We start from the raw sequence: 57,671 nt of genomic DNA, 5'->3' as shown, positions 1-57,671 counted from the left end.
CAGCACCCCATTTTTAATGTCGGCCCGGATGCCCGAAGCAAGTTGCAGATTCGATAGCACGACAGCTAAGGGAAGCTGTCTGTCGATTTCACCGGTAAAGGTCTGATTGGCTACATTTTCCTGCGCCCAAGCTACTTTCACGTCAAACCAGCGGCTGATCACAGGAGCTATTTCCGCCAAAGAGCGGTTGTGAAAAGTGTACACCCCTTTCATCCAGGCCAGCTCCTCCAGGGGGTCAAATGTCCCCTTACCCAAATTGTCATTCAGCAAAAAGGTTTTCTGGCCAGGACTTAGCCGAAGCTCCTGGCCCTGTCTCATAGCCGATACGGAACCCTCCACCAATGCCGTAGAGAAAGTGCCTTCCTCATAGGCATGTACGTTGAAGCTGGTTCCATGTACCTTGATGTCTGCATAATCCGTATGCACTATAAACTGCTGAGCTGGATTCCTGGTCACATCGAAATAAGCTTCCCCTTTGAGGAAAACCTCCCTTGAACCCTTTCCAAAGCTCAAAGGAAACCTCAGGCTCGAGGCCGAATTCATCCAGACAGCCGTTCCATCAGCTAAAGTGATTTTGTAATCTTTGGTACTGGGCACCACTACGGTCGCCCAGCTGTCGGACGCCCCGGATGCCGCCTGCGAATTCAAGGCTTCAGCTGTGGCATTTATTTTGGCTGATCCGATACTGATCTGTTGCGGTTTTCCCATTGGGATCAATTCCCCATCATCCGTTTTCAGATAAATTTCTTTTGCTGTATACATTTGTTTTTCCTTCAGCTCAGTAGACCGATGGTTCAAAAAATGCCAGCCTAAAGGCAGGACTAAAGCTAGCACCGCGGCGATACCTGCAATTTGCCAGCTCAAACGCCTTACATAAGGCTTTGGCTTTTCCTGGATCATTTCAGCCGTATGCACCCAGGCAAGGTCGGGATCCAGTCCTGAAATAAAATCTCGGGCCGCAGTCTGGTTCATCTTGGACTGCAGCTTCTCCCATAACGCCCGCGTCTCCGCGTCCTGCAAGATGGCATTTTCGACAACAAGGTTCTCTTCCTCACTAATCGTACCCGTTATTTTCTCAAACAACAGTGCTTCTATATATTCCTTGTTTTCTATCATCTTCAATGCTAAGAGTCATTTTTCCTTTGATCGGGTGAATGAATCATTTAAATTTTATGAGTTTATCTTTTAAGGCCTTCACGGCAAGTTTCAAATGGGTTTTTATCGAATTCACCGAAAGGCCCATTTCCTCTGCGGCTTCCTTATATTTTTTATCTTCCAGGTATACCAGCTTAAAGGCCCGTTGACGCTGTAGTGGAAGTTCCTGAAAAGCCAGGTCGAGCCGACCATGGTAGGCTTCTTGCTGCACCTCCCCTCCATCTTCATAATCATCTCCAGCCAGAACCTCCTTATAATTGTTCATTCGCTTATCCGCGACTTTCCTATCCCGTATGACCATCATGCACTGATTGTGCACCGCAGCATACAGATAGGACTTCAGTGATGTTTTTATGGAAATGAAGTGTGATTTTTGCCACATGGTGACGAAGAGGTTCTGCACCAGATCCTCTGCTTCCATCTCATCCTCTAGGACGAAATAGGCTTTAGCGACCAGCATTTTATAATACTTCTTGAATACACGTTCATAAGCGGAATGGCTTCCGCTTTTCAGTTCATCCAGAAGTATTTGGTCATCTTGCTCCATTAAATTGAATTAATGTGAAAGCTAAATATATTGATAAGTGTTTAAAACGCAAAATCAGATTCGGGTAATTGCGTTATACGTTCTAGTTCTTGTGAACATTAAGCCTATGCATTTGCACAAAGATTCGCATACAATTTATAAAATCTCACTTGCATTTTCGCTGAAACTTTTCCATATTGCAGTTAATTAATTAACTAATTACTTAATAAAAAATAACAAGCAGTCGGGATGAGTCCTTAAATAATACTTAGTGACCCCAGGTTTAGCCCACAGTCACCCCACCTTGACCCCACGTTTTTCTGGGAAAAAGCTGGGGTAAGGCCAAATTAACCACAGGTTAAGAGCGGGCTCATTAAGCATTCTTCCAGAACGCATCCAAAAGGCGAGCAATACTAAAGATTAGGCAAATGGGAAAATTCGACGGAAAACAGATCACAGGCCTGGTAGGCGATTTGGTCTTCAAAAAATCAGCTGATGGCAAAACCACAATCGTCCAGACCAAACAAAAACATGTGCCCCAGACGGAGGGCTCCAAGAAAACGGCGTCTGTAATGGGCAATGCAAGTTCACTGTCCGCAGCCATCCGAGCCGATCTGCATGGCCTCACCGATGCTTTCTACCAAGGAGAGATGATCAATCGGCTCACCAAAAGCAACCAGGCCATCCTATCGCATTGCTTCGATAAAAATACGGAAACTTACACCTTTAAGCAAAACAGTTTTGAGAACCTCGCCGGATTTGAGCTTAACAGTAAATCGCCCCTGTCTACTTACCTTTGGGTAAAACCGCAGCTCACACTGGAGGGCAATATACTCACGCTAACCATACCCGCTTTTGAGGTTCCTGACCAACTCAAAATGCCAAAAGAGGCTAACGCCTTCGAAATCGTAGTGCGAATGGGTGAATACGCGCTTCACAGCAGTAAAAGAAATACTAAAAAAATTCACTCGGAGTCCATCGCCCCGGAAGAAACTCATGTGCCTGAACAACAAATCAGCTTCCAGGTAGCGCATGGCTGCCTATGTGTAGTGGGGATTGCCATCAAATACTTCAACCTGGCGCAGGGTACTAAAAAACCTTTAAATCATAAAGACATGAATCCTGCCGCGATTGTAGATGCCATATATATTCCGGGAGAATTTGTGCTCCCTCCTACTGGAAGTACCCCCAACAGGGCAATAGGTTCCAGCTGGCGTGAGATGATGAAAGTCAACCTGCCACCGGCACAGATAAAAATTCCTGATTAACTACCCTAAAAATTAATTCAACTATTTGTACTTTTGTTGCCGATATATGGTAAAAATATTTGTATTAGGGTTTTCCTACAAGACCTACGACACGACATTACTGAAACTTTTCAGTGAATACGGTGCCGTTCATTCTGTTTACATCGCTTCTGATGAAAGAACAGGTAAAAAGCTAAACTTCGGTTTCATAGAAATGAACAACAAGGAGGAGGCCGCCAATGCGATCACCGCTTTAAATGGTTCCGAACTGCACAACAGGAAGATTACCGTAAGAATTGCAGATAAAAAGGACAAATCTGAAAAGCCTGCGGCCAAACCGAGCAGCAACTCAAGCATTGAAGTCAAAGTAACTACGGCTCCGAGCGGAGAAACTGTCATCAAGAAAAAACGTCCGAGGATTTCAAAGTGATTGGATGTGCCGGATGATCTTTCCTGCATGGTCTCTTGAGTTTTCGATAAACCATAAATGCGTGTCCATGCCTCCACAGACAACACCTGCAAGATAAAGTCCTTTTTGATTGGTCTCCATCGTTTCAGGATTGTGTTCAGGAAACAGCTTGTCATCCTCAGATAACCTGACACCAAAACGCTGCAGCAGTTTAAAATCTGGCTGGTAGCCTGTCAGCGCCAATACAAAATCATTGGGTATGGTAATCAGACCTTCCGGAGTCATGATATCTGCCTCCCCCTCCCGAACGGCCACCAGCGAGGAATTGAAATGCGCTTGAATACTCCCCTCACTGATACGGTTGATGATATCCGGACGCACCCAGTACTTCACACGGGTGCTGATGTCCTCTGCCCTCACCACCATAGTCACTTCCGCCCCCTTCCTGTAAGTTTCCAAAGCAGCGTCTACGGATGAGTTGCTGGCCCCTACCACAATGACTTTCTGCATGGCATAATAATGCGGGTCTTTATAGTAGTGCATGACCTTAGGCAGGTTCTCCCCAGGGATGTCCAGCGTATTGGGCAGATCGTAAAAGCCTGTAGAAATGACCACGTTTTTTGCCTTATATAACGCTTTAGAAGTCTTCACCTGGAAACATTCTTCGTGCTCTACGCTAACTACGGTTTCAAATAAGCGGGTATTCAGCTCAAATTTAAGCGCCACACGCCTGTAATATTCCAATGCTTCTGCACGGGTAGGTTTGGGATTATTCGACACGAAGGGCACAGCACCAATCTCCAGCTTTTCAGAGGTGGAGAAAAAGGTCATGTTATCCGGATAGTTGTACAGCGAGTTGACCAAACAACCCTTCTCTACGATCACGTAAGACAGGCCTGCCTGCTGCGCTTCAATACCGCAGCTGAGCCCGATAGGACCTGCGCCTATTATCAATACATCTAAAATGTCCATGAAAGGCTAAATTAGAAATTCTGATGGCAATCGGGATATTTATTCATGAACATGACATGCAGGCTATAAAATCACGTCCAAATTTGTTAGTGCGCCTGTTTTCATTACATTTGGTTTATACCAAAACTGATTTTATGTATGAACTAACTGTTGCTCCGGACCAAGTGAATGAAACCTTAAGCAAGCACATTTTAGCGGATGGCCTTGACCTCACCTACGACATGGGGCAAAGTCAGGGGGTTTACATATATGATTCAAAATACAAGCGCTCGCTGCTGGATTTTTTCACTTGCTTCGCTTCTGTTCCCCTGGGATATAACCACCCCAAGATGATCAACGACGAAGCATTTAAAAAGAATTTACTACAGGCGGCACTGGCCAATCCTTCCAATTCAGATGTGTATACCCAACAGTATGCACAGTTTGTAGATACCTTTTCCAAACACGGGATCCCCTCATACCTGCCCCATGCCTTTTTCATAGCGGGCGGTGGACTTGCGGTTGAAAATGCGATTAAAGTAGCAATGGACTGGAAGGTACAAAAGAACTTTGCCAAAGGTTATGCAGAAGAAAAAGGCTTTAAGGTATTGCACTTTGAAAAAGCATTTCATGGACGCACAGGCTACACCATGAGCCTGACCAATACCCTGCCCGACAAGACCAAATGGTACGCAAAATTCGACTGGCCCAGGGTAAGTACGCCTTCGGTCAGGTTTCCTCTGGAGGGGGAGAACCTGCGGAAGGCAGAAGAAACGGAAGCGCTGTCCATTAGTCAGATCAAAGAGGCATTTGCGAGCTATAAAGACGACATCTGTGCCATCATTGTGGAGCCCATCCAATCGGAAGGGGGCGACAATCACCTGCGCGAGGAGTTCCTGATCCAATTGAAAGAACTGGCAGATGAAAATGAGGCTTTCCTGATCTATGATGAAGTACAGACGGGTGTGGGGCTGACAGGCAAGTTTTGGTGCCATCAGCATTATAGCGAAAAGGCCCGTCCGGATATCATTGCATTTGGAAAAAAAATGCAGGTCTGCGGCATTCTGGTCGGCGATAAAGTAGATCAGGTAGCGACAAATGTCTTTAAAGTTCCTTCCCGGATCAATTCTACCTGGGGAGGCAATCTGGTAGACATGGTACGCTCTTCACAGATCCTGCAGATTGTAGCTGAAGACCAACTCTGTGAGAATGCGGCAACGGTGGGACAATACCTACAGGATCAGTTGCATGCACTCGCTGGCAGGTTCGATAAGATGAGCAATGTACGGGGCAAGGGCTTACTCTCCGCCTTTGATTTTCCGGAGAAGGGCATGCGCGATGCCTTTATCAGTAAAGGTATGGAGCAAAACGTCATGTTCCTGGGTTGCGGAAATCAGACCATCCGTTTCCGTCCGGCGCTTTGCATGGAGAAAAAACACATCGATGAAGGCATTGCCGTGATGGAAAGCATTTTACCTGGCCTTTAAGCCGGGTAAAATCCTATACAAAAGCAGAAAATCCGGTAATGGCACGACCTACAATCAGGGTATTGATTTCCTTGGTTCCTTCATAGGAATAGATCGCCTCTGCATCTGCGACAAAACGTGCGACATCATATTCCAACAGGATCCCATTTCCGCCCATCACTTCCCGGGCGCGGCTGACCACGTCCCTTGTCCGCATGGAACAGAACACCTTCGCCAATGAGGCATGTTCGTCGGTGAGTAAACCCTGGTCCTGCAACTGAGACAAACGGAAGCAAAGGGTCTGCATAGCAGTGAGGTTGGACAGCATTTCTACCAGATGGTTCTGGATGAGCTGGTAGGAGGCGATGGGTTTGCCGAATTGTTTCCTTGTGCGTGTGTACTGCAAAGCACTCTCATAGGCACCACGTGCACAGCCGACGGCTTGCCAGGCCACTCCTGCCCTGGTCATCTTCAGTACTTTTGCAGTGTCTTTAAAGGAATTGGCATTTTGAAGGCGGTCAGACTCCTCCACCTCGCAATTGGTCAATGTGATCAAGCCATTCTGGACAATCCGAAGCGCCATTTTATCCTGCATTTTTTCCACAGAGAAACCTTTGGTCCCTTTTCTGACCAGGAAACCTTTTACCTGATTATCGTCCAGGTCCCTGGCCCAAATGACCGTAATATCGGAAAACGTCGCGTTACCGATCCATTTCTTTTGCCCGTTCAGGATCCATTTGTTGCCCTGACGTTTGGCGGTAGTAGTAAGTCCACCCGCAGCGCCGGAACCAACTTCAGGCTCTGTAAGACCAAAGGCTCCTATGGTCTTGAACTGCTGCATGGATGGCAGCCATTCCTGCTTCTGGGCTTCTGAGCCTAACAGATAGATGGAGCCCATGGCAAGCCCGCTCTGCACACCGAAAAAGGTAGACATCGAGGTATCTACCCTGGCCATTTCCATAGCCAGTATGCCTTCCATCAGATTGGATTTATTGGGACAGCCGTAGCCTTCATAAGTAAGTCCACAAATATTCAGTTCGGCGATCCGTGGGATCAGCTCGTGGGGAAACTCCGCTTTGAGCCAATATTGATTGACAATGGGTTTGACTTCTTTTTCGAGGAATGCCCGTACTTTTAGCTGCAGGGCGCGGTCTTCATCTTTAAGGGCTTCATCTCCCAAATGGTAAAAATCGCCTTCAATCGGGGGGAGTTCTTTTGCTTTGCCAGAGCCGGACATCATTTTCATCATGCCCTGCAGCTGGGTTTCGTCCAGCCGGCTTACCGACTCCACCATTTTGGTCAGGTCTACTTTTTTGGAAAGTGCTTCCAGCTGTTTGAAATCTACACTCTTAAAAAGGGTGTAAGCGTTCCTGATAGAAGAAAAAATATTGGCCATATCCTGTTCGTTTGTATCATAGAACAAAATATGGCCGCTTTTGTTGGATGATGGTAGCCCTTTGGTTATCTCAATTGGAAAAGGTCATCGACACCCAGGAGTTTGCGTGAGGTAAAACCTTCCCCGTAGGCAGCACCGATGGATTTACCAAATTCCCTGGCCCTGCCGATCACACTTTCGAAAAACTCAGGCGATGAAATGTAGGTAGGTGTTTCTTCTACTTCGGGATTGAAAAACTGGGTGCCGTAAGCCTTAATGGAATCCAGTTTCAGCTCCATATAATCTGTAATGTCTACGATAATATCGGGTTGAATGTAACGGTCTTGAATAAACTGCAAGACCAGAGATGGTCGCCAATGTTCCTGTTGTATCCCATCCAGTTCCGTAACGATCCTGGGCAGGCCCGACAAAAAGCAGGCATCATTACTCAGGTCGCCGGCCCGTTTGTGGTCCGGATGCCTGTCGTCCAAGGCATTGGTGATGATGATGTCGGGTCGGTATTTACGGATCACTTTGATCACTTCCAGTTGATGGGCTTCGTCATTGCTGAAAAATCCATCCCGGAACCTCAGGTTTTCACGGGCATGAAGTCCGAGGATCTCCGCCGCTTTGGCAGCTTCCGCATCACGGATTTCGGCGCTTCCGCGTGTGCCCAGTTCACCTCTGGTAAAATCTACTATACCTGCTTTTTTTCCCTGCGCAATGTGCCGGGCAATGGTACCTGAACAACCCAATTCTGCATCATCGGGATGTACGGCCAATACTAATATGTCTAATTTCATCTAATGTATGTTATGCGAATGCCCTTATTGATAATATCCGGAAGAGATGATGATGGATTCGATATCCCGATCTTCCTGGGGGCTGTAAGTGCTTTTTAAATTGTGTCCTACTACACGGGCTACGGACTGGTAGAGGAATGCGGTAAAACCGCCTTTGGTTTGCTTGACGATGTCGTAGGTCGTGCGGCCGAGCTCCCGGTCCACGAGTTTGGTCAGAATCTGCCCCTGGGTGATCGTCAGTTCTTTGATCTCCCGGTTGAACATGTCCTTGATCTCTTTATCACATTGCTTTACGAGCTTTTTCTGTTCTTTTTTTTCTGTAGTCAGCGCCAGGTCTTTCTCCAGCTGCTCATACCTTCTTTTTGCGAAGAGTGCATAAGGCATTACTTTCAGGACATTGTAACGCAACCTATCGAAGGCTACACGGTCGGCCTGCGACTTGAAGATCCGCATGGCATAGATGTCGACCTGTCTCAAAGGGATCCATGCGACCATCTCGCCGTCTAAATTGGTAGCTGCAACACGGATCGTGTCATTCTTACCCAATTTAGGCATGCGGACATTATTCTCTTTCATTGGTGCAGGACCAATCTGCGCCTTCAGTAAGGTGCTGTGAATAATGACAATTAGCAGAAGAAATAACCTTTGAAATTTCATAAATTTATAGCCCTGTAAAGATAAAGCTAATTTTAATCGCTGTTTCCTAATTTGAACTCTAATATAATATTTTACGCCCGAAGGACAGTATAATTTACGTAAAAAATACAATACCGGAACCACAGCCGGTAAAATCATTCCGGCCTGCAATTAATATTCAAATTGAAAACGGTTATTTATAAAAAAGCTTATATTGATGCTAATTATTTTGAAGGATAAACGAGAGGCATATTAATGAAGAACGCGCTAGTAATTGACTTAGAAGCAGAGAAACAAGAAATCTTAAAAAGGTACCGTGCGTTATTGCGTGCATGTAAGCCGACCATGCAACGGGGTGATAAGAAAGAGATCAGAAAGGCATTTGACATGGCCCTGGAAAGCCATAAAAACATGCGGCGCAAATCGGGCGAACCCTATATCTACCATCCCATAGCTGTAGCACAGATCGCAGCGGAGGAGATTGGACTGGGTACAACATCCATCGTATGCGCGTTATTGCATGATGTGGTGGAAGATACTGACATTACACTTGAGGATATAGAAAGGGAATTTGGCAAGAAAACCGCCAAGATCATTGATGGGCTGACCAAAATCTCCGGGGTCTTTGACTACAACAGTTCGCTGCAGGCAGAGAATTTCCGGAAAATGCTCCTGACACTGGCAGATGATGTACGGGTAATCCTGATTAAGCTGGCTGACCGCCTGCACAATATGCGCACCATGGATTTCATGCCAAGGCAGAAGCAATTGAAGATCGCATCGGAAACGATCTACCTTTATGCACCGTTGGCACACCGGCTGGGGCTATATGCGATTAAATCGGAGCTGGAAGATCTTTCCATGAAATACCTGGAGCCCGATACCTACAAATACATTGCTACCCAGCTGAATGAGAAAAAAGCGGAACGCACGCTGTTCATCAAGCGTTTTGTAGAACCGATTGACGAAATCCTGGCAGAGCAAGGACTGTCTGCGGACATTTATGGCCGGCCAAAATCCATACATTCGATCTGGAACAAGATGAAGAGCAAGAACATCCCTTTTGAGGAAGTGTATGACCTCTTTGCGATCAGGATTATACTGGATAGTCCGCCGGAGCATGAAAAAGCCGATTGCTGGAAAGCTTATTCTATAGTAACCGACTTATACCGGCCCAATCCGGACCGCTTGAGGGACTGGGTTTCTTCTCCTAAGGGAAATGGATATGAGTCGCTGCACACCACCGTAATGGGTCCGAAAGGACAGTGGGTAGAAATTCAGATCCGCACACAGCGCATGAATGAGATTGCAGAGAAAGGATTTGCGGCACACTGGAAGTACAAAGAATCGAGCAACGACAATGGACTGGACCAATGGATCATGAAAGTGAGGGAAATGCTGAGCAACCCTGAAGCCAATGCGCTGGACTTTCTGGACGATTTCAAAATGAACCTGTTCTCTGATGAGATTTTCATTTTCACCCCAAAAGGTGCATTGATCCAATTGCCGCTGGGCGCTACTGCACTCGATTTTGCCTTCGAGATCCATACCGATGTAGGGGCCAAATGTATTGGTGCCAAAGTGAACCATAAACTGGTACCACTTTCTTACAAACTGCAGAATGGGGACCAGGTGGAGATTATCACCTCCGGCAAACAAGCCCCTAAAGAAGACTGGCTGAACATTGTAGTGACGGCTAAGGCCAAATCCAAGATCAAATCTTCCCTGAAAGAAGAGAAAAGAAAGATTGCGGAGACCGGCAAAGAAACGCTGGAGCGGAAAATGAAGTCGCTGAAGATCACTTACAATACCGACAACCTGAACAAGATTGCCTATTTCTTCAAACTCCCCTCTTCACAGGAGCTGTTCATTTCCGTAGCCCAGGGCAAGATCGAACTGAAAGATTTGAAGGAGTACCAGGCCAGTGAGAAAGAGATTGAGAACAACAAAGGCAATGAAAGAAGTGAGCATCAGCAGATAGAAGCACTTTTGAGTAAAGTTAAGGGACCTGAATCCGATACTTTGCTGATCGGGGAAGATCTGCAAAAAATAGATTATACCCTGGCAGCCTGCTGCAATCCGATCCCTGGGGATGACGTTTTCGGTTTTGTAACTGTGAATGAGGGCATCAAGATCCACAGGACGAGTTGTCCGAATGCGGCACAACTGATGGCCAATTATGGTTACCGCGTGGTGAAAGCCAAATGGAACAAACAGCAGGAACTTACATTTTTGACCGGTCTGCACATCATTGGCATCGACGATGTAGGGCTGATCAACAACATCACCAAAGTCATTTCTAATGATTTCAAAGTAAACATGCGTTCCATTACTGTAGATACAGATAATGGGATTTTTGATGGCTCGATCATGATCTTTGTGAACGACAAAGATCACCTGGACAACCTGATTAAAAATCTGTTGCAGGTAAAAGGCGTGACAGGTGTCACGAGGTTTGATGCCTAAAAATACTTTGAAATGATTAGCGTTTTATATAAAAATTGATACCTTTGAAAGGAGTTTAAAAACTATGTCTACAAACCATAACAGCGAGCTGGTAAGAAAAATCTTCGAAGCCTACCTCGAAAATAAAAGTCTGAGAAAAACGCCTGAGCGTTTTGCCATCTTAGAAGAAATCTACTCGAGAGACGATCACTTTGATGTAGAGACCCTCTACATCCATATGAAAAACCAGAAATACCGCGTAAGCAGGGCTACAGTGTACAATACACTGGAATTGCTGGTCTCTTGTGATTTGGTGACCAAACATCAGTTTGGTAAAAATATGGCGCAGTTTGAGAAGTCATACGGCTATCATCAGCATGACCATGTCATCTGCATTGATTGCGGTAAAGTGGTGGAATTCTGCGATCCGCGTATCCATCAGATCCAGAGCATGATTGGTGATCTCCTGAAATTTCAGATCAAACACCACTCTTTAAACCTGTACGGCGTTTGCTTCGATTGCGCTGCAAAAGCAGCCATGAACAGTCAGAATGCCGACATAAAACATGCAAGTTAAACATATCCAATTATAAATATTTCTATTTTTAAATTTAAAGAATGACGCAAGTAGACGTGCTTCTGGGCCTGCAATGGGGCGATGAAGGCAAGGGAAAAATTGTTGATGTACTAAGTCCGCAATATGATTTGATAGCTCGTTTTCAAGGCGGTCCGAATGCCGGGCATACTTTAGAGTTTGATGGCAAAAAGTTTGTTTTAAATACCATACCATCAGGTATTTTCAACGAAAAAACAATGAACTTAATCGGAAATGGTGTGGTGATAGACCCCATCATTTTAAAAAGGGAACTGGACAACCTGAAAACTGCAGGACATGATCCTGTAGCTAAAGGCAAATTGGTAATTGCCCGCAAAGCACACCTGATCCTTCCTACGCACCAGCTACTGGATGCTGCCAACGAGCAGAAGATGGGCAAGAACAAAATAGGTTCTACCCTGAAAGGAATCGGCCCGACTTATATGGATAAAACCGGTCGCAATGGACTGCGTGTAGGTGATACCACCCTTCCTGATTTCAGGGAACGTTACGACAGACTGGTGGAGAAGCACAAAGAAATGCTTGCGCATTATGATTTTCAATACGACCTTACTGAAAAAGAAGCAGCTTTCTTTGAAGCGATTGAATTCATCAAAAATATCCCTCATGTAGATAGCGAACACTATGTGAACGGTTTTCTGAAAGCTGGAAAAAAAGTATTGGCGGAAGGTGCACAGGGTACTTTGCTGGATGTTGACTTCGGTTCTTATCCTTTCGTTACTTCTTCGAACACCACTACTGCAGGTGCCTGTACCGGTTTAGGTATTGCGCCCAATAAGGTAGGCCATGTTTATGGTATCTTCAAAGCCTATTGCACACGCGTAGGAGGCGGACCATTCCCTACTGAACTGGACAATGAAGTGGGTGAAACGTTACGCAAAGTAGGTCATGAATTTGGTGCAACAACTGGTCGTGCCCGCCGTTGCGGATGGATCGATCTTCCTGCGCTGAAATATGCGATCATGCTGAATGGCGTTACGGAGCTGATCATGATGAAAGCAGACGTATTGGATGGATTCGATACCATTTATGCCTGTACACATTATGAGCACAATGGCGAAACCATTGACTATATGCCTTATGACATCATTACCGTGGAACCAAAACCGGTATTGAAAGCAATTGAAGGATGGGAAACTGACGTGACCAAAATCACGAAGAATGACGAAATCCCGGCAAAACTGTCGGCCTACATTGCCTTCCTGGAAAAAGAACTGGAAGTTCCTGTAAAATACCTGTCTGTAGGTCCTGACCGGACACAGACACTGACCTTAGGATAAGGCATACGAATACTTAGAAAAGGCAGCCAATGGCTGCCTTTTTCATTTGCACAAATCTGCTGTAGATTCTATACATTTGCGCAAGAAATGAAGGTTCAGGATCTACACCAATTTAAAAAACAGGCTTTGCAATGGGCAGCCAAATTTGATGCCTGCTGCTGTCTGGATTCCAATGATTATGCAGATCCATATGGCCGTTTCGACTTCCTGCTGGCAGTGGGAATTGACCAAAGCATCAGCGAGCCAGCCGGTGCAGCTTTCGAAGCCCTTAAATCATTCTACGATACACGGCCGGAATGGATGTTTGGATTACTGGGCTATGACCTGAAGAATGAAACTGAAAACCTGAATTCGCATCATCCCGATAACCTGGGTTTCCCTGATTTATTCTTCTTTATTCCCCGTTACCTGCTCCAAATAAAAGGGACAACGGTGGAAGTACTCATCGGTGATGAGCAGGAAATTTTACAGCAGATCGGACAAAGTACACCCGGCCCGGAAGACATGGCGATACCTCCACTTAAAGTGTGCAGCAGGATTCCAAAAGCCAGTTACATAGAGACTGTAAAGCAGTTGCAGACACATATCCTGCGTGGCGACATCTACGAGGTCAATTTCTGTCAGGAATTTTTCGCAGAACATGCAGACATTGATCCACTAGCGGTTTACTCCCAACTCAACAGCCTTTCCCCTACCCCTTTTTCCGGATTTTTCAAGCTCCACGATAAGTATATACTATCTGCTAGCCCGGAGCGTTTCATTTGTAAACGCGGCAATCGGCTCATTTCGCAGCCCATTAAGGGAACTGCAAAGCGGAGCGCTGATCCGGAAGAAGATGCGGAAATCAGAAAAAACCTGCAGCAAGATGCTAAAGAACAGGCGGAAAATGTGATGATCGTAGATCTGGTCCGGAATGACCTGACAAAAAATGCACTAAAGGGCAGTGTTAAAGTGGAAGAACTATTCGGAATCTATGGTTTTAAACAGGTCTACCAAATGATCTCGACCATTAGTGCAGAGCTTGCAACCGGAATTCACATTGTCGATGCTTTAAAAAACACTTTCCCCATGGGTTCCATGACAGGTGCACCTAAGTTGAGGGCCATGCAACTGATCGAAACTTATGAATCTACCAGGCGTGGGGCTTACTCAGGTTCATTTGGTTATATCAGTCCTGATGGGGATTTCGACTTCAACGTCATCATCAGGAGTATGCTGTACAATGCCACTTCCAGGTACTTGTCCTTTCAGGTGGGCGGTGCAATTACCTATGCTGCAGATGCCGAAAAGGAATATGATGAATGCCTGCTCAAAGCTGCCGCCATGTTAAAAACTTTAGGGCAATAAAAAAGCCGCCCAAGGGCAGCTTTTCTGTTCATTCAATCCAATTAAGGCTTATAGTATTTCTGTGCCTCAGGCAATGCATTCTGTATCCTCGCTATACGGGTAGCATCACTTGGGTGAGTGCTTAGGAATTCAGGTGGTTTCTGACTGCCTGAAGAAACCTGCGACATCCTTTGCCAGAATGCAGTAGCATTTTGAGGGTTATATCCTGCCATTGCCATGAAGATCAGTCCCAAGCGATCTGCCTCCAGCTCGTGGTTACGACTGAAGCTAAGGGTTGCCAATGGTGTTCCCACACCATATAAGGTATTGAAGATAGACTGTCTTTTTGCATTATTTGCTGTAGCTACATTTCCCAAAGTCCCTAAACCCTGAGCTACCATTTGGGTAGACATTTGTTCAGCAGAGTGTCCGGCAATGGCATGAGCAATTTCATGACCCATTACAGTAGCCAGACCTGCATCATCTTTAGTTACTGGCAATATCCCGGTATAAACCACAATTTTACCACCTGGCATACACCAGGCATTCAATTCTTTGCTCTGTACCACATTCACTTCCCAGCTGTAGTTTTTGATGAGGTCTGCATGTCCGTTGTTGTTCATGTAACTTTTCACCGCTGCAATAATCTTATTGCCTACCATTTTAACCCGGGAAGCTTCGGCATTACTGGCCGACAGCACGGCGCCTTTATTTTCAGTTAGAAATTCACTGTAAGCTTGGAAAGCCATCGGCAATACCTGTTCGTCACTCACCAGATTGAGTCGGCTCCTACCCGTTAAAGGCACAGTGGAACATGATGAGAAGGCTAACCCTATCGCGGTTACGCCTACAATTAATATTCTTTTCATAAGTAAGTTTAATTAGTTTTTTTTCTTAAACAGGTAAACTTTGGATTCCTTGTTTTTGAGGAGTCGTTCAAGATTCTTTTGATGGGTAACCAGGATCAGCACACATACACACATTCCATATAAGACCTCAGATTTGACTGAAGACTGAAATACGAACACGATGCTCAGTGGAAAAGTAAAACCTGCACATATCGAACTCAATGAAACATACTTGGTAGCCAACAATACGACAACAAAAACCAGAACACAAAGCATCGCTGCCGGAAAGTTAACTGCCAAAATCATTCCAAAAAGCGTAGCCACTCCTTTACCCCCTCTGAAACCTGCAAAAATAGGGAACAAATGTCCCATCACTGCGGTCACGCCCAATGCCAGTTCATAATTAATAAATTGCGTGGAATGCTGTGGCCCCGTAACAGACAGCCCTATAAAGTAGGCAAGTTTGGTGGCAGTATAGCCTTTGGCTATATCAATGATCATTACGGCGATACCGGCTTTCTTGCCCAATACCCGGAAAGTATTCGTTGCCCCGGCATTGCCACTACCATATTCCCGTACATCTACACCATAAAAAGCCTGACCAAGCCAAACTGCTGTTGGGATAGAACCAAAGAGATAGGCTAAAACAACCGCCGATATAGAATAGATAGAAATCATATCCTAAAAGGCTTTTAAACTAATATCCATACTTTTTACAGAATGCGTAAGCGCGCCCATAGAAATGTAATCTACGCCGCAGGCAGCGTATTCAGTGACATTTTCTTCTACAATGCCGCCCGATGCCTCTGTAGTATATTTTCCATCGATCCGTTGAACGGCCGTCTTCAGGTCATCAAAACTGAAATTATCCAGCATAATGCGGTTGACCTTTCCGATCTCCAGAACCTGTTCCAATTCCTCCAGGTTACGCACCTCAATTTCAATCTCAAGGGCTTTTCCGGTATTTTCCAGGTATTGGTTGGCAGCAAGGATAGCCTTGGAAATTCCACCGGCGTAATCTACATGATTGTCTTTGATCAATATCATATCGTATAAACCAATCCGGTGATTGACCCCTCCACCGATGCGTACTGCCCATTTTTCGAGATACCTGAGACCAGGGGTAGTTTTACGGGTATCCAATATCTTTGTTGAATATGGGGCTAACAACTGAACGATATGATTGGTTTTGGTTGCAATGCCGCTCATGCGCTGCATGCAGTTGAGTACCAGCCTTTCTGCAAGCAGTATAGACTGCGCACTGCCGGAAACGGTGAGTGCAACATCGCCATATTTCACTTCGGCACCGTCATTGATAAATACTTCTGTTTTTAAAGCAGGGTCGACCTGTTTGAAAATTTCCAGGGCAAGTTCTACACCTGCGATGACTCCTGATTCTTTGATCAGCAATTTTGCTCTGCCCTGTGCATTGGCAGGTATCGTAGAGAGCGAGGTATGGTCTCCGTCGCCCTTGTCTTCAGCTATTGCATTTTTTATGAATTGATCTGTCAGTTGCTTATCCAAAACTTAAATTTAAACCCAAAAATAGCATTTTACCGCTATTTATCCGTCTCAATTCGCAATTCTGTGATAAAAAAAGCAGTCCCGGACTTTTTCATTGTGATGGACACGCGGAAAGTTCCATTTTTGGTAAGGAGCGAAAGCGCGCCATATCTGTAATTTGCACTGGTGTTGAGCCGGTGAATTACCGTAGATTTAGTGGGGGGATATTTAGAAAAAAAATTTCTTAAGATTTGTTCTGCCTGGGCTTTAGAATACACGTCTTCTTCATCAATGATGATCAGATCTACAGACGATGAAAAGTTTACGGCAATCTCTTTAGAGTTACCGGCTTTAAAATGATTGGATAAGATATCGATGATATCAGCCTGAATAGCACCAAAAGAGGGAAAATACATAAAAAATACAACCAACGAAAGTAAGGGCTTCATCATCTCTAAAATAGCTAATGTCAATTTCGAACATAAATTATGCCATTAATCCATCACAAATTGCAAATAGCTTCAAAAAAAAGCACGATTAGGCTTATATTTGCTATGTTTCAGCGAATAAAATTAATAAAGTAAACCACGAATGAATAATAAGAAAGTAGTACTGCTTATCCTGGATGGATGGGGTTATGGAAAACAAGACAGCTCCGATGCTGCGTACATGGCAAACACTCCCTCTTTTGACTCAATGCTTCAGCAATACCCTAACTCCAAGCTGGAAGCTTCCGGCGAGGCTGTAGGCCTTCCTGAGGGACAAATGGGTAATTCTGAAGTAGGACATATGAATCTGGGTGCAGGCCGCGTGGTTTACCAGGAACTGGGACGCATCAATAAAGCCATTACAGACCATACACTACATACCAATGAAACTTTATTGGCTGCTTTTAAGTACGCCAAAGAACATAACAAACCGGTTCACTTTATCGGTCTTGTATCCGATGGTGGTGTACATGCCCACATCAATCACCTGAAAGCCCTTTGTGATGCTGCCGGTGAGCAGGGGCTGAAAGATGTATTTGTTCATGCATTTCTGGATGGCAGGGATACCGATCCCAATTCAGGACTGAATTTCATCAGGGACCTGGATCAGCACCTGCAGACTTCTACTGGCAAATTGGCCAGCCTGATCGGTCGCTATTATGCAATGGACAGGGACAGGAGATGGGAGCGTGTGAAACTTGCCTATGACCTGATGACTAAAGGAACAGGCGAAGCAATCACCGATCCGATTGCAGCCATAGAAAAATCTTACCGCGACGGGATTACCGACGAATTCATCAGACCATTGGTGATGACAAATGCTGATGGCAGTCCGGTAGCTACCATACAGGCAGACGACGTGGTGATCTGCTTCAATTACAGGACAGACCGCGGCCGTGAGATCACTTCTGTACTCAGTCAGGAGGACTATCCGGAGTTCGACATGCACAAAATGCCATTGTATTATGTGACCATGACGACCTATGATGAAAGTTTCCAGAATGTAAATGTGATCTTTACGAAGGACGACCTGTCCCAAACCCTGGGCGAAGTACTGGAAGCAGCCGGAAAAAATCAGATCAGGATCGCAGAGACTGAAAAATATCCGCACGTGACCTTCTTCTTCTCGGGTGGACGCGAACAGGAATTTCACAATGAGAAAAGAATATTGGTCCCATCGCCAAAAGTAGCTACCTATGACCTGCAACCGGAAATGAGTGCTGCAGGAATCACAGAGGCCATTTGTAAAGAATTGGAAAGTGGCTGGCCGGACTTTGTATGCCTCAATTTTGCAAACCCGGATATGGTAGGCCATACCGGAGTATTTGAAGCCGTGATCAAAGCAGTGGAAACTGCCGACAGTTGTGCAGAGCAGGTTGTAAAGACCGGTACAGCTAATGGTTATTCCTTTATTATTCTGGCAGACCATGGCAACTCGGAGTACATGATCAATAACGACGGGTCTGTAAATACGGCACACACGACCAACCTCGTACCTTGTATCCTGATCGATAGTGATTACAAGACGATAGCCAATGGTAAATTGGGTGATGTAGCACCGACGATTCTGAAAATCATGAACATTGCCAAACCGGAGATCATGACTGGCAACGAACTGGTATAAATGAGAAGACAAACAGTTTGTGGATTCCTGCTGCTGCTGAGTCTTGGTTGCATCAATGATACCGAGGTAGTGCAACAGCGGGAATTGACTTATTTCGACATCAAAGGCTACTTTGAGGGAGAGGTGAGCAGGCTCAGTAAAATCAAACCCAGCATCCACAAAAGTGTGGAAGTCAATGACTCATTGGAGCGTAAGCAACTGAAGATTGCCGACTGGCGCAAAGAGCTCAGTATATTTTCAGATGCGGACATCAACCGTGCGTCCTGGAAAGGCCTTTTTAGTGTAAACAAGCAGCAGGAAAGTGAAACCTATGTATCTGATGACGATAAGATACCTGTCAAAGAAATAAAGATCACTTTTGATCAGAAACATTTAAAGTCTTTGTTGATCATCATAAAAAACAGCAATTCACTTTATACATCGCAGGATAGTCTTTTTTACTATCCGGACAGTCTCTATCGCGTTAAAAAAGTACAGCACATCAAATTGTTAAAAGAGAAGCATTACGAGATCAAGGGCCGGTTTTAGTTGGCCGAACCCACAAAAAAGCTCCTTGCCAGTTGAAGACAAGGAGCTTTTTTTATACTTTTCAGTTGGAATTATTTCAAACTTACTACTTGTGCTTTCACATAATCGATCAGGCCAAGAATGTCTTTACGCTGTGGCTGCACGAGTAAAATCTTTTTAAAGTCGGCAGTAGCACTATTGAATATAGCGACACAAGCGGTTTTCTCTGCAGATTTTTTTACTGAATAAGATTTGTAGATCGCATAATCTTTATAAGCCAGACCACGGTTTTGGAGCAATTGCGCGTCTTCCTCACCATTGATCTCGATTGCCTTTGTAAAATCTTTAATTGAAGATAAATAGAAGCCTTCGCGCATTTGGTTTAGGGATTCTTTGGGATCATTGGCTACATTTAACCTTGCTTTTCCACGGTAGTAATACGCAGAATAGTCTGAAGGTTTGAGGCTGATGAACCTGCTGTAGGTCGCAATTGCATTCTCAAAATCGCCACACTGGAAATAAGAGTAGCCCAGCATTTTCAGCACAGAGGGATTATTGGGATCTTTATTGTCCGCTTTTTCCAGCTGTGCAACCGCGCCTTTATAGTCGCCCTTCATCCAAGCCTGCATCCCCAGCTTATCATAATTCTGAGCCATGCCACGATTGGCAGAAATTACCAATAATATTAAAATTGTTTGCTTGAAGTAGTTCATCAAAATTTTAATTAAAAAAAATAAATATATTTAGTTTTACCTAATCCCTAAGCAAATGTATCATTATTTTTCAGGTATAGGCAAAGGCTTTGAAATTGGCAACTATCATACCACGAATGAATACGTTACTTTTAACGCTGAATAACAAAAAATATGATGCAGCATGCATTTTTTATTTCTACCTGACTTTTTAACCGACAATGTAGTACATTCGCCTTTTGGCATAGGAGTTGAAAATAGCGTAATGTAACATATTAATTAAATCACGGACGACATGCTGTCATATTGTCGTTTTTATTTTATAAGACTTATATTAAATGAGTAAACAAGATCAGTTTGATTTCAGCAATGCTTTACCGATCATAAATGAAGATACTGAGTTCTTTCCACTGATGTCCCAGCAGGATGAAGATGAAATGAACAATGAGGAAACACCAGAAATCTTACCCATACTCCCACTAAGAAATACAGTACTTTTTCCCGGCGTTGTGATCCCGATCACAGTTGGCAGGGATAAATCCATTAAGCTCATCAAGGAAGCTTATAAGGGTAACCGCATCATTGGTGTGGTTTCTCAGAAAGATGTTTCTATAGAGGATCCCTCTTTCGATCAGCTCAATGAAGTAGGAACAGTAGCACAGATCATCAAGATGCTGCAGATGCCAGATGGCAACACTACCGTCATTATCCAGGGTAAACAACGTTTCCGCCTGATCGAAGAGGTGCAGTCTGAACCTTACATTAAGGTCAGCATCACTAAATTCACCGAAGATAAACACAAAAGTGACAAGGAATTCAAAGCACTTGTGGCTTCTATTAAGGAAATGTCTTCGCAGATCATCCAGCTTTCGCCGAATATCCCAAGTGAGGCAGGGATAGCCCTGAAAAATATAGAAAGCACCTCTTTCCTGATCAACTTCATCTCTTCCAACATGAATGCAGATGTGGCTGATAAACAAAAGATGCTGGAAATGACCAGTCTGCGCAGTCGTGCAGATATGGTGATGGAATTGCTGACTCTGGAACTACAGATGTTGGAGCTAAAGAACCAGATCCAATCCAAGGTACGTACAGACCTTGATAAACAACAAAGGGATTATTTTCTGAACCAACAGTTGAAAACCATCCAGGAAGAACTGGGCGGTAATTCTTCTGACATGGAATATGAGGCATTGGAAACCCGTGCCAGAAAGAAAAAATGGAGCAAACCCGTACAGGAACATTTCGCTAAGGAACTCGAAAAATTGGGCCGGATGAACCCTGCTGCCCCGGATTATTCGGTGCAGATCAATTACCTGGAGCTTTTGCTGGACTTACCCTGGAACGACTTTACCAAAGACAACTTTGACCTGAAACGCGCGCAGCGTATTCTTGACAAGGACCATTTTGGCCTGGAAAAAGTAAAGAGAAGAATCATAGAATACCTGGCCGTACTCAAACTAAAACGCGATATGAAGGCGCCGATCATATGCCTGGTAGGCCCTCCGGGAGTAGGTAAAACCTCATTGGGAAAATCTATAGCCAAGGCTTTGAACCGCAAATATGTACGTATGGCCCTTGGAGGAATCAGGGATGAGGCAGAAATCCGTGGTCACCGTAAGACTTATATCGGCGCCATGCCGGGCAGGATCATTCAATCGATCAAAAAGGCAGGTGCAGCCAATCCCGTATTTGTATTGGATGAAATCGATAAAGTAGGCACCGATTTTAGGGGTGACCCATCTTCAGCTTTACTGGAAGTACTGGATCCTGAGCAAAATAGTGCTTTCAATGACCATTATGTGGAAGCAGACTACGACCTATCCAATGTACTTTTCATTGCTACAGCCAATTCTCTGGGTTCGATACAGCCCGCATTACTGGACCGTATGGAGATCATCGAGGTGAATGGCTATACCATTGAAGAAAAGATAGAAATCGCCAAAAAATACCTGTTGCCTAAACAAAAAGATCAGCACGGCATCAACAATAAAGATATTGTCCTGAAAAGTTCGCTGATTGAAAAAGTGATCGAAGACTATACCAGGGAGTCCGGTGTACGTGGACTTGAAAAGAAGATTGGCTCTTTGGTCCGTGGCGTAGCCACCAAGATTGCAATGGAAGAAAGCTACGAGCCAAACCTTTCTGCTAACGATGTGGAACAGATCCTGGGTGCGCCGATCTTCGACAAAGACCTTTATGAGGGAAATGAAGTCGCTGGTGTAGTTACGGGACTGGCATGGACATCCGTAGGAGGAGATATCCTCTTCATAGAGGCGAGTCTGAGTCCGGGCAAAGGAAAACTGACCCTGACCGGAAATTTGGGTGAGGTAATGAAAGAATCGGCCATCATTGCTTTGGCCTACCTAAGGGCACATGCAGACCTGTTTGGCATTGACAATGTCTTATTTGATTATTGGGATGTGCACGTCCACGTACCTGCCGGAGCCACGCCTAAAGATGGACCATCTGCAGGCATCACCATGTTGACAGCACTTACTTCTGCCTTTACACAGCGTAAAGTAAAATCTAATCTGGCCATGACCGGAGAGATTACCTTACGTGGAAAAGTATTGCCGGTTGGTGGGATCAAGGAGAAAATCCTGGCGGCAAAAAGGGCAAATATCAAAGATGTTATCCTTTGCAAGTCTAATCGCAAGGACATTCTGGAGATCAAGGAAAGCTATATCAAGGACCTCAATTTCCATTACGTAAGTGAAATGAAGGAAGTGATCGAGCTGGCTCTTACAAAAGAGCAGGTAAACAATCCTCAGGATTTGAGTGCAAAGCCAAAGACCATCGCCCACTAACAATTTTGTAAATTCTAATTTTAAAAATACTAACTTGAACTCCGGAAATTTTATCCGGAGTTTTTTTATACCAACAATGACCAACAAACTTTTACTCAGCGCAGCCGCTCTCCTTTTGAGCAGCACCAGCCTCTTTTCACAGACTTATAAAAATGAATTCGGATTCCGCAGCGACAATGATTCTTACCTGGCGCAGGGTTCGGACCGCTATTATACCAATGGACTGTTCATTCATTTCCGCAGGGCTTTGGACCAGTCTAAACTGAAAGATGGCTTAGAGAAAAAAACCTATGAGCTCTCCGCCGGACAAAAGATGTACAACCCTATTTCAGGATATGCCCCGGATCCGGATCGCCAGGACCGTCCCTTTGCCGGCTATCTTTATGCAGGCGGAGCCATGACCTGGTTCAAGAGCAACGAAAGCATACTAAAAGTCAGTGCGGAACTCGGAACCACAGGTCCTAATTCCCTTGCTGAAGATGGGCAGGAGCTATTGCACAATACAGTAGGTTTTTATGAACTTGCAGGTTGGGAATATCAGATTAAAAATGAGCTGTCCGTAAACCTTTCTGCCCAATATACCAAGCTGCTGCAACGCGCATCTAACAATTCCACGGAGTTTTCCGTAGAAGGATATGCGAATGTGGGGACGACTTTCAGCGGGGCAGGCGCCGGAATTTTGTTCCGGGCTGGCGGCTTAAATCAACTTTTCAACTCTGCTTATACCAATTCAGTGATTGGCCATAATGCCAAGACAAAAGCCTTGCAGAAACGCGAAGTTTTTTTCTATGCCAAGCCACAATTGAATTTTGTTGCCTACGATGCGACCATTCAGGGCAGTATGTTTAATGACAATAGTCCGGTGACCTTTGACGTAAAACCATTGGTCTTTGCGCAACAGGTTGGTTTCAATTATAGTTCACAGCGTTTTACATTCGACTTTGGGATGATCTTCAAGACCAGGGAGCTTAAAAGCAGTGCGAAGGCCCACCAGTATGGCAGCATCAGCATGTTCTACCGGTTCAACTAAAACCGGTAGCAATCCCTAATCGAGCTGAGGGCGTTTTCTTGAGGTTTTTCTTGCAGAAACTGCACGCTTGTCTTCCATCCTTTTGCGGATGACAGACTTAGGGGTCTTTGAAGGCTTTCGGACTTTTTGCACGTGTAAAGCCGATTTGAGTAAAGCCATCAATTTTAATAAAGTCCGCTCCTTATTCATGAGCTGGCTCCTGTCTTCCTGCGACACGACATGCAAGTAACCCTCCTGATCCAGTCTATGTGCCATACGTTCCTTTAACAAGGCACGCTGCTCATCTGTAAAAAAAGGAGTGTTTTCAATATGGAGCAGCAGTTCCACTTTACTGGATACCTTATTTACATTTTGCCCGCCTTTTCCGCCGCTTCTGGAAGTCTTAAACGTGACCACCTTCAGTAGTTCTTCTTTATTAGGTAACATGCTACAAAGTTAGCGATATTCATTTCAAACAATTCTTTAAAATACTAACTTTGTAAGGTATGAGAAAAAACCTGGTAGTGGCCATAGATGGCTATTCTTCTTGCGGCAAAAGCACACTTGCAAAAGCACTGGCTAAAAAACTAGGTTTCATTTATATTGATAGCGGCGCCATGTACAGGGCGGTAACGCTTTATTTCATACGGAATCATACCGATATTGGCAGCGATGAAGCGGTAAAAGATGCGCTACAACATATCGAGCTCAATTTCCACGCCCGTGACTACCAGTCGCACATCACCTTAAATGGCGAAGAGGTATCTGAAGAAATCAGGCAAATGCCCGTATCGGAGAACGTCAGTGAAGTATCGGCCAATAAGATCGTGCGTAAGGAAATGGTAAAGCAACAGCAGCGCATGGGCAAGTCCAAAAACATTGTCATGGATGGACGGGACATCGGCACTACAGTATTCCCGGATGCACAGGTGAAATTCTTCATGACCGCCGATCCGAAGATCCGTGCAGAGCGACGGTATAAAGAATTACAAAGTAAAGGCGATACTGAAACTTCCCTGGAGGATGTGTTCGAAAACCTGGCCCATCGGGATTATGCGGATACCACACGCGTAGAAAGTCCGCTTACCCGGGCTGAAGATGCGGTGATCCTGGACAATACCGAGCTTACAGAAACAGAACAACTGGACTTTGCCATGGCACAGGTGCACGCACACATGCCCTTGTAGTCCTGCAGCCAAATTGCTGAATGCAGGTATCTCTTTTCTTCTGAAAAAACAATGATGCCGCTCAGGTTTTTTGCAAATCTTTAGTTACAAATCCCATTGTCTGCCAAACATTACAATTCGGTGGTTTAAGTATATCTTGTGTTCCATACTTTTGTTTAACATTTTTGTCAAACCAGAAGTAATGACCGTAAGAGATACCGGAACCGAACAATTGATAAAGAATACCGCTAAGCATATGTTCTTTGCTGAAGGAAAACTACACGCTACTACTCAGGAGATTGCAGACGCTGCCGGTGTGAACCGGACACTGGTCAACTATTATTTTCGCTCCAGGGATGCCCTGTTTGATCAGGTGTTTCATGAAGCGCAACGGGAACTCATGACCTTACTGGATGAAGTTTTCGATTCTAAGATGCCCTTCAAGGAAAAAATCAGAAACCTGATCGATGTCTTTATAGAAGAAGCCATGAAATACCCTTATCGCGAAGTATTCATCATTACACAGATGAACCGTAACGATGTCATGGAATTCAAACGTGCGCGTATAGAAAAAGTCAACAGAATATTACAAGAGATACAAACAGAAATGGATAACGGGAGCCTGAAAGCCATGAACCCGAGACATTACATTATCAACCTGTTCTCCATGATGGCCTATCCCCTGGTAACCGCGCCGCTAAACAGTATCCTTTTTAACATGAGCAATGAGGAATATCAAGCCCTTATGCAGGAACGCAAACAAATTATTTTTGAAACCATATTCCCTTAAAAAACGCACAATATCCTTAAATATGAAAACTAAAGTCCAATCGCTCTACTTACTTATCCCCGCCCTGCTGATCATCAGCTCCTGCGGAAATAACGATCAGAAAAAGGCTGGCGCAGGCGCCGCCGACCAGCCCCAGGCCTATCCTGTAGTGGCTGTCACTGCACAATCTACTGATCTTGAAATCGACTACCCCGCTACGCTTGAAGGTATCCAGAATGTAGACATCAGACCAAAAGTAGATGGCTTCATCGAAAGGATCTATGTAGACGAAGGTGCTACTGTCAAGAAAGGCCAATTGTTGTTTTCCATCAATGCACCTCAATACGAACAATTGGTACGGACAGCAAACGCTGCGATCAGCAGTGCTGAAGCAGATGTGAATGGCGCGCAGCTACAGGTCAATAAGACCAAGCCGCTTGTAGAAAAAGACATCATCAGTAAGTATGACCTTGACGCTGCACAGCTGACGCTTCAAAGTAGAAAAGCAGCGCTTGCACAAGCCAGGGCTGAACTGGCTAATGCCAGGGTAAACCTAAGTTACACCAGGATTGAAAGCCCTGTTGACGGTGTGATCGGAAGTATCCCGTACAAGACCGGAAGTCTGGTCAGCGCGACCAGTGTGCAACCTCTGACTACCGTATCCAATATATCTCGTGTATATGCTTATTTTTCCATGAATGAAAAGCAGTTGCTGGACTTTTCCAGAAACTATAAAGGCGCTAATCTAGCTGCACAGTTGAAAAATATCCCTGCTGTATCCCTGGTGTTGTCGGACGGAACTGCCTACGCTGAAAATGGTAAGATTGAGTCGATCAACGGATTGATCAACACCAACACCGGTTCTGCAAGCATGAGGGCTACTTTCAAGAATCCATCACTCCTGTTGAGGAGCGGTGCCAGTGCTTCGGTACGTGTACCACAACCAGTGGAAAATGCAGTGCTGATTCCGCAGAAATCGACCATAGACCTGCAGGGTAAGAAGTTTGTATATGTAGTAGATGCAAAAGGAACGGTAAAAAATACCGAAATCGAGATCATGGAATTGACCAAAGGGAATTTCTATGTGGTGACCAAAGGGCTGAAAGCCGGTGATAAGATCGTATTGGAGGGCTTCCAGAGCCTGAAAGACGGTGCCCAGATCAAACCTGAGGAAAAACCTGCCGATTCTGTATATGCCGAACTTCAAAGTAAATAATTATGTTTAAGAAATTTATAGAACGACCGGTCCTATCGACGGTCATATCCATCATCATCGTGATCCTTGGGGTATTGGGTCTGGTGACACTCCCGGTATCTCAATACCCTGAAATAGCACCACCTACGGTACAGGTTTCCGCTTCTTATCAGGGAGCCAACGCCGACGTGGTAATGAACAGTGTGGTTATCCCGCTCGAAGAGCAGATCAATGGTGTAGAGGACATGACTTATATGACCTCCAGCGCCAGCAATGACGGTACTGCCACCATCACCATTAACTTTAAATTGGGCACTAATGCCGATCTGGCAGCGGTAAATGTTCAGAACCGTGTGGCCAGGGCTTCTAGTCTCTTGCCCGCAGAGGTGACGCGCTCAGGTGTAATCACGGCGAAAAGACAGGCCAGTAATGTGCTGATCTTTGCGATCTATAGTGACAGTGCGTCCTATGATCAGAGCTTTTTGCAAAACTATGCCAACATCAACCTGATCCCCCAGATCAAAAGGATCAATGGTGTAGGTGATGCAAGTGCATTCGGTCTAATGGATTATACCATGCGCATCTGGCTAAAACCAGATGTGATGGCGGCATACGGTATGGTTCCAAATGATGTAAGTGTCGCCCTGGCTGAACAAAATATCGAAGCTGCTCCGGGTCAGTTTGGTGAGCAGGGGCAACAGTCTTTCCAATATACGCTGAAATATTCCGGCCGTTTGAAAAACGAAACAGAGTTTAGCAATATCATCATCAGAACAGCTGAAAACGGACAGGTACTGCGATTGAAAGATGTAGCCCGGATTGAGTTGGGTGCGCAAAGTTATGCCAGTTCTGTTCGTTTCAATGGTAAGGCGGCATTGGGTATTGCCATCAACCAGACGGCAGGATCCAATGCCAAAGAGGTTATTGAAGGCTCGTTAAATGCATTGGAGCTGGCTTCTGCCAATTTCCCTAAAGGCATGCACTTTACCGCATTGGTGAATGTGAATGACTTCCTGGATGCTTCTATTGAAAAGGTGATTCACACGCTCATAGAAGCCTTTATCCTGGTATTTCTCGTGGTGTTCATCTTCCTGCAGGACTTCCGCTCTACCCTGATCCCTGCGATCAGTGTACCGGTGGCGATTTTAGGTACTTTCTTCTTCCTGAGTTTATTTGGTTTTACGATCAACTTACTCACGCTTTTTGCACTCGTGCTCGCGATCGGTATCGTAGTGGATGATGCCATTGTGGTGGTAGAGGCGGTCCACGCCAAACTGGACCATGGCTATAAATCGGCCAAAAAGGCCACTATAGATGCGATGGAAGACATTACCGGTGCGATCATTTCGATCACCCTGGTCATGGCAGCTGTGTTTATACCCGTGAGTTTTATTCAGGGATCTTCCGGTGTATTCTATAAGCAATTTGGTTTGACGCTGGCGATCGCGATCATCCTTTCTGCCATCAACGCGCTGACACTAAGCCCCGCGTTATGTGCCTTGTTGCTGAAGCCTCATGCAGATGACCATGGACACAAGAAAAACTTCATGCAGCGCTTCTATACTGCCTTCAATACATCCTTCGACCTGATGACCAACCGTTACAAACGTTCGGTGAGCTTCCTGGCGAGGAAACAATGGGTCGCTATTGCTGGTATCCTGACCTTTACAGGAATATTGATCTGGACCATGAATACCACCCCTAAAGGTTTTGTACCGAATGAGGATTTAGGTACAATCATGTCAGACATCTCCCTGCCCCCGGGTACTTCACAGGAACGCACGAATGAGGTGATCATTCAGATCGACGAAATCGTGCATTCTATCCCCGAAATCAAGAGTTCACTGAGAGTAGTAGGCCGAAGTATGATCAGTGGTTCCGGAAGTTCATACGGTATGGTCATCTCCAGGCTAATTCCATGGAATGAAAGGAAGCGCGATGTAAAAGCAATCATTGGCGAATTATTTGCCAAAACTGCAAGCATTAAGGGTGCAAAAATCATCTTCTTTGCTCCTCCGACCATACAAGGTTTCGGTACCAGTGGTGGTTTCGAATTCCAGCTGCAGGACAAAACCGGTGGCGACATCAATAAGTTCAACACGATAGGCAATGAGTTCCTGGCTGCGTTGAGCAAGCGTCCTGAGATACAGTATGCTTCGACCTCCTTTAACCCCAATTTCCCTCAATTTCAGGTAGATGTGAATGTAGCCAAAGTGAAACAGGCGGGTCTTTCCGTAAGTGATGTACTTGGTGTACTGCAAGGTTATTATGGAGGTGTTTATGCATCCAACTTTAATAAATTTGGTAAACAATACCGCGTGATGTACCAGGCTGACGCACAGTACAGGGCCAATGAACAAAGCCTCAACAGCATTTACGTACGTAATGCCAACGGAACCATGGCGCCGATCAGCGGTTTTATCACGTTAAAAAGGGTATATGGTCCACAGGCAATTTCCCGTTTTAACCTATATACTTCCATCTCAGTAACAGGTAGTCCGAATGCCGGATACAGTTCCGGTGATGCCCTAAAAGCCGTCCAGGAAGAAGCCGCCATCCATTTGCCGGTAGGCTATGGTTACGAGTTTTCAGGTTTGTCCAGGGAGGAGATGTCCAGCGGAAGTCAGACGATATTTATCTTTTTACTTTGTGTAGTCTTTGTTTACTTCCTGCTGGCAGCGCAATACGAAAGTTATATCCTGCCTTTGGCAGTGTTGATCTCACTGCCGATCGGTTTGGCTGGGGTATTCATTTTCGATAAGATTTTTGCGGTAGATAACAACATCTATACACAGATCACGCTGATCATGCTGGTGGGCTTGCTCGCTAAGAATGCCATCCTGATTGTAGAGTATGCAGTGGAGCGGAGAAGAAAAGGCATGAGCATTGTAGCAGCTGCCATCAGTGGTGCTACAGCTCGTCTGCGCCCGATCCTGATGACCTCGTTTGCCTTCATTTTGGGCTTGTTGCCATTGATGCTTTCTACAGGTGTGGGGGCTGCCGGTAACAAATCTATTGGAACCGGCGCCGTCGGGGGAATGCTGATCGGTACCATTTTTGGTATTTTCGTGATCCCTACCCTCTTCATCATTTTCCAAAGTTTGCAGGAAAGAATCAGCAGCAAATCTCCTTTTGATGAAACTGTGGACATCAAGCAGCAAGCCATCGATTTCCCTGAAGTAGACACCCGCGAACATTAATTAAAAGAACACATGAATTCCAGATTTAATAAATCATACCTCATCATCGGTCTTACGGCATTAAGCCTGACTGCCTGCGTCACTAAAAAATATGAGCGTCCGGCAGTCAACAGCAATGGTCTTTACCGTGACAATACGACAAGTGACAGTACCACCATTGCCGATCTGCCCTGGAAAAACCTGTTTACCGATGCGACCTTACAAAATCTCATTCAGCAGGGGCTGAATGAAAACCTGGACCTGAAGCAGGCCATCGAACGCATTAAAATAGCACAAGCCACACTGCTACAAAGTAAGGGGGCTATGCTACCAAGTCTGGCAGCCGATCTTTCAGTTACGGACGCCAAACAATCGAGGGCAGCCCTGAACTTTCCTGCAGGCATCAATATCAATACCGAAACCCAGACCTACAGGGCTCAGCTGAGCAGTAGCTGGGAGGCTGACATTTGGGGAAGGCTAAGTAGCGCCAAGCGCTCTGCTTATGCCTCATTGTTGCAGACAGATGCCGCTAAGAGAGCAGTGCAGACCCAGCTGATTGCCAACATTGCCAACAGCTATTACAACTTGCTGGCACTGGACAAGCAACTAGCCATCACGGAGCAAACCATCAAGATCAGGCAAAGTGATGTGGAAACCATGAAATCTCTGAAGGAAGGAGCCGTGGTCAACGGTGCGGCTGTAGTACAAAGTGAGGCGAACTTATATGCTGCCCAAGTAACAATCCCTGACCTGAAAAGAACCATCAGGGAAACAGAAAATGCATTGAGTATATTATTGGGTAAAGGTCCCGGCAGTATTGAGAGATCAAGCATTGATCAACAAGTAGCTTATGATCAGCTGCAGACCGGTCTTTCGGCCCAGCTGTTGCAGAACAGACCTGATGTACAAGCTGCAGAATTTGCATTCAGAGCAGCATTTGAGAACAAAAACGTAGCGAAAGCCTCTTTCTATCCGGCACTGACGCTGACGGCCAATGGGGGTCTATCTACGCTTAATCTTCAGGACTTCTTCAACAATTCCATATTTTATAACCTGATTGGCGGACTGACACAGCCAATTTTCAACCGGGGAGTCAATAAGGCGAGATTGAGAACAGCTGAAGCACAGCAACAGCAGGCGTTCTACAGTTTTCAGCAGACATTACTAACTGGCGGACAAGAGGTTTCCAATGCACTGTTTGCTTACCAAACCGCTACAGAAAAAGAAACTACGAGAGCAAAACAGATCGCCTCGCTGACCAAAGCCGTGGATTTCACGAAAGAATTGCTGCGTTACAGTTCAGCTACAAACTATACTGACGTATTGACTTCTGAGCAAAGCTTGCTGACAGCTCAGTTAAACAGCATCAATGACCGCTTGCAAAAATTGCAGGCTGTAGTGAACCTGTACAGGGCATTGGGCGGGGGATGGAAATAAAATGAACATCCTCATTGTTGAAGATGAAAAAACACTGGCATTGGAAATGGCAAAGTTTCTCGGCAGAGAAGGCTACACCATAGAACATGCCTGGAAGAAGGCCTCGGCCTCCGAGAAAATATTTGTCAATGCCTACGATTTTATATTGCTAGATCTGGGGCTGCCCGGGGGTGATGGCTTTGACTTGCTCCATCAGCTCAAAGAAATACCAGGAAGAGAAGATGCGGTCATCATCCTCACGGCCCGTGGGGATGTAGATGACCGCATCAAGGGGCTTGAAGCCGGTGCTGATGATTACCTTGCCAAACCCTTCTCCCTCACGGAATTGCTGGCCCGGATGCATGCGATCATCAGGCGTAAGCATAAATTAGAGCGCAATGAAGTGAATGTGCACAAATTTATACTGGACATCAAGAACCATATGCTCTGCTTCAACGGCGAACGCATTAACCTGACCAACAAGGAATTTGAAATCTTTAATTACCTTGTACTCAACAAGAACAGAGTGATCTCCAGGATTAACCTGACGGAACACGTCTGGGGAGATATCCTGGAGATCAATTCCGATTCCAATTTCGTAGATGTACATGTGAAGAACCTACGCAAGAAACTATCGGTTTATGCTAAAATTGACTGGTTTGAAACCGTAAGAAGTATAGGTTACAGAATCAATTTTTGATCGTTAGCTTTATAAAGCAAAGGATATTATGAAACTTCAGTTTAAACTTGCTTTATACAATACATTGACAAAGGTTGCGATCATTACCCTCCTGGGCTTTTTGATCCTCATTTCTATCAACCACATTTCTGTAAAGCACATGCAACAGCGCTTGCTTCAGAAAAAAACGAAGTTGATAGACCACCTGACCGGCAACGAAATCAATGACCTGCTGACCCATCAGGGGACATTCACAGATTATAACCTGTTAAAAGAAGAATACATCATCCTCAAAGAAGTCGACAACGACAACACGCCGCTTAAGGAACATTTTAAACAAGAAATCCGCAGCATTGAAGGCGCGGAAGAAGCGTATCAGATCCTCACTGCAGATTTTGTTTACAGATACCGAAGGTACCGTCTTGAGCTAGGGGAAACCATGTCTGCAGTATCCCAGTTGGAACATACTATATCCGTTTTTACTTTTTTTATTTTAATAGCAGCGGTGGTCCTTAGCCTTGTTGCAGATATGGCATTTACCCGCTTCCTGCTAGCGCCATTTTATCGCATTATAGACCAGAAGCTAAACAAGGTCAACGACCCTATCAATTTCAACTATGAACCGGTAAAAACCAGTACGCGGGACTTCGAAATTCTGGATCAGAGCATTAGCGCGCTGATGAACAAAATTGCGGGGCTGTTTCGAACTGAAAAAGAGTTCATCGCCAATGTATCACACGAACTGCTTACCCCTATTTCCGTTTTGAGTACACGAATGGAAAACTTGCTGAACGAGGAAAAATTGAGTACGGAGGGAGAAAACAAAGTTTTTGCCAATCTGAAGACGTTGAGCCGGCTGAAATCCATCATCAACAGTCTGCTGCTGATCTCCAAAATAGAGCACAACCAGTATCACAAGCAAGACCAGATCTCCATCCGGGAAACGGTGAACGAGGTATATGAAGAACTGGAACACCGGCTACTGCTGATGGATCTGGATTTAGAAGTTGTCTTGCCGGAGGATTATCGCTTTATCGGGAACCGCTCTTTACTGCATATACTCATCACTAACCTGGTCAGCAATGCCATCAAGTACAATGTAAGATCCGGTTCTGTGAAAATATTTGGCAGCTTGCAAGGAACAACTTTTGAACTGGTCATCTCAGATACAGGTGCGGGCATGGCTCCAGAAGAATTGAAAAGTGCCTTTATCCGTTTTGAGAAACTTCACTCTGAGCGACAGGATAGCCATGGACTGGGACTGGCTATAGCCAGTAGCATTGCAGACTTCCATGGGATCGCATTAAAAATAGCTTCCGAAAAAGGAAAAGGCACTTCTGTTAGTCTCCGGTTTTCTTCATGAAATCTTCATGTTTGGTGTGCAACTTTGACCTAACAAAAAACACTAAATAAGATAAGAACATGAAAAGAACAATTTTAGCGTTGACATTAGTTGCAGCAACTTTTGGCGCATTCGCACAAACTCCAGCTACTACTCAAAAACCAGCTGTGCATAAATCGAAACATGCCAAAGCTGAAGTAAAAAAAGCAGAGCCGGCGACTTCTACGCCAAAACCAGCTGAAAAAAAGAAATCAGGCAAATAATAGGTTCATTAGGTTTGCCGAACCGTCTGTGTGCTAGCAGGCGGTTTTTTTGTTTAATTTCTATAACCTCTCCTATCCTTAAAATACTCACGTAAAAGACGAATGCCCTTATATTTCAGCTGACGTGTACGCTCTTCACCTAATCTCAACAAAGGAGCAATGTCTTCAATTGTCTTTTGCTCGTAACCATCGAGTCCAAAAAAATGCTTTAGGATCAGCTGTATCCGCGGTTCCAATAAGGCTTCCATACACATAACCACATCACTAGTAAAACTATCATCACAAGCAAGGTAGTCTGCCGACAATGCATTTGCATCCACAAGACCATCCAGCAGGCAACTGGTTCCATCTGGGGTATCTGGGGAATCCAGGGAATAGACTTGATGGCCGAAATGATCGGAATCCCGAACTTTAGGCATTGCCAGATCTGCAAATTCCGCGATTTCTTCATCTGTTGGTTCTCGCTCAAACTTTTGTTCTAACACGGCCCTGGCCTTTTTTACTTTCGATATAATTTCCAGCTGACTCCCCGGCAAGCGGATGGGTCGAAGATTTTCTTCTAAGTCGTGATTTAAGAAATGTCTTATCCACCAGACAGCGTAAGATATAAATTTAAATCCCCGCGTTTCATCAAAACGCGTTGCTGCATAAATCAGTCCCATGTTGGCTACATTGATGAGATCGGCGAGTGTCGATTGCTGACACAGGTGTTTCTTGGCTACAGAGACCGCGAAAAGCAGGTTAGCAGTTACCAGCTTGTTGAAAGCGGCAGTATCACCCTCCCGAATACGAATGGCAAGCGCTACTTCTTCAGCCGGTGTTAAACGATCATACTTGCTAATTTCATTTAGATAAATATTTACTGAATCCTCATTACGATTAGTAATGGCAGGGCCAATTCTAATTGGCCTCATAATTTTGAAAAATTTAAATTCTCACAATATCCGTTCATTATATTTTGATTTAATCGCCACAAAATTTCAAAAAGTAATCAGGCAAACGGGAAAAAAAATAAATTAGACGGAATTAGCTTTCCAACGGGTTTTTCAAAAAATTTTATTTTGCTAAAAGACAGGATAAGGCTTATCTGACCAAATATGATGGAGATTATTACACTTTTCCCAATGATGATTTCCGAATGTTAAACTCTGTTGGGAGCACCACCTGATGAAATCCGCTCTCATTATCCGGGGCTTCCAGTCGGCGGAGCAGGATAGACATGATCTCCTCGGCGATTTTCTCAAGAGGCTGCGCAATAGCAGATATGGTGGTTGCTGCAAATTCCAACAATTCAAAATCATCAAACGACACGACGGCTAAATCTCCGGGGATTTGTAAACCCAGGCGTTGAATGGCCCTCAAACCATCCATGGACAGGTAGTTGGCAGCAAAAATAACGGCATCCAACTGAGGATGTCCTTTTAGGTATTCTATGATCTGATCCCTGGAATTGGAGGCATTAGAATAAGGGATTTTAATGACATTTGCCCGAAGTCCACGTGCCTTGACTCCATCTTCATAGCCCTTTAGCCGGTCCAGCATTTGTTGTTCCACCGTATCAATGGTTACAAAGCCGATGTTTTTATAGCCATTATCTGCGAGATGGGCAGCAGCATTAAATGTACTCTCCCTGTTATTAATGATTACATAATCTGTCTTCAGACCCGGGAAATAGCGATCGAATAAGATCACCGGCTTACCGCTGCCGGTAAGCGCCTGAACTTCATCTTCCGTACCCTCTGGCAATGCGATGATATAACCGTCCACATGCCTGTCCTGGAAGATCTGCAGCAGTTCTACCGCTTTTTTCCTATTGTTTCTCGTACTGCTGTAAATAATTTTATATCCTTTTTTAGCTGCTTTTTCATCGATAAAACGTGCTATGCCGGAGAAAAAAGGTTCAGAAATGTCGTCTACAAGAAAACCGATGATGTTTGTTTTCCCAGTGCGGAAACTTCTTGCCAGTGCATCAGGTTTATAATCCAATTCATCTACCAGTTGCAACACCTTTTTTGTCAGCTCTTCACTGATTCTTTTTTCTTTAGCTTTACCATTCACCACAAATGAAACCGTACTGATGGAAATGCCCAATTGTTTGGCAATATCCTTTATAGAAACCTTTTTCTTCATTAAAAACCCTGTTAATGATGCAATATAGCAATTCGATCCAAAAACATGTTCATTTTACGCAATCCATTGCACTAAATCCGGCCCGGAGAAAAAAGATAAAAAAACCAGGACCGTATATTATATATACAATTGGTTCAAAATCAACAACATTTATCAAAAATTTCTTTGCTTCAAAAAAAAGATTTTCTATCTTTGCCGTCCCTAACGGGAAAAAGGAGATTTAATTTTAATGGCTAAAAAACAAGTAGCAGAAAAAGAACTAGAGGCTAAAACAGCCGAATTGCAAGGCGCAGATGCTCGCCTGGCAGAAAAAGAGACGATTGAGTCAGAAGCTGATTCAGTGTCTATCGAACAGATCAAGTCATCATTGGCTACTCCAGATCAGGATTTTGACTGGGATGCAGATGACAAAGCTTTCGGTAACTACAGTGACGCAGACCGTAAAAAGTTTGAAGACATGTATACCGATACTTTCAATCAAATCACTCAAGGTGAGATCATCAGCGGTACTGTTGTTTCTATCAACAACAAAGACGTAGTATTGAACGTAGGATTTAAATCTGACGGTTTGGTATCTACTTCTGAATTCCGTGATACACCTGATTTGAAAGTTGGCGACAAAGTTGACGTTTTCGTGGAAGCTCCGGAAGACGCGAACGGCCAATTAATCTTATCTCGTAAAAGAGCTAAAACTCAGAGATCATGGGAAACCATCAATGAGGCCCTTGACAATGACAGAATCATCAACGGATTTGTTAAAAGCCGTACTAAAGGTGGTCTTATCGTTGACATCATGGGTGTTGAAGCTTTCTTACCTGGTTCTCAAATTGACATTAAACCTATCCGCGATTACGATGTATACGTGGGTAAAACAATGGAATTCAAAGTTGTTAAGATTAACCACGAATTTAAAAACGTAGTGGTATCTCATAAAATCTTGATCGAAGACGACTTGGAAAGCCAAAAAGTTGAGATCGTATCTAAACTTGAAAAAGGTCAGGTGTTGGAAGGTACTGTTAAAAACATCACTGACTTCGGTGTATTCATCGACTTGGGTGGCGTTGACGGACTGTTGCACATCACTGATATTTCTTGGGGCCGCATAGAGCATCCAAAAGAAGTATTGAGCTTAGATGAGAAAATCAATGTGGTTGTTCTTGACTTCGACGACGAGAAAAAACGTATTGCATTAGGCTTGAAACAATTGACTCCTCACCCTTGGGAATCTCTGGATGCTAACTTAGCTGTTGGTTCTAAAGTAAAAGGTAAAATTGTTACTGTAGCTGATTACGGTGCTTTCTTAGAAATCATTCCTGGTGTTGAAGGTCTGATCCACGTTTCAGAAATGAGCTGGTCACAAAACCTACGCAGCCCACAAGAATTCCTGAAAGTTAGCGATGAAATCGAAGCTGAAGTTTTAACTTTAGACAGAGACGAGCGCAAAATGAGCTTAGGTATTAAACAATTGACTCAAGATCCTTGGCAAAATGTTGCTGAAAGATATCCTATCGGAAGCAAACATACTGCAGTAGTTAAAAACATGACTAACTTCGGTGTATTTGTTGAGATCGAAGAAGGTATCGACGGATTGATCCACATCTCTGATCTTTCATGGTCTAAAAAAGTTAACCACCCTAACGAATTCACTAAAGTTGGTGATACATTAGACGTAGTTGTTCTTGAATTAGATGTTGAAAGCCGCAAATTGAGCTTAGGTCACAAACAATTGGAAGAAAACCCTTGGGATACTTTCGAAACTATCTTCACGGTAGATTCAATCCACCAGGGAACTGTTGTTAAAGTAACTGATAAAGGTGCTGTTATTGCTTTACCTTATGGTGTAGAAGGTTTCGTACCAACTAAACACATGGCTAAAGAAGATGGCGGAACCATCAAAGCTGAAGAAACCAATGACTTTAAAATCATTGAGTTTAACAAAGATGCTAAACGTATCGTTGTTTCTCATGCCCGTATCTGGGAAGAGGCTAAAGCTGAAGCTGCTAACGAAGAGCGTAATGCTAAGAAAAAAGAAGCTAAAGCTTCAAGCAGTGCAGTGAAAAAAGTTAAAGATTCAGTTGAAAAATCTACATTAGGTGATTTAGGTGTGCTTGCACAATTGAAACAACAAATGGAAGGTGAAGAAAACAAGGCTAAAAAATAGTCTGTAATCTTTAAAACTCATATATTAAAGGCATCCCTTACACGGGATGCCTTTTTTTGTTATATAGAAGTACATCTCCAACACCATGAAATCTTTCCTGTCGACCATATCCATCCTTCTCTTCTTTTTAACCGCCACTGCGCAAATTCCTGCCATCATTCCTAAACCGGTTGATCTGGAACTAAACCTTGCAGAACGCAAGTTCGTACTGGGAGACAATACGACGATACTCATCAATGATCCTGCCCTAAAGCCTACAGCAGATTTTGTAGCGGAATATATCTTGAAATATTATGACGTGGTCCTGCATACACTCCCCTACCTCAGTAATGAGAAAAAATCGAATTCCATCCGATTCATCAAAACTAAAGAAGCAAGACCGCATACCGAAGAATATCAACTCAATTCCGGCAGCAAGCAAATAGAGATCAGTGCCTCATCCAATGAAGGTATTTTCTATGGCATGCAAACGCTGTTACAACTCCTTCCGATAAAACCCGCTGAAGAACGGAAACTGGATATACCCGCTTTAAAAGTAACCGATTATCCACGGTTTGCATATAGGGGAATGCACTTAGATGTAAGCCGTCATTTCTTTGATATAGCCTTTGTCAAGAAGTACATAGACTACCTTGCAATGCACAAGCTAAATTATTTCCACTGGCATTTGACGGATGATCATGGTTGGAGGATAGAAATTAAAAAACATCCCAAACTGACCGATATTGGCGCATGGCGAAACGGAACTATTATTGGGCTATATCCTGGAACAGGAAATGATGGCCTGCGTTATGGGGGCTACTACACACAAGAAGAAGTTAAAGAGGTCATCGACTATGCTGCAAAGCGATACATTACCATCATCCCCGAGATAGAGATGCCCGGGCACAGCATGGCCGTATTGGCTGCCTATCCCGAGCTGGGCACTACTCCCAGGAAGAAGTATGAGGTAGCGCAGACCTGGGGCATTTTCAATAAGTTCAATAATGTGCTTCAGCCCACAGAGCAAACCTTTCGTTTTTTGGAAGAAGTACTAACAGAAGTTATGGATTTGTTTCCCTCGCCCTATATCCATATCGGGGGAGATGAATGTTCCAAAATCTGGTGGAAGGAATCTGCCCTTTCCCAAAAGATCATTAAAGAAAAAGGATTAAAAGATGAAAATGGTCTGCAAAGTTACCTCATCAGAAGGATAGAAAAATTTGTGAATGGCAAAGGAAAAACCATTATAGGTTGGGACGAGATATTGGATGGTGGATTGGCGCCGAACGCTATTGTGATGAGCTGGCGTGGTGAAAAAGGAGGAATAGCCGCTGCAAAGAAAAAACACAAAGTAATCATGACTCCGGAGACCTTTATGTATTTCAATCATGCACAATTTATGAAAGAGGATTCTCTGACTGCAACGAGATATGTTCCATTAAAAAATGTATACGACTACGAACCCATACCAACAACCCTCACAACCCAGGAAAGCAAATACATCTGGGGTGCGCAGGGCAATTTATGGACGGAATACATCGCCAATCCAGCCAAGGCGGAATACATGTTATTCCCCAGGCTTGATGCCCTGAGTGAAGTACTGTGGAGTCCAAAAGGAAAGAAAGACTTTACAGATTTTCAACAAAGACTAAGAACTCAATTGCAACGGTACAACCGACTGAAAGTCAATTATCCCAAAAACTATCTCTAGAAAAACTTACAAAAAGGCAATTCCTCGGTTTGGCGTTACAACTTTTTGGCTATATTTGTGCAATTATTAAGTCAATGCAAAAGAGAACCCTGCTAGACGGTCAAAAATTCCAGATCACAATTAAAAGACTTTGTCATCAATTAATTGAGAATCACACCGATTTTTCGAATACTGTTTTAATTGGCATACAGCCGAGAGGCAGTTATTTTGCCGATAGAGTACAACAAGAACTTTCCCTTATACTGAAAAAAACTGCCATTAAAAAAGGCAACCTGGACATCACCTTTTTCAGAGATGATTTTAGAAGAAAAGACAGTATTGTTTCTGCGAGCAGCAACACCATAGATTTCATTATTGAAGGGAAAAAAGTGATTTTAATTGATGATGTGCTTTGGACAGGCCGAACCATCCGGGCAGCGATGGACGCCTTACTTGCTTATGGCAGACCTGCTAAAGTGGAACTCATGGTATTGATTGACAGGCGTTTTTCCAGACAACTACCCATTGAACCGGATTATATCGGGCATCAGGTAGACAGCCTGAACTCACAACAGGTAAAAGTAAGCTGGAAGGAAACCGAAGGAGAAGACAAAGTAATCTTATTATCAGAAAGCAATAAATAATATGGCAGTAGAAAAACTATCAACCCGACATCTTTTAGGTATTAAAGATATTAACCGGAATGATATTGAATTGATTTTTGAAACTGCAGATAATTTTAAAGATGTCATCAACAGACCGATCAAAAAGGTTCCTTCTTTGAGGGATATTACCATTGCCAACATATTTTTCGAAAACTCTACCCGTACCAAGCTTTCATTTGAACTGGCAGAAAAAAGGCTTTCTGCAGATGTGGTCAATTTTGCTGCTTCTTCTTCCTCTGTAAGTAAAGGGGAAACACTGATTGATACTGTAAATAACATCCTGGCCATGAAAGTGGATATGGTGGTGATGCGGCATCCCTATGCCGGAGCCGGACAGTTTCTGAGCCGACACATTAAAGCGCAGATCGTGAATGCTGGCGACGGAGCACATGAACATCCTACACAAGCATTGTTAGATGCTTTTTCCATCCGCCAGAAACTGGGAGATGTAGCAGGTAAAAAAGTAGTTATTGTAGGCGACATTTTACATTCCAGGGTAGCCATATCCAATATCCTTTGCTTGCAAAAGCTAGGCGCTGAAGTGATGGTATGTGGCCCTACTACATTGATTCCTAAGCACATTCACAGTCTTGGTGTAAAAGTGGAACACGACCTGATCAAAGCACTGAACTGGTGCGACGTAGCCAATATGCTCCGTATTCAGTTGGAAAGACAGGACATCAAATATTTTCCTTCACAACGGGAATATGCGATGATGTATGGGCTGAATAAGGAAATCCTGGACAACCTGAATAAAGAAATTATCGTGATGCACCCTGGCCCAATCAACAGGGGAGTGGAGATCACCAGTGATGTAGCAGACAGTAAACAGTCGATCATTCTGGAGCAAGTAGAAAATGGTGTAGCCGTAAGAATGGCGGTACTTTACTTACTGGCATCACAACGGGATTAGTTGCTTTAGGTAAAATATACCAATTCCTTTTTCTTTTCGTTAAAACCTTGTTATCAACACATGTTAATTTCTTGTGTTAATAAGATGCAATACTATTTTTATATTAGTACCAACCATATTTGAAACCCGATGAAATCTTGATTTCATCCATATTGAAAAGATATACTAATGAAGAAAAAATACTTTTTAATGCCGCTGTTGCTGGCGGGTGGCTTTGCCACAGGCTATGCGCAGACGAGTACACTGGTAAACCTCAATAAGAACTATCAGACCGGATTGGAATTGTTGCAGCACGAGAAATTTGTTGCTGCTGCTCAACAGTTCAGATTGGTAGAACAGCTTAGACAGAAACCAGGAACACAACAGGAAAGTAATGCAGAGCTTTCGCTATTGAAAGAAAATGCCAAATTCTATGCGGCGGTTTGTGCACTGGAACTCGGCAATAGCGATGCAGAAAGTCTTTTTCAAAATTTCATCAAGGAATATCCCCTCAATTCAAATACAAAGCTGGCCTACTTTCATGTGGGCAAATCGTATTTCGCTCAGAAAAACTACGACAAAGCACTGGAATGGTTCGAAAAGACCGATCCATCTTCGCTTTCTGGCAAGCAGCGACTAGAATACCAGTTCAAGCAGGGTTATGCCTATTTCGTGAAAAACGACATTGAAAAAGCAGAACCTTTATTTGAGGCTGTCAAAAAAGACAATGGTCCCTTCCAGGAAAGTGCTACCTATTATTTTGCCTACATCAATTACCTCAATAAGGAATACAAAACTGCGTTGAGCAATTTTGAAAAGTTGAAAGGCTCTCCCACCTATGAGGCAAGTTATCCGTACTACATCACCTCAATGTATTACCTTGACGAGCGTTATGATGATGTGTTGAGTTATGCAATTCCGGTATTAAAAAATTCCAAACAGCAATACGAAGCCGAAATGCTCAGTTTGATTGCTGCATCATATTTTGCGAAATCGGATTATGTAAATGCGGAGAAGTATTTCAGGGATTTCTATGCTGCCGATAAATCAGACAACAAGAATAACCTTTTCACTTATCAATATGGATATTCTTTGTTTGAATTGAAAAAATATAGCGAATCGGTCAGCGTTTTAGAAAAACTGAGTGCAGATGATGTCTATCTGCAAAGCGGGATGTACACCCTCGGCCGTTCTTTCCTTCAACTGAAAAATAAAGAAAAAGCCAGAAGTGCATTTTTCAGGGCATCGAGACTTAATTTTGATAAAGTTATTCAGGAAGAGGCATGGATCAATTATGCGCGACTGAGCTATGAACTGGAATTTAACCAACAAGCTCTGGAAGCAACACAAAACTTCCTGAAGCAGTTTCCGGCTTCGAGAAAAATCAATGATGCAAAGACCCTGTTAGGAGAAATCCTGCTCACCAGCAAAAACTACCAGGCAGCGATTGATATCCTGGAGCCCATTCAAAATAAATCTCCGGAAGCCAAAGAAGCCTATCAGAAAGTAACTTATTTCCGTGGACTCGAGTTTTACAACGAACGTGCCTTCCCCAATGCACTTTCTATGTTTTTACGCTCAGAAAAATTCCCGGAAGATGAGGAAATCCTGGCCTTAAATACCTATTGGAAAGCGGAAGCCTCTTACGAGCTCAGGAAATTTGGCGAAGCAGTTAGTCATTTCGAAAAGTTCCTGGACATGCCGGGAGCAAAAAAAACAGGTGTATACAACTTTGCCAACTACGCCCTGGCCTACTCTGCCTTTGAAGATGAACGTTATGGGAAAGCAGCAACTTACTTCGAACGTTTTCTGGCCGGCAACGATAAAGACCAAAAAACGGTAAACGATGCGATTATACGGTTGGCCGACTCCTATTTTGTAAACAAGAGCTATGGCAATGCCCTGGTCAATTACAATAAGATCATCGCAAGCAGGGCTACAGGTGAAGATTACGCCTTATTTCAGCGGGGAATGATCCAGGGACTGGAGAACCAAAATGACGCAAAAATTGCTACCATGCAGGATCTGCTGAAGCAATATCCAAATTCCAACTACGCAGATGATGCCGGTTTTGAAACCGCATATACCTACTTCAATAAAGGCGATTTCGAAAAGTCTAAAACTGACTTGATCTCACTGTTGAGCAAATATCCAAACAGCAGTTACGTACCACGTGCATTGGTCACTATTGGTCTGGTACAGTACAATCAGGATAAAGATGATGAGGCGCTGGTATCCTTTAAAAAAGTGATCAGCGAGTATGCCAGTACAGAAGAGGCGAAACAGGCACTGGAATCCATTAAGAATATCTACCTGGACCGCGGTGATTCACAAGGCTTTATGGCTTACGCAGGCACCACTCCATTGGGCAATTATTCTGCAGCCGAACAGGACAACATCATGTTTCAGGCTGCCAATAACCGTTATCTGAAGGGTGATGCACAAGGCGCTTTTGAATCCATCAATGCATATTTTGACAAATTTCCTAAGGCGATACACGATAAAGAAGCAAAATTCATCAGGGCGGAGTCACTGGTTAAACTGGGCCGTCCGCTGGAAGCGGTTGCTGACTATGAATATATCCTGAATGACTGGACCAGCGATTATACTGAACGCTCATTGGTGAGCATTTCAAAACTGTTCTTGGATCAGAAGAAATACAATGAAGCCATCGTTTACCTGAAAAGACTGGAGACCACGGCAGACTACAAAGTGCACTACACTTATGCACTGAACAACCTGCTTAGGGCTTATGATGCGCTATTGGCCCCGGACGATATGCTCCGTTATGTGAAGCTGATCAAAGAATCTGAAAAATCTTCGGAAGAGGAAAAAAACAGTTCTGACCTGTATGCCGGGAAAGCTTATATGATCAGGGCAAATAACGCCGAAGCGATCAAGGCCTTCAATACGGTAGTGAGCAAAACCAAAACAGTTGCTGCTGCAGAAGCGAAATATAATATTGCTTTGATACAATACGAACAAAAGGAATACAAAACCTCTACAAAAACTTGTTTTGACCTGATCAACAACATGCCGTCCTATGATTACTGGGTAGCTAAAGCCTTTATTCTACTGGCAGACAACTACGTGGCATTAAAAGACAATTTACAGGCAAAAAGCACCTTATTGAGCTTGATAGACAACTATGAAGGCAAGGACGATATTGTGCCAACTGCTAAAGCTAAACTGGAAAAAATTAAATAAGATCAAGCAACATGAGATTGACTAAATTCATATATAGTACCCTTTTCTTTGTAACGGCCGGTGTGTTAAGTTTGAAAGCACAGGATCCTAAGACTACAGAAAAGAAGACAGAAGATAAAGCAGTAACAGAAGAAATTGAAGTCGTAAGACCTTACAAGCCAGTTTTGGCCGAAGCAGTGAAACTGCGCAGGAGTCCGGACCTCAATGATGTAAAAACCTATAAGGCCAAGTTCAACTATAGCCTGACCGACCGGAAGCTGGAACTGAACTCAGACATCAATAAACTGCAGGCGCAAGAAGTGGCAGCAGAACGGGAAGTTGAGCTGATCAATAATTACCTTAAAGGTGGCTTCGGATCGGCTAAATCAATCCTTGGAGAAGCTTACGTGAATATCGGCAAAGATCCTGCTTTGCAGGCTGGTGCTTATTTCCAGCACTTTTCACAATCCGGTAAACTGAATAAACAACAATCAGATCAGCAGAAACTGAGTGTATTTGGGCGGAGTATAGGCGAACTCAATACCCTGAGCGGACGCATCAATTTCCAAAGAAATGGGCTGTATTTTTATGGGATAGACAAGGAGAACCCTACTTTCAATCCAAACCCTCAAAAACAGGCCTTTAGCTTTTTCGAAGGAGAAGGTGAAATTGTAAACAAATTTACGGATGATCCGGATGCTTTAAGCTATGCAGCTAAGGTAAATGGTTACGTATGGGGTGATAAATTCAATGCCAAAGAAAATTCATTGGTATTGAATGGTTATCTGAACAAAAGGATCAGTAAGTTCAATCTCGGACTGGCCGCTTCTGCCGAAGTAGGGAGTACAAAAGATTCGCTGACCAGTATAGGCAACAACCTCCTGAAACTGAATCCTTACATTCGCCTACAGGCGAGTGGGGTAAAGATCACTGCAGGAATCAATTTTGTACAGGAGTTTGGTGATGTCTCATCAAGCAGGATTTTCCCTGCTGTGACTGCAGACTTTACCTTGATCCCCGACTATTTGCAAATCTTTGGAGAGCTGAAAGGAGATGTGAACAGAAATTCGCTGAAACAATTTACCGATGACAACCCATGGCTGAACAGCAATATTGGCATTAGAAATACCATCGAAAAGCTGAGCATCAGCGGAGGTATCAAAGGCACCGGCGGTCCTGGTTTTGGATATAAGGCAAAACTTTACCACAAAAGGATCGAAGATATGCCTTTGTTTGTCAACAGCTTTGGCAACGTGAATAAGTTCGATGTGATCTATGATTTCGGAACGATGAAACTGATCGGTCTGGAAGGCGAAATTTCTGTGCAATTGAGCGATGAGCTAAAATGGACAGGAAAAGTTAATTTCGAAGATTACAAACCTGCTGCTGAAACGCAGAGCTGGTTTAAACCACAGATGCGCTTAAGTTCCGATCTGAGCTATGTAATCAATAAAAAGGTAACCCTGAATGCTTCCGTAGCCATACAAGACGATAGTAAAGCCAAAGTGTACCTGAATGCACCAGCCAACCCCTACCTGATTCCTGATCCAGCCAACGAACGTGTGGTAACCGTTAAGGGATTCGTAGACCTTGGAGCAGGGGCCAGTTACCAGATCAATAATCAGTTTTCAGCATTCCTGAGGGCCAACAACCTTTTAAACACTTCATACAGCAGGTACCTGCACTATGAAACCATAGGTACAAATATTTTCGGTGGCATCAGCTATTCGTTTTAGCCCCATTATAAATTAATAATTGGTTGATACGGAATTAAAATTTATTTTTACCAGAATGGAGATCTTGTCATACCTTGCTGAAGTAGTAAAAACCCGTAAAGAAGTAGGGATTCCCGGACTGGGAACTTTCTTTAAAAAGAAATCCCCGGGGAGATACGATGCGGGAACACATTCCTTTGTGCCACCTAGCTTTAGCCTCGATTTTACAACAGAGGTAAGGGAACATACTGCCTTGATCGATTTCATTTCGCAGAAAAAAAACATTTCTGCAGATTCTTCCAGTTACTTTTTGGGACAATTTGCTGAAGGCCTGTTGGCAGAACTGGATACCAAAGGGACAGCAAATTTGGGAAAACTGGGTGTCCTCAGAAAGACGGACGATGGATTATCTTTTGATCCTGATATCAATGCCGCAGTAGGTTTTGATTTTTATGGCTTACCTAATGTGAAAGATGAGCAAACTGCGCCGACTGACCCATTATTAGAATCCATAACTGAAGAGAATGAAATAGCGCCAGCGGAGACTTACTCCGATGCTGTTGAACCCGGTGAAGCGCAACTCGATCTGGAAGATCACAATGCAGATCTTGGTGATGGTGAGGCAACATACACAGAACCTGAGCAGGAAGAAGAAGCTATGGAGGAAGAAGTTCCTTCTCTGCCTGAAGAGGAAGAAGATCCCGTATACGAGGAAATTGCTGAAGTTGACCACCATGCCTATCAACCAGTTCCAGAACCGCCGGTATATGTTGAAACCGTAGAAAATCTCGAAGAGGAAGAAGAAGATGAGTTGGAAAATGAAAGTTCAGAAATACAAGAGCTGCAATTACAGCCTGTACCAGAACAAGCAGCTCCGTCAGAAGAAAAACCTTCCCTTGTGAAGAGACCAGACGAATATATCCCTGTAAATCCAGAAAATCAGGAAACCGGTAGCGTATGGACTTTCTACAACAGCAATACACCAGGCGAAACCTCCACAGTGGAAAACACCGAACGGAAGCCTTTCCCACTTTACCTCAAGTTACTGATTGCTATTGCAGTGCTGGCCGCTGTAGTTGCTGCCCTATATTTTACCAAGCCTGAACTTTTTGAATCTAAGCCTGTCCCTCAGATTGCCAGCGTACCGAATGACAGTACCACAGTAAATAGCACAGAGCTAAAAGCTGATTCTATTGCATTGGCAGACAGCATCAAAAATGCTGAAGCACTGTTACTGGAAGACACCTTGAATAAAGATACTGTTCAGATTCAACCAACACCGGCAGCTTCATCTGCGACAGTGGTCACAGAAACAGAAGTTGCAAAGCCAAACAAAGACCTTCCTTTACGATATGAAATTCTGGCTGCTTCCCTTGCTAACAAAACGGAAGCTGATAATTTCCTGGCTCAGATGAAAAGAAGAGGGATAAAAGCTAAAATAGCTGATCTGCCAGGCAGGAAATTCAAAATAACCCTGGGTACTTTTACCGATGAAGAAGCCGCTAAAAAAGCGCTGGTTTCATTGAAAGAAAGCACCAAAATACCAGATATCTATATTTTCCGAGTTAAACACACAAATACAAACCATAAATAACATGATTGCATTATTACAAGGTGCCACTGATACGGCTACACAATTGCTAGACACCGCAAATAACTTAACTCCTGTCGCCGCACCGGCCCCAGAACTTCATTTTATAGACCTTTTGTTCAAAGGCGGATGGGTAATGATCCCTTTAGCATTGCTGGCCTTCATGGCGCTGGTCATTTTCGTAGAGCGCTACCTGACTATTAGGAAAGCTTCTAAAACAGAATCCAACCTGATGCTGCAGATCAAACAATACATCCATGACGGACGTTTGGAAAATGCAATTGCACTTTGCCGCAACAACAATTCTCCACTAGCCAGAATGCTGGAAAAAGGATTGAAAAGAATTGGACGCCCGATCAAAGATATCGAGGCAGCAATTGAAAACAATGGTAAACTGGAAGTCTCTAAACTTGAAAAAAATATTGGCATTCTGGGCATCGTTGCGGGTATTGCACCCATGTTGGGTTTCGTCGGAACGATCATCGGTGTAATCACCATTTTCCACGACGTATCTATCAAGGGAGCTATCGAAATTGGAACGATATCCGGCGGTCTGTACACCAAAATGATCACCTCCGCAACCGGACTGATCGTAGGTATTATTGCCTATGTATTGTACCACATTCTAAATGCCATGATCGAAAGGATAATTTTGAGAATGGAAACAGATGCGATCGAGTTTATTGATCTATTAGAAGAGCCAGGAAAATAATGAATTTACGCAAAAGAAATAAAGGAACGGTAGAGGTCCATACTTCTGCTTTGAATGACATCATGTTCTTCCTGATGCTGTTCTTTCTGCTGGCTTCTGCTGTGGTTAATCCACAGGTAGTAAAGCTCTTACTACCCAGATCAGAATCAGGTCAACAATCTAATGCCCAAAAAACCGTTACTGTATCTATAGACGACAAGCTAAATTACTTTGTAGATAAACAGCCAACTACATTGGAGAACCTTCAATCGGCTATTGAAACCTATCAGAAATCCGCCCCGGACCTCACTATCGTATTGTATGTGGCAAGAGGTGTTTCGATAGAAAATACCATGTTGGTGTTTGACGTGGCCAATAAACTGAAATTAAAAGTCGTGCTGGCTGTAGAACCTAAGAAATAATGACCTACCCAAACGAAGAAAATAATTACCCAAAAGCATTGGCTATATCCACCGGGATCATGGCTGCGCTACTTGCCTTGAGTTTCTTTATTGCCATAGGCAATTTTGAACCCGAAGAAGTGGGCATGGGTGGAATTGTGGTCAATTATGGCACCTCTGTAGAAGGTATGGGTACCGACTATACCAGCATAGAGGAGCCTTCAGCTGATCCGAACGCAAATAACCGTCCACCGGATAAAGTAGTTCCCACACAGCCCACGCCTCAAACTCCTTCCACGCAGAGCAGTGAAAAAGACATACAGACCCAAAATTCTGAGGATGCAGTAGCGGTGAATACCAAAAAAACCACCACTAATGCTACCCCTGCAGCTAAAACCGAGGAAAAGCCAGCCAAACCTGCGATCAACCAGAATGCCTTATATAAAGGCAAGGCCAATAAAGGTACAGGTGGAGGTGATGGTACCGGCAGTACCCCGGGAAACCAGGGAGATAAAGATGGTGATCCCCTGGCGCCTAACTATGGCGAAGGTGGCTCAGGATTTGGAGAAACCCCTATCCCACTCCGTAAATTTACGAACCTCGTAACTCCTCAGGATGATGGACAAAAAACCGGCAAAATAGCCGTACGTATCCGTATTAATAAAGGTGGCGTAGTCATTGAAGCTACACCTGGTGTAAAAGGAACTACGCTGAATGACCGCGAACTTTGGCAAAAGTGTAAGGACGCTGTAATGGGCGCAAGACTAAGTGCATCCGATGCAGCACCTGATGTTCAGATCGGTGTAGTAGTTTTCAATTTTAAAGTTAAATAACGCCTAAGCTTTGATACTTTTGTACCGTTAAGACACGGTAATGAATTATACAGAGACTCTTGAATATTTATATGGGAAACTACCCATGTTTACCCGGGTAGGTGCATCGGCCTTTAAAAAAGACCTGCACAATACCATCGCCATGTGCGAAAACCTGGGTAATCCACAGGATCAGTTCAAAAGCATACATGTGGGAGGCACGAACGGCAAAGGTTCCACCTCCCACATGCTGGCTGCGATCCTTCAGCAGGCTGGTTACAAAACAGGCCTTTATACCTCTCCTCACCTAAAAGACTTTCGCGAACGCATTAGGATCAATGGACAAATGGTGTCGGAAGATTTTGTAACAGACTTCGTAGCCACACAAAAAGACCTCATCGAATCCATCAGTCCTTCTTTCTTTGAAGTTACAGTTGCCATGGCCTTCAGCTATTTTGCCCGGGAAAAAGTAGATATAGCGGTTATAGAAGTTGGCCTTGGCGGCCGACTCGATTCTACCAATATCATCACCCCAGAGCTATCAGTAGTCACCAATATCAGCCTCGACCACACCAATATTCTAGGCAATACCCTCAAAGAAATTGCCACTGAGAAGGCTGGGATCATCAAAACAGGAATACCTATTGTCATCGGTGAATCTCAGGCAGAAACCAACCAGGTTTTTATAGAAAAAGCAACATCTACAGAAAGCGAACTAATATTCGCAGATCAATCCCTGAGCATTTCAAGCTCAGCACGTACAGCCGATTACCTCGAAGTCTCCGTAACTGATGATTCAGGTTCGTTCATTGAAAATTTAAAGCTGGATCTCAAAGGCAGTTACCAATTGAAAAATATCCTCACTGTGATTGAATCTGTAAGCATACTCCGCAAAAGAGGATATCAGATCCCGGACGAAGCCATCCGATCAGGGCTTCAGGATGTCAGCAGGCTAACCGGTCTGCAAGGTAGGTGGCAGAAATTAGGGACACAACCCCTGGTCATTTGCGATACCGGACATAACATTGCAGGAATTGCGGAAGTTGTGCAGAACATCAGATCCACCTCATATCAGCAGCTCCACATAGTGATCGGCATGGTAAAAGATAAAGACATTAGCGGGGTGCTCCAGATCCTGCCTAAAGAAGCCCAATATTATTTTTGCCAGCCCGACCTGGAACGTGCGCTAAGTGCAGAAGAATTGGCGGCAACGGCAGCACAATATCAACTGAAAGGGCAGACTTTTCCAACAGTCACAACAGCAATTGCAGCTGCGAAAGCAAATGCATCAACAGCGGACCTGATCTTCATTGGAGGAAGCACCTTTGTCGTGGCAGAAGCGCTATAAAATCTTTACATAGTAGTAATTCTTACTTAGCTTTGAATCGCTACCTTTAAAATCTTAATACAACACAAACAGATGAAAAAAATCTATTTACTATTTACTGCATTTGCGCTTTTGAGCAGTTCATCCTTCGCTCAGCAAAAGCTTGCAAAAGCCAGTGCGGGAAAGGACAATTCCACTGAGCTAAAAAGACCCAAATTGGTGGTCGGAATGGTGGTCGATCAAATGAGGTGGGATTTTCTTTACCGTTACTATAGCAGGTATTCCAAAGGCGGTTTCAAACGCCTGGTGAATGAAGGCTTCTCCGCAGAAAACACTTTTATCTCCTATACACCAACATATACCGCATGCGGACACGCCAGCATTTACACCGGATCAGTTCCGGCGATCAATGGCATCATCGGAAATGACTGGTACGACCCTCAACTGAAACGCAACATTTATTGTGCAGAAGATACTACCGTAAAAACGGTGGGCAGCGATACCAGGGCAGGACTAATGTCACCAAAAAACATGTTGTCTACTACCATTACAGACGAGCTCAGATTAGCTACAAATTTCAAAAGCAAAGTGATCGGCATTTCACTAAAAGACCGTGGTTCTATACTTCCTGCAGGCCATACTGCCAATGCAGCTTATTGGTTCGACGGGCAAACGGGTGATTGGATCAGCAGTACCTATTATATGCAGCAGTTGCCAGCCTGGTTGCAGGATTACAATAAGAAAAAGATGGTCAACACCTACCTTGAGAAAAACTGGAATACCCTCTATCCTATCGAGACTTACACCCAGAGTACCGAGGATGATAAATCCTATGAAGGAAAATCAAGAGGTGAGCAGGCTCCTGTATTTCCACATCCCTTTAAATTATATGCTGGTAAAAACTATGACATGATCAAAAGCATGCCTTACGGAAATACCATGACTTTGGAACTGGCGAAACTGGCCATCAATTCAGAGAAATTAGGAGAAAGCGGCACAACAGATTTTCTGGCAGTCAGCTGCTCTGCTACAGATTATGTTGGCCATCAATATGGACCAAATTCCATCGAAGCAGAGGATACCTATCTGAGACTGGATCATGATATGGAAGAATTCTTCAACTTCCTGGACAACAAATACGGCAAAGGCAATTACCTGTTCTTCATCTCCGCAGATCATGGTGCAGCACATGCTCCCGGAATGGCGGCAGAAAAACGGATCCCCGGAGGTACTTACAGCGACGGAGAGGTACTGAAAACGCTCAACAAATTATTCGAAGCAAAATTCAATATCAAAAAAACCATCGTCACCTCTACCAACAGTCAGATCGTTTTCGATCATGAGGCGATTGAAGCTGCCAAGGCCGATTACAATGAGATCAAAAGACTAACCATTGCTGAATTCAGAAAACAAGCTGAAGTTGCAGATGCGATAGACCTGAGCAGGGTTGCTGAGAGCACATTGGTGCCTTCATTAAAGATGGCACTCATTAATGGCTACAATGCACGCAGAAGTGGAGATATTTACGTTTTATTGAGACCTGGCTATATTGCAGGCTCCAAAACAGGGACTACTCACGGAAGCGGCTATCCGTACGACTATCATATCCCCTGCGTATTCATGGGCTGGAATGTAAAAGCCGGAAAAACCAACAAAACCCACTACATGACGGATATAGCCGCCACTGTAGCAGCAATGCTCCACATCCAAATGCCTAGTGGCTGCGTGGGCGAACCCATTACCGAATTGACACATCAATAGCATTTTAGAAAGAAATAAGCTAAAGCCGCTCTAACACTTAGGGCGGCTTTTTCATTACCTTTGGTCACCGAATATAATACTTGCTATGGAACAAATAGAAAGCTATAAACCCAAACATAAAATCCGTTTCGTAACTGCGGCGGCATTATTCGATGGACATGATGCGACCATCAACATTATGCGTCGGATATTACAGTCCTCAGGTGCTGAAGTCATCCATCTGGGGCACAACCGCTCTGTTGATGAAGTGGTCAATTGTGCCATACAGGAAGATGTACAGGGCATTGCCATGACTTCCTATCAGGGCGGACACATTGAGTATTTCAAGTATATGTACGACCTGCTCAAAGAGCGGGGCGCAGGTCATATCAAAATCTTTGGCGGAGGAGGTGGAGTGATCCTTCCCTCAGAAATCGCCGAACTGCAGGAATATGGGATTACACGAATCTATTCTCCCGATGATGGCCGTAAAATGGGTCTTCAGGGTATGATCAATAACATGCTGGAGCAAACGGATTTTGTAACTACCCAGTCACTGAATGAAGAATTGAAGACAATTCCTCAAAAAGACATCAAGAGTATCGCATCTGCGATAACCGTTGCCGAAAACGACCCGGAAGGTGCACAGTCTTTTGTCAATCAACTCAAAGCATTAAGTGCAAATCAGAATATTCCTGTACTGGGAATCACTGGAACAGGGGGATCAGGAAAATCCTCATTGGTAGATGAGCTTGTCAGGCGATTCCTGATCGAAGTGAAAGACAAAACACTCGCCATCATTTCTGTCGACCCCTCCAAAAGAAAGACCGGAGGGGCATTGCTGGGCGACAGAATCCGGATGAATGCCATCAACAATCCGCGGATTTACATGCGTTCACTAGCGACCAGACAGGCCAATCTTGCACTCTCCAGGAATGTACAGGAAAGCATCGACATCTGCAAAGCAGCTGGCTATGACCTGGTTATTGTAGAAACGTCAGGTATTGGACAATCAGATACTGAAATTACCGAGCATTGCGATGTGTCATTGTATGTGATGACCCCGGAATTTGGCGCTGCCACTCAGTTGGAGAAAATAGACATGCTCGACTTCGCAGACCTGGTAGCCATCAATAAATTCGACAAGCGCGGAGCACTCGATGCCTTACGGGACGTGCGCAAACAATACAAACGCAATCACAACCTATTTGATACGCCTGACGACAGTATTCCTGTATTCGGTACAATGGCATCCCAGTTCAATGATCCGGGCATGAACGGTCTCTTTACTGCGCTGATGAATACGATCCGGGAAAAGACCGGAACAGATTTTCAGGCAAAGATGGAACTCATCGGAGGTGAATCGGAAAAGGTTTACATCATTCCACCAGACCGCACCCGCTATCTTGCGGAAATTGCAGAATCCAGTGAAGCTTACGACAATTGGGTGTCCAAACAATGCAGCATCGCCACAAAGCTGTATCAATTGCAGGGAGTCATCGCTCTGGGCAAGGAAGAAAAGCAAGGTGACAGTCTTTCCTTTAGCGCCGAATTGGTCAATGGTCTGCAGGATGCTTATCAGCACCTGGAAGAACAACTGGATGGATCATGCAGAAAACTGCTCCGTCAATGGCCCCAAACCAAACTAAATTACAAAGAAGAGTTCTTCATCTATAAAGTCCGGGACAAAGAAATTAAACAACCCTTGTTCTATGAATCACTCTCTAAATTAAAAATACCTAAAGTTTCGCTGCCCCGCTACGAAGATTGGGGTGATATCCTCCGCTGGTTGCTCACAGAAAATGTACCTGGGGAATTCCCATATGCAGCCGGTGTTTTTCCTTTAAAACGAGATGGCGAAGATCCTACCAGAATGTTTGCAGGCGAAGGCGGACCAGAACGTACCAACAAAAGATTTCATTATGTATCTCTGGGCCAGCCTGCCCATCGGCTGTCTACAGCCTTCGATTCTGTAACCCTCTATGGTGAAGATCCCCATATCCGGCCAGATATTTATGGAAAAATCGGCAATTCCGGTGTGAGCATCGCTACGCTGGACGACGCCAAAAAACTCTATTCAGGCTTCGATCTTTGCGCGGCCTCAACTTCCGTATCCATGACGATAAATGGCCCCGCCCCTATGTTATTGGGCTTCTTCATGAATGCTGCAATAGATCAGCAATGTGAAAAATACATTGTAGAAAACGGACTGGAAGAAGAAGTAAACGAGAAGATCAACGCCATTTTTCAATCCAGGGGAACATCACGACCTCAATACAAGGGAAAACTTCCTGAAGGCAATAATGGACTAGGCCTGATGCTGCTGGGGGTTACCGGAGATCAGGTTTTATCCCCTGAAATCTACCAAAAAATCAAAGCACGGGCAATCAGTACCGTCAGGGGGACTGTTCAGGCCGACATACTCAAGGAAGACCAGGCGCAAAACACTTGTATCTTTTCTACAGAATTTGCACTCAGAATGATGGGCGACATCCAGAACTATTTCATTACTCAAAATGTAAAAAACTTCTATTCTGTTTCCATTTCGGGCTATCACATTGCTGAAGCTGGCGCAAACCCAATATCTCAACTCGCATTCACCCTTAGCAATGGCTTTACTTTCGTAGAATATTACCTCAGCAGAGGAATGAATATCGACGATTTCGCCCCCAACCTATCCTTCTTTTTTTCCAACGGAATTGACCCGGAATATTCAGTCATAGGTAGGGTAGCCAGACGCATCTGGGCGAAGGCCATTAAAAATAAATACCAGGGTAATGACAGGTCGCAAAAACTGAAGTACCACATCCAGACTTCCGGCCGCTCGCTCCACGCCCAGGAAATTGACTTCAATGATATCCGTACGACGTTGCAAGCATTGTATGCCATCTACGACAATTGTAATTCACTGCATACAAATGCCTACGACGAGGCCATTACCACCCCAACTGAGGAATCCGTACGCAGGGCAATGGCCATACAGCTCATCATCAACCGCGAACTTGGCCTCGCTAAAAATGAAAATCCATTACAAGGCGCCTTCATTATAGAAGACCTTACCGACCTCGTTGAAGAAGCCGTGTTACTGGAGTTTAAGCGGATTAACGACAGAGGAGGTGTATTAGGAGCCATGGAAACCATGTATCAACGAGGAAAAATTCAGGAAGAAAGTCTATATTATGAAACATTGAAACACACTGGTGAATATCCCATTGTCGGTGTAAATACTTTTTTAAATAAAAATGGCTCTCCAACTATTGTTCCTGCGGAAGTCATCCGGGCAACAGAAGAAGAAAAGCAATATCAGATCAACACACTTAAAGCATTTCAAGATAGAAACTCCCTGGAGACAGCTGAGTCATTAAGAAGGCTGCAGAAAGTTGCTGTAGCGGGAGAAAATATCTTTTCAGAACTGATGGAAGTTTGTAAGATCTGCTCCCTGGGGCAAATATCTAAGGCGCTCTACGAAGTAGGTGGTCAATATCGAAGAAATATGTAGCTCCCGTTCTGAGGACACCAACCAGAAGTCACATATAGTTAAACTGAAAGCGGCCTGAATATTCTATATTCAGGCCGCTTTCAGTTTGGTTTTATAATTTGCTGCTAGGCATGGATCCAACTAAACTTATATTCCATTGTAGGATTCTTCATGCGATCTGCTACACGCAGGAGCCTTGCAGGCAAAGCCATGATGTAATCACGGGCTTTCTCGCCGGCCTCGTTTAGATCCCGCATTCCTTCCAATTTCCACTCGTCGATCAACTGCTGCATAATTTCCACATAGTCAACCGCGGTATATACGCCCAAACGCTGAGCAGCATCAGTGAAATGTCCAAAAGTTTGTCCGATTTTCATTCCCATTTCACGAAGGAAATGAGCTGGCATCACAATCTTCTGGCGCATCATATCTTCAAAAGCGATCATCGCTTCACTTGGGTCTACTTCAAAGATCTTAGTCATGAAGTCTTTGTAAGCTTTAGCGTGGCGCGCTTCATCAGAAGCAATTACTCCACACATTTTAGATAGCAGCGTATCACCGTCCTTCTTAGCTAAAGAAGCCACCCTTCTATGTGAAATATTGGTAGCCAATTCCTGAAAGCTGGTATATATAAAATTTCTATAGGGATCATGACCCGTACCTATATCAAAGCCATCTGCGATCAGGTATTGAGTAGAAATCTCCATCTGACGCATGTCTACCCTACCTGAAAGATAAAGGTATTTGTTCAATAGATCACCGTGCCTGTTTTCTTCCGCTGTCCAGTGACGCACCCATTTCATCCAGCCGCCCTGTTCATTTTTTGTAATCCCATCTACCATCGTCAACCAGGATTCATAAGTAGGCAAGGCCTCTTCTGTAATGGTATCTCCAATCAAAACGGCAACCAGATCATAGGAAAGATCATTCGCATTTTCTCGTAAGTTCTTTATATCCTGGAAAAAAGTATCGCTGGTTGAATCAGGCAAAAAATCAGATGGCTGCCAATTGGTATCAATTGGCTTAAGGTAAGTATCCATCATATCAAGCATATAATTCTCGATATGCAGCATCACTTCCCTTCTTTTCTCTGCGAAAAAACTCATTCGTTTTATATTTTAAAATTCAACACAAATATAACCAAAAAATATCGCATAGTCACGATATACAGCGTACTTAATTCCATGAAAAGCCATCCAAACATGGCTATAAAGCGGTGAAAGCGCCATATTACCACATTAAATAAAATTATTATCAGGGCTATTTCAGTTAGGCTAAAAGCGAGCCCCGATCCGATCATTGCTAAAAAAGAACCATTACACATGAATAAAGCAGAAGTCATTCCGGCCTTAGCTTTAGCTCCCGGGAACCGGGATGTAGGGCCGGGCTTTAGGTTTATTGAATTATTATAAACGTTTTGAGCCTTGCTTTAGGTTTATTGAATTGTTATAAACGTTTTGAGCCTTGCTTTAGGTTTATTGAATT

General features: G+C 44.1%; 47 protein-coding genes (1 of these 47 running past the window's edge). 32 read left to right on the top strand and 15 right to left on the bottom strand.

Going from position 1 to position 57,671, the window contains the following annotated elements; translation table 11 throughout:
• On the bottom strand, positions 1–1,116 hold the 5' portion of the coding sequence (locus WAE59_RS00235; protein ID WP_337853906.1) for a FecR family protein. 12 nt of this gene lie to the left of the window's left edge; 1,116 of the gene's 1,128 nt are visible here — the first part of the coding sequence; its start codon is at positions 1,114–1,116; its stop codon lies beyond the left edge, outside the window.
• Between the two features lie 43 nt (positions 1,117–1,159).
• Positions 1,160–1,702: an RNA polymerase sigma factor gene (locus tag WAE59_RS00230; protein ID WP_337853905.1), complete on the bottom strand. Its 543-nt coding sequence runs from the start codon at positions 1,700–1,702 to the stop codon at positions 1,160–1,162.
• A 407-nt stretch (positions 1,703–2,109) separates the two neighbouring features.
• On the opposite strand from WAE59_RS00230, the gene WAE59_RS00225 reads away from it, so the two are divergent.
• Both WAE59_RS00225 and WAE59_RS00220 read left to right on the top strand, forming a co-directional pair.
• Entirely contained in the window at positions 2,110–2,949 is an 840-nt protein-coding gene (locus WAE59_RS00225) for a hypothetical protein (RefSeq protein ID WP_337853904.1), read from the top strand.
• Between the two features lie 46 nt (positions 2,950–2,995).
• Positions 2,996–3,358 carry an RNA recognition motif domain-containing protein gene (locus WAE59_RS00220; RefSeq protein ID WP_337853903.1) on the top strand — a complete coding sequence of 121 codons (363 nt, stop codon included), beginning with the start codon at positions 2,996–2,998 and terminating at the stop codon, positions 3,356–3,358.
• Here WAE59_RS00220 and WAE59_RS00215 read toward each other — a convergent pair.
• Positions 3,350–4,309 (bottom strand): YpdA family putative bacillithiol disulfide reductase, encoded by a 960-nt coding sequence (locus WAE59_RS00215; RefSeq protein WP_337853902.1) that lies wholly within the window; start codon positions 4,307–4,309, stop codon positions 3,350–3,352. The genes WAE59_RS00220 and WAE59_RS00215 overlap by 9 nt on opposite strands.
• A 134-nt stretch (positions 4,310–4,443) precedes the next feature.
• On the opposite strand from WAE59_RS00215, the gene lat reads away from it, so the two are divergent.
• Entirely contained in the window at positions 4,444–5,775 is a 1,332-nt protein-coding gene (gene lat, locus WAE59_RS00210) for an L-lysine 6-transaminase (protein ID WP_337853901.1), read from the top strand.
• Between the two features lie 13 nt (positions 5,776–5,788).
• Here the strand turns inward: lat and WAE59_RS00205 are convergent, their stop codons facing one another.
• From WAE59_RS00205 to WAE59_RS00195, 3 genes are all read right to left on the bottom strand, one after another.
• Entirely contained in the window at positions 5,789–7,150 is a 1,362-nt protein-coding gene (locus tag WAE59_RS00205) for an acyl-CoA dehydrogenase family protein (RefSeq protein ID WP_337853900.1), read from the bottom strand.
• A gap of 65 nt (positions 7,151–7,215) precedes the next feature.
• A complete protein-coding gene (gene bshB1 / locus WAE59_RS00200) occupies positions 7,216–7,932 on the bottom strand; it encodes a bacillithiol biosynthesis deacetylase BshB1 (RefSeq protein WP_337853899.1) in 717 nt (238 codons plus the stop codon).
• A gap of 24 nt (positions 7,933–7,956) precedes the next feature.
• Entirely contained in the window at positions 7,957–8,589 is a 633-nt protein-coding gene (locus WAE59_RS00195; RefSeq protein ID WP_337853898.1) for a DUF4294 domain-containing protein, read from the bottom strand.
• Positions 8,590–8,823: 234 nt separating this feature from the next.
• Here WAE59_RS00195 and WAE59_RS00190 point away from each other — a divergent pair, with 234 nt between their 5' ends.
• The 4 genes from WAE59_RS00190 to WAE59_RS00175 all read left to right on the top strand — a co-directional run bounded on the left by WAE59_RS00190 (position 8,824) and on the right by WAE59_RS00175 (position 14,256).
• Positions 8,824–11,034 (top strand): RelA/SpoT family protein, encoded by a 2,211-nt coding sequence (locus WAE59_RS00190; RefSeq protein WP_337853897.1) that lies wholly within the window; start codon positions 8,824–8,826, stop codon positions 11,032–11,034.
• Between the two features lie 64 nt (positions 11,035–11,098).
• Entirely contained in the window at positions 11,099–11,590 is a 492-nt protein-coding gene (locus WAE59_RS00185; RefSeq protein WP_337853896.1) for a Fur family transcriptional regulator, read from the top strand.
• Positions 11,591–11,631: 41 nt separating this feature from the next.
• Positions 11,632–12,909: an adenylosuccinate synthase gene (locus WAE59_RS00180; protein WP_337853895.1), complete on the top strand. Its 1,278-nt coding sequence runs from the start codon at positions 11,632–11,634 to the stop codon at positions 12,907–12,909.
• 87 nt (positions 12,910–12,996) lie between these two features.
• The gene (locus WAE59_RS00175) at positions 12,997–14,256 is read left to right on the top strand and encodes an anthranilate synthase component I family protein (RefSeq protein WP_337853894.1); all 1,260 of its coding nucleotides are present in this window, start codon (positions 12,997–12,999) and stop codon (positions 14,254–14,256) included.
• A gap of 41 nt (positions 14,257–14,297) precedes the next feature.
• Here WAE59_RS00175 and WAE59_RS00170 read toward each other — a convergent pair whose 3' ends face one another.
• Genes WAE59_RS00170 through WAE59_RS00155 form a run of 4 tightly spaced genes read right to left on the bottom strand, consistent with a single transcriptional unit; the run spans position 14,298 to position 17,038 of the window.
• The gene (locus tag WAE59_RS00170; protein ID WP_337853893.1) at positions 14,298–15,104 is read right to left on the bottom strand and encodes a M48 family metallopeptidase; all 807 of its coding nucleotides are present in this window, start codon (positions 15,102–15,104) and stop codon (positions 14,298–14,300) included.
• A 12-nt stretch (positions 15,105–15,116) separates the two neighbouring features.
• A complete protein-coding gene (gene plsY / locus WAE59_RS00165) occupies positions 15,117–15,761 on the bottom strand; it encodes a glycerol-3-phosphate 1-O-acyltransferase PlsY (protein ID WP_337853892.1) in 645 nt (214 codons plus the stop codon).
• Positions 15,762–15,764: 3 nt separating this feature from the next.
• Positions 15,765–16,607 (bottom strand): carboxylating nicotinate-nucleotide diphosphorylase, encoded by an 843-nt coding sequence (nadC, locus tag WAE59_RS00160; protein WP_337853891.1) that lies wholly within the window; start codon positions 16,605–16,607, stop codon positions 15,765–15,767.
• Between the two features lie 35 nt (positions 16,608–16,642).
• Positions 16,643–17,038: a DUF4783 domain-containing protein gene (locus WAE59_RS00155; RefSeq protein ID WP_337853890.1), complete on the bottom strand. Its 396-nt coding sequence runs from the start codon at positions 17,036–17,038 to the stop codon at positions 16,643–16,645.
• Positions 17,039–17,177: 139 nt separating this feature from the next.
• On the opposite strand from WAE59_RS00155, the gene gpmI reads away from it, so the two are divergent.
• On the top strand, positions 17,178–18,698 hold the full coding sequence (gene gpmI, locus WAE59_RS00150; RefSeq protein WP_337853889.1) for a 2,3-bisphosphoglycerate-independent phosphoglycerate mutase: 1,521 nt from the start codon (positions 17,178–17,180) through the stop codon (positions 18,696–18,698).
• Positions 18,699–19,226, top strand: a complete 528-nt coding sequence (locus WAE59_RS00145) for a hypothetical protein (RefSeq protein WP_337853888.1) — start codon at positions 18,699–18,701, stop codon at positions 19,224–19,226.
• 71 nt (positions 19,227–19,297) lie between these two features.
• Here WAE59_RS00145 and WAE59_RS00140 read toward each other — a convergent pair whose 3' ends face one another.
• Positions 19,298–19,918, bottom strand: coding sequence for a tetratricopeptide repeat protein (locus WAE59_RS00140; protein ID WP_337853887.1), 621 nt, complete (start codon positions 19,916–19,918; stop codon positions 19,298–19,300).
• A gap of 317 nt (positions 19,919–20,235) precedes the next feature.
• Between WAE59_RS00140 and lon the strand changes: the two genes are divergently transcribed.
• Positions 20,236–22,707 (top strand): endopeptidase La, encoded by a 2,472-nt coding sequence (lon, locus tag WAE59_RS00135; RefSeq protein ID WP_337853886.1) that lies wholly within the window; start codon positions 20,236–20,238, stop codon positions 22,705–22,707.
• A 76-nt stretch (positions 22,708–22,783) separates the two neighbouring features.
• A complete protein-coding gene (locus tag WAE59_RS00130; protein WP_337853885.1) occupies positions 22,784–23,737 on the top strand; it encodes a lipid A deacylase LpxR family protein in 954 nt (317 codons plus the stop codon).
• Positions 23,738–23,752: 15 nt separating this feature from the next.
• Here the strand turns inward: WAE59_RS00130 and arfB are convergent, their stop codons facing one another.
• Positions 23,753–24,163 carry an alternative ribosome rescue aminoacyl-tRNA hydrolase ArfB gene (gene arfB / locus WAE59_RS00125; protein ID WP_337853884.1) on the bottom strand — a complete coding sequence of 137 codons (411 nt, stop codon included), beginning with the start codon at positions 24,161–24,163 and terminating at the stop codon, positions 23,753–23,755.
• A gap of 59 nt (positions 24,164–24,222) precedes the next feature.
• Between arfB and cmk the strand changes: the two genes are divergently transcribed.
• From cmk to WAE59_RS00085, 8 genes are all read left to right on the top strand, one after another.
• Positions 24,223–24,903, top strand: a complete 681-nt coding sequence (cmk, locus tag WAE59_RS00120; RefSeq protein ID WP_337853883.1) for a (d)CMP kinase — start codon at positions 24,223–24,225, stop codon at positions 24,901–24,903.
• Positions 24,904–25,084: 181 nt separating this feature from the next.
• Complete coding sequence (locus tag WAE59_RS00115) at positions 25,085–25,672, top strand: TetR/AcrR family transcriptional regulator (RefSeq protein WP_337853882.1); 588 nt, start codon at positions 25,085–25,087, stop codon at positions 25,670–25,672.
• 22 nt (positions 25,673–25,694) lie between these two features.
• Positions 25,695–26,867: an efflux RND transporter periplasmic adaptor subunit gene (locus tag WAE59_RS00110; RefSeq protein WP_337853881.1), complete on the top strand. Its 1,173-nt coding sequence runs from the start codon at positions 25,695–25,697 to the stop codon at positions 26,865–26,867.
• A gap of 2 nt (positions 26,868–26,869) precedes the next feature.
• A complete protein-coding gene (locus tag WAE59_RS00105) occupies positions 26,870–30,046 on the top strand; it encodes an efflux RND transporter permease subunit (protein ID WP_337853880.1) in 3,177 nt (1,058 codons plus the stop codon).
• Positions 30,047–30,058: 12 nt separating this feature from the next.
• Complete coding sequence (locus WAE59_RS00100) at positions 30,059–31,462, top strand: efflux transporter outer membrane subunit (RefSeq protein ID WP_337853879.1); 1,404 nt, start codon at positions 30,059–30,061, stop codon at positions 31,460–31,462.
• Position 31,463: 1 nt separating this feature from the next.
• Positions 31,464–32,141 (top strand): response regulator transcription factor, encoded by a 678-nt coding sequence (locus WAE59_RS00095; RefSeq protein WP_337853878.1) that lies wholly within the window; start codon positions 31,464–31,466, stop codon positions 32,139–32,141.
• Positions 32,142–32,169: 28 nt separating this feature from the next.
• Entirely contained in the window at positions 32,170–33,483 is a 1,314-nt protein-coding gene (locus WAE59_RS00090) for a sensor histidine kinase (protein ID WP_337853877.1), read from the top strand.
• Between the two features lie 59 nt (positions 33,484–33,542).
• Entirely contained in the window at positions 33,543–33,725 is a 183-nt protein-coding gene (locus tag WAE59_RS00085) for a hypothetical protein (RefSeq protein WP_337853876.1), read from the top strand.
• Between the two features lie 53 nt (positions 33,726–33,778).
• Here the strand turns inward: WAE59_RS00085 and WAE59_RS00080 are convergent, their stop codons facing one another.
• Together WAE59_RS00080 and WAE59_RS00075 are read right to left on the bottom strand one after the other, a co-directional pair.
• Positions 33,779–34,639: a sigma-70 family RNA polymerase sigma factor gene (locus WAE59_RS00080; RefSeq protein WP_337853875.1), complete on the bottom strand. Its 861-nt coding sequence runs from the start codon at positions 34,637–34,639 to the stop codon at positions 33,779–33,781.
• A gap of 196 nt (positions 34,640–34,835) precedes the next feature.
• A complete protein-coding gene (locus tag WAE59_RS00075; RefSeq protein ID WP_337853874.1) occupies positions 34,836–35,855 on the bottom strand; it encodes a LacI family DNA-binding transcriptional regulator in 1,020 nt (339 codons plus the stop codon).
• A 229-nt stretch (positions 35,856–36,084) separates the two neighbouring features.
• Between WAE59_RS00075 and rpsA the strand changes: the two genes are divergently transcribed.
• The 13 genes from rpsA (at position 36,085) to WAE59_RS00010 (ending at position 56,207) form a co-directional block, all read left to right on the top strand.
• Entirely contained in the window at positions 36,085–38,016 is a 1,932-nt protein-coding gene (gene rpsA / locus WAE59_RS00070) for a 30S ribosomal protein S1 (protein ID WP_337853873.1), read from the top strand.
• Positions 38,017–38,101: 85 nt separating this feature from the next.
• Positions 38,102–39,709 (top strand): beta-N-acetylhexosaminidase, encoded by a 1,608-nt coding sequence (locus tag WAE59_RS00065; RefSeq protein ID WP_337853872.1) that lies wholly within the window; start codon positions 38,102–38,104, stop codon positions 39,707–39,709.
• A gap of 74 nt (positions 39,710–39,783) precedes the next feature.
• Positions 39,784–40,332 carry a bifunctional pyr operon transcriptional regulator/uracil phosphoribosyltransferase PyrR gene (gene pyrR, locus WAE59_RS00060; protein WP_337853871.1) on the top strand — a complete coding sequence of 183 codons (549 nt, stop codon included), beginning with the start codon at positions 39,784–39,786 and terminating at the stop codon, positions 40,330–40,332.
• Position 40,333: 1 nt separating this feature from the next.
• Positions 40,334–41,266 carry an aspartate carbamoyltransferase catalytic subunit gene (locus WAE59_RS00055; protein ID WP_337853870.1) on the top strand — a complete coding sequence of 311 codons (933 nt, stop codon included), beginning with the start codon at positions 40,334–40,336 and terminating at the stop codon, positions 41,264–41,266.
• A gap of 168 nt (positions 41,267–41,434) precedes the next feature.
• Positions 41,435–44,452, top strand: a complete 3,018-nt coding sequence (locus WAE59_RS00050) for a tetratricopeptide repeat protein (RefSeq protein ID WP_337853869.1) — start codon at positions 41,435–41,437, stop codon at positions 44,450–44,452.
• Positions 44,453–44,463: 11 nt separating this feature from the next.
• Positions 44,464–46,167: a hypothetical protein gene (locus tag WAE59_RS00045; RefSeq protein ID WP_337853868.1), complete on the top strand. Its 1,704-nt coding sequence runs from the start codon at positions 44,464–44,466 to the stop codon at positions 46,165–46,167.
• 55 nt (positions 46,168–46,222) lie between these two features.
• Positions 46,223–47,740 carry an SPOR domain-containing protein gene (locus WAE59_RS00040; RefSeq protein ID WP_337853867.1) on the top strand — a complete coding sequence of 506 codons (1,518 nt, stop codon included), beginning with the start codon at positions 46,223–46,225 and terminating at the stop codon, positions 47,738–47,740.
• A gap of 1 nt (position 47,741) precedes the next feature.
• Positions 47,742–48,449 (top strand): MotA/TolQ/ExbB proton channel family protein, encoded by a 708-nt coding sequence (locus WAE59_RS00035; RefSeq protein ID WP_337853866.1) that lies wholly within the window; start codon positions 47,742–47,744, stop codon positions 48,447–48,449.
• The gene (locus tag WAE59_RS00030) at positions 48,449–48,850 is read left to right on the top strand and encodes an ExbD/TolR family protein (RefSeq protein ID WP_337853865.1); all 402 of its coding nucleotides are present in this window, start codon (positions 48,449–48,451) and stop codon (positions 48,848–48,850) included. Before WAE59_RS00035 ends, WAE59_RS00030 begins: the two co-directional genes overlap by 1 nt.
• Positions 48,850–49,662, top strand: coding sequence for an energy transducer TonB (locus tag WAE59_RS00025; RefSeq protein ID WP_337853864.1), 813 nt, complete (start codon positions 48,850–48,852; stop codon positions 49,660–49,662). The genes WAE59_RS00030 and WAE59_RS00025 overlap by 1 nt, the downstream gene beginning before the upstream one ends.
• Positions 49,663–49,702: 40 nt before the next feature.
• Positions 49,703–50,989 (top strand): bifunctional folylpolyglutamate synthase/dihydrofolate synthase, encoded by a 1,287-nt coding sequence (locus WAE59_RS00020; protein WP_337853863.1) that lies wholly within the window; start codon positions 49,703–49,705, stop codon positions 50,987–50,989.
• A 72-nt stretch (positions 50,990–51,061) separates the two neighbouring features.
• Positions 51,062–52,729, top strand: coding sequence for an alkaline phosphatase PafA (gene pafA, locus WAE59_RS00015; protein WP_337853862.1), 1,668 nt, complete (start codon positions 51,062–51,064; stop codon positions 52,727–52,729).
• An 85-nt stretch (positions 52,730–52,814) separates the two neighbouring features.
• Positions 52,815–56,207, top strand: coding sequence for a methylmalonyl-CoA mutase family protein (locus WAE59_RS00010; protein WP_337853861.1), 3,393 nt, complete (start codon positions 52,815–52,817; stop codon positions 56,205–56,207).
• Between the two features lie 104 nt (positions 56,208–56,311).
• On the opposite strand, the gene WAE59_RS00005 is transcribed toward WAE59_RS00010, so the two are convergent.
• Positions 56,312–57,292 carry an acyl-ACP desaturase gene (locus WAE59_RS00005; protein WP_337853860.1) on the bottom strand — a complete coding sequence of 327 codons (981 nt, stop codon included), beginning with the start codon at positions 57,290–57,292 and terminating at the stop codon, positions 56,312–56,314.
• Between the last annotated feature and the right edge of the window lie 379 nt (positions 57,293–57,671).

This window comes from Pedobacter sp. GR22-6 (assembly GCF_037402555.1).
GTDB lineage: Bacteria > Bacteroidota > Bacteroidia > Sphingobacteriales > Sphingobacteriaceae > Pedobacter.
Note: the sequence above shows the minus strand (reverse complement) of the source record. Positions and strands in the feature narration are given on the sequence as shown.

What these genes read in the sequence shown, in the direction of transcription:
- WAE59_RS00180 (WP_337853895.1), top strand. Translation starts at nt 11,632, where the DNA reads ATGACGCAAGTAGACGTGCTTCTGGGCCTGCAATGGGGCGATGAAGGC.
- WAE59_RS00025 (WP_337853864.1), top strand. Translation starts at nt 48,850, where the DNA reads ATGACCTACCCAAACGAAGAAAATAATTACCCAAAAGCATTGGCTATA.
- WAE59_RS00175 (WP_337853894.1), top strand. Translation starts at nt 12,997, where the DNA reads ATGAAGGTTCAGGATCTACACCAATTTAAAAAACAGGCTTTGCAATGG.
- bshB1 (WP_337853899.1), bottom strand. Translation starts at nt 7,932, where the DNA reads ATGAAATTAGACATATTAGTATTGGCCGTACATCCCGATGATGCAGAA.
- WAE59_RS00220 (WP_337853903.1), top strand. Translation starts at nt 2,996, where the DNA reads ATGGTAAAAATATTTGTATTAGGGTTTTCCTACAAGACCTACGACACG.
- WAE59_RS00080 (WP_337853875.1), bottom strand. Translation starts at nt 34,639, where the DNA reads ATGAGGCCAATTAGAATTGGCCCTGCCATTACTAATCGTAATGAGGAT.
- WAE59_RS00110 (WP_337853881.1), top strand. Translation starts at nt 25,695, where the DNA reads ATGAAAACTAAAGTCCAATCGCTCTACTTACTTATCCCCGCCCTGCTG.
- WAE59_RS00035 (WP_337853866.1), top strand. Translation starts at nt 47,742, where the DNA reads ATGATTGCATTATTACAAGGTGCCACTGATACGGCTACACAATTGCTA.
- WAE59_RS00020 (WP_337853863.1), top strand. Translation starts at nt 49,703, where the DNA reads ATGAATTATACAGAGACTCTTGAATATTTATATGGGAAACTACCCATG.
- WAE59_RS00090 (WP_337853877.1), top strand. Translation starts at nt 32,170, where the DNA reads ATGAAACTTCAGTTTAAACTTGCTTTATACAATACATTGACAAAGGTT.
- pyrR (WP_337853871.1), top strand. Translation starts at nt 39,784, where the DNA reads ATGCAAAAGAGAACCCTGCTAGACGGTCAAAAATTCCAGATCACAATT.
- lat (WP_337853901.1), top strand. Translation starts at nt 4,444, where the DNA reads ATGTATGAACTAACTGTTGCTCCGGACCAAGTGAATGAAACCTTAAGC.
- WAE59_RS00130 (WP_337853885.1), top strand. Translation starts at nt 22,784, where the DNA reads ATGACCAACAAACTTTTACTCAGCGCAGCCGCTCTCCTTTTGAGCAGC.
- WAE59_RS00205 (WP_337853900.1), bottom strand. Translation starts at nt 7,150, where the DNA reads ATGGCCAATATTTTTTCTTCTATCAGGAACGCTTACACCCTTTTTAAG.
- WAE59_RS00085 (WP_337853876.1), top strand. Translation starts at nt 33,543, where the DNA reads ATGAAAAGAACAATTTTAGCGTTGACATTAGTTGCAGCAACTTTTGGC.
- WAE59_RS00170 (WP_337853893.1), bottom strand. Translation starts at nt 15,104, where the DNA reads ATGAAAAGAATATTAATTGTAGGCGTAACCGCGATAGGGTTAGCCTTC.
- WAE59_RS00005 (WP_337853860.1), bottom strand. Translation starts at nt 57,292, where the DNA reads ATGAGTTTTTTCGCAGAGAAAAGAAGGGAAGTGATGCTGCATATCGAG.
- WAE59_RS00075 (WP_337853874.1), bottom strand. Translation starts at nt 35,855, where the DNA reads ATGAAGAAAAAGGTTTCTATAAAGGATATTGCCAAACAATTGGGCATT.
- WAE59_RS00230 (WP_337853905.1), bottom strand. Translation starts at nt 1,702, where the DNA reads ATGGAGCAAGATGACCAAATACTTCTGGATGAACTGAAAAGCGGAAGC.
- WAE59_RS00185 (WP_337853896.1), top strand. Translation starts at nt 11,099, where the DNA reads ATGTCTACAAACCATAACAGCGAGCTGGTAAGAAAAATCTTCGAAGCC.
- gpmI (WP_337853889.1), top strand. Translation starts at nt 17,178, where the DNA reads ATGAATAATAAGAAAGTAGTACTGCTTATCCTGGATGGATGGGGTTAT.
- WAE59_RS00100 (WP_337853879.1), top strand. Translation starts at nt 30,059, where the DNA reads ATGAATTCCAGATTTAATAAATCATACCTCATCATCGGTCTTACGGCA.
- pafA (WP_337853862.1), top strand. Translation starts at nt 51,062, where the DNA reads ATGAAAAAAATCTATTTACTATTTACTGCATTTGCGCTTTTGAGCAGT.
- arfB (WP_337853884.1), bottom strand. Translation starts at nt 24,163, where the DNA reads ATGTTACCTAATAAAGAAGAACTACTGAAGGTGGTCACGTTTAAGACT.
- WAE59_RS00115 (WP_337853882.1), top strand. Translation starts at nt 25,085, where the DNA reads ATGACCGTAAGAGATACCGGAACCGAACAATTGATAAAGAATACCGCT.
- WAE59_RS00045 (WP_337853868.1), top strand. Translation starts at nt 44,464, where the DNA reads ATGAGATTGACTAAATTCATATATAGTACCCTTTTCTTTGTAACGGCC.
- WAE59_RS00140 (WP_337853887.1), bottom strand. Translation starts at nt 19,918, where the DNA reads ATGAACTACTTCAAGCAAACAATTTTAATATTATTGGTAATTTCTGCC.
- WAE59_RS00190 (WP_337853897.1), top strand. Translation starts at nt 8,824, where the DNA reads ATGAAGAACGCGCTAGTAATTGACTTAGAAGCAGAGAAACAAGAAATC.
- lon (WP_337853886.1), top strand. Translation starts at nt 20,236, where the DNA reads ATGAGTAAACAAGATCAGTTTGATTTCAGCAATGCTTTACCGATCATA.
- WAE59_RS00065 (WP_337853872.1), top strand. Translation starts at nt 38,102, where the DNA reads ATGAAATCTTTCCTGTCGACCATATCCATCCTTCTCTTCTTTTTAACC.
- WAE59_RS00030 (WP_337853865.1), top strand. Translation starts at nt 48,449, where the DNA reads ATGAATTTACGCAAAAGAAATAAAGGAACGGTAGAGGTCCATACTTCT.
- cmk (WP_337853883.1), top strand. Translation starts at nt 24,223, where the DNA reads ATGAGAAAAAACCTGGTAGTGGCCATAGATGGCTATTCTTCTTGCGGC.
- WAE59_RS00145 (WP_337853888.1), top strand. Translation starts at nt 18,699, where the DNA reads ATGAGAAGACAAACAGTTTGTGGATTCCTGCTGCTGCTGAGTCTTGGT.
- WAE59_RS00055 (WP_337853870.1), top strand. Translation starts at nt 40,334, where the DNA reads ATGGCAGTAGAAAAACTATCAACCCGACATCTTTTAGGTATTAAAGAT.
- rpsA (WP_337853873.1), top strand. Translation starts at nt 36,085, where the DNA reads ATGGCTAAAAAACAAGTAGCAGAAAAAGAACTAGAGGCTAAAACAGCC.
- WAE59_RS00105 (WP_337853880.1), top strand. Translation starts at nt 26,870, where the DNA reads ATGTTTAAGAAATTTATAGAACGACCGGTCCTATCGACGGTCATATCC.
- plsY (WP_337853892.1), bottom strand. Translation starts at nt 15,761, where the DNA reads ATGATTTCTATCTATTCTATATCGGCGGTTGTTTTAGCCTATCTCTTT.
- WAE59_RS00040 (WP_337853867.1), top strand. Translation starts at nt 46,223, where the DNA reads ATGGAGATCTTGTCATACCTTGCTGAAGTAGTAAAAACCCGTAAAGAA.
- WAE59_RS00215 (WP_337853902.1), bottom strand. Translation starts at nt 4,309, where the DNA reads ATGGACATTTTAGATGTATTGATAATAGGCGCAGGTCCTATCGGGCTC.
- WAE59_RS00010 (WP_337853861.1), top strand. Translation starts at nt 52,815, where the DNA reads ATGGAACAAATAGAAAGCTATAAACCCAAACATAAAATCCGTTTCGTA.
- WAE59_RS00155 (WP_337853890.1), bottom strand. Translation starts at nt 17,038, where the DNA reads ATGATGAAGCCCTTACTTTCGTTGGTTGTATTTTTTATGTATTTTCCC.
- WAE59_RS00195 (WP_337853898.1), bottom strand. Translation starts at nt 8,589, where the DNA reads ATGAAATTTCAAAGGTTATTTCTTCTGCTAATTGTCATTATTCACAGC.
- WAE59_RS00225 (WP_337853904.1), top strand. Translation starts at nt 2,110, where the DNA reads ATGGGAAAATTCGACGGAAAACAGATCACAGGCCTGGTAGGCGATTTG.
- WAE59_RS00095 (WP_337853878.1), top strand. Translation starts at nt 31,464, where the DNA reads ATGAACATCCTCATTGTTGAAGATGAAAAAACACTGGCATTGGAAATG.
- WAE59_RS00050 (WP_337853869.1), top strand. Translation starts at nt 41,435, where the DNA reads ATGAAGAAAAAATACTTTTTAATGCCGCTGTTGCTGGCGGGTGGCTTT.